This window comes from Adlercreutzia muris, from assembly GCF_041223505.1.
Lineage (GTDB): Bacteria > Actinomycetota > Coriobacteriia > Coriobacteriales > Eggerthellaceae > Adlercreutzia > Adlercreutzia muris.
The window spans coordinates 56291-113961 of record NZ_JBCLQK010000002.1; the positions used below are offsets into that span (position 1 = coordinate 56291).

The 57671-nt window shown below is 65.4% G+C and carries 40 protein-coding genes (2 of these 40 running past the window's edge); 25 read left to right on the plus strand and 15 right to left on the minus strand.

Translation table 11 applies throughout. The features are described from left to right. The 3 genes from AAK988_RS02245 to AAK988_RS02255 form a co-directional block, all read left to right on the plus strand. On the plus strand, nt 1–500 hold the 3' portion of the coding sequence (locus AAK988_RS02245) for an MFS transporter (protein WP_135970029.1). The gene continues 859 nt to the left of window position 1, outside the view; only the last 500 of its 1359 coding nucleotides appear in the window; its start codon lies off the left edge, out of view; its stop codon occupies nt 498–500. Nucleotides 501–1223: 723 nt separating this feature from the next. Further along, nucleotides 1224–2087: an Rpn family recombination-promoting nuclease/putative transposase gene (locus AAK988_RS02250; protein ID WP_135970030.1), complete on the plus strand. Its 864-nt coding sequence runs from the start codon at nt 1224–1226 to the stop codon at nt 2085–2087. 274 nt (nt 2088–2361) lie between these two features. Further along, nucleotides 2362–4452 (plus strand): glutamine synthetase III family protein, encoded by a 2091-nt coding sequence (locus tag AAK988_RS02255; RefSeq protein ID WP_135970031.1) that lies wholly within the window; start codon nt 2362–2364, stop codon nt 4450–4452. A gap of 293 nt (nt 4453–4745) precedes the next feature. Here AAK988_RS02255 and AAK988_RS02260 read toward each other — a convergent pair whose 3' ends face one another. After that, on the minus strand, nt 4746–6818 hold the full coding sequence (locus AAK988_RS02260; protein ID WP_369880333.1) for a tetratricopeptide repeat protein: 2073 nt from the start codon (nt 6816–6818) through the stop codon (nt 4746–4748). 608 nt (nt 6819–7426) lie between these two features. After that, a complete protein-coding gene (locus AAK988_RS02265; protein ID WP_135970033.1) occupies nt 7427–8173 on the minus strand; it encodes a response regulator transcription factor in 747 nt (248 codons plus the stop codon). A gap of 175 nt (nt 8174–8348) precedes the next feature. Here AAK988_RS02265 and AAK988_RS02270 point away from each other — a divergent pair, with 175 nt between their 5' ends. From AAK988_RS02270 to AAK988_RS02280, 3 genes are all read left to right on the plus strand, one after another. Next, nucleotides 8349–9290: an ATP-binding cassette domain-containing protein gene (locus tag AAK988_RS02270; protein WP_135970034.1), complete on the plus strand. Its 942-nt coding sequence runs from the start codon at nt 8349–8351 to the stop codon at nt 9288–9290. After that, nucleotides 9283–10359, plus strand: coding sequence for a hypothetical protein (locus tag AAK988_RS02275; RefSeq protein WP_135970035.1), 1077 nt, complete (start codon nt 9283–9285; stop codon nt 10357–10359). Before AAK988_RS02270 ends, AAK988_RS02275 begins: the two co-directional genes overlap by 8 nt. A gap of 198 nt (nt 10360–10557) precedes the next feature. After that, the gene (locus tag AAK988_RS02280; protein ID WP_135970036.1) at nt 10558–11451 is read left to right on the plus strand and encodes a sensor histidine kinase; all 894 of its coding nucleotides are present in this window, start codon (nt 10558–10560) and stop codon (nt 11449–11451) included. A gap of 75 nt (nt 11452–11526) precedes the next feature. Here AAK988_RS02280 and AAK988_RS02285 read toward each other — a convergent pair whose 3' ends face one another. The 4 genes from AAK988_RS02285 to AAK988_RS02300 all read right to left on the minus strand — a co-directional run bounded on the left by AAK988_RS02285 (nt 11527) and on the right by AAK988_RS02300 (nt 17468). After that, entirely contained in the window at nt 11527–11703 is a 177-nt protein-coding gene (locus AAK988_RS02285) for a hypothetical protein (RefSeq protein WP_160324893.1), read from the minus strand. Nucleotides 11704–11911: 208 nt separating this feature from the next. Then, nucleotides 11912–14185 (minus strand): oxidoreductase, encoded by a 2274-nt coding sequence (locus tag AAK988_RS02290; protein ID WP_135970038.1) that lies wholly within the window; start codon nt 14183–14185, stop codon nt 11912–11914. A gap of 87 nt (nt 14186–14272) precedes the next feature. Continuing rightward, nucleotides 14273–15796, minus strand: coding sequence for a response regulator transcription factor (locus AAK988_RS02295; protein ID WP_369880334.1), 1524 nt, complete (start codon nt 15794–15796; stop codon nt 14273–14275). Between the two features lie 133 nt (nt 15797–15929). Further along, a complete protein-coding gene (locus tag AAK988_RS02300) occupies nt 15930–17468 on the minus strand; it encodes a helix-turn-helix transcriptional regulator (RefSeq protein ID WP_369880335.1) in 1539 nt (512 codons plus the stop codon). Between the two features lie 271 nt (nt 17469–17739). On the opposite strand from AAK988_RS02300, the gene AAK988_RS02305 reads away from it, so the two are divergent. Genes AAK988_RS02305 through AAK988_RS02315 form a run of 3 tightly spaced genes read left to right on the plus strand, consistent with a single transcriptional unit; the run spans nt 17740 to nt 22425 of the window. Then, entirely contained in the window at nt 17740–20886 is a 3147-nt protein-coding gene (locus AAK988_RS02305) for a molybdopterin-containing oxidoreductase family protein (protein WP_135971596.1), read from the plus strand. Nucleotides 20887–20890: 4 nt separating this feature from the next. Continuing rightward, complete coding sequence (locus AAK988_RS02310; RefSeq protein WP_135971597.1) at nt 20891–21553, plus strand: 4Fe-4S dicluster domain-containing protein; 663 nt, start codon at nt 20891–20893, stop codon at nt 21551–21553. Next, on the plus strand, nt 21553–22425 hold the full coding sequence (locus tag AAK988_RS02315; RefSeq protein WP_151429689.1) for a dimethyl sulfoxide reductase anchor subunit family protein: 873 nt from the start codon (nt 21553–21555) through the stop codon (nt 22423–22425). Before AAK988_RS02310 ends, AAK988_RS02315 begins: the two co-directional genes overlap by 1 nt. A 553-nt stretch (nt 22426–22978) precedes the next feature. Here AAK988_RS02315 and AAK988_RS02320 read toward each other — a convergent pair. Further along, nucleotides 22979–24880 (minus strand): response regulator transcription factor, encoded by a 1902-nt coding sequence (locus AAK988_RS02320; protein ID WP_369880336.1) that lies wholly within the window; start codon nt 24878–24880, stop codon nt 22979–22981. Between the two features lie 170 nt (nt 24881–25050). Next, a complete protein-coding gene (locus tag AAK988_RS02325) occupies nt 25051–25566 on the minus strand; it encodes a LisH domain-containing protein (RefSeq protein ID WP_135971542.1) in 516 nt (171 codons plus the stop codon). 239 nt (nt 25567–25805) lie between these two features. Between AAK988_RS02325 and AAK988_RS02330 the strand changes: the two genes are divergently transcribed. Together AAK988_RS02330 and AAK988_RS02335 are read left to right on the plus strand one after the other, a co-directional pair. Beyond that, nucleotides 25806–26636, plus strand: a complete 831-nt coding sequence (locus AAK988_RS02330; protein ID WP_135971541.1) for a hypothetical protein — start codon at nt 25806–25808, stop codon at nt 26634–26636. A 3-nt stretch (nt 26637–26639) separates the two neighbouring features. Next, nucleotides 26640–27335, plus strand: a complete 696-nt coding sequence (locus AAK988_RS02335; protein WP_240806167.1) for a TorD/DmsD family molecular chaperone — start codon at nt 26640–26642, stop codon at nt 27333–27335. Between the two features lie 249 nt (nt 27336–27584). On the opposite strand, the gene AAK988_RS02340 is transcribed toward AAK988_RS02335, so the two are convergent. Together AAK988_RS02340 and AAK988_RS02345 are read right to left on the minus strand one after the other, a co-directional pair. Next, nucleotides 27585–29540: a UvrD-helicase domain-containing protein gene (locus AAK988_RS02340; protein WP_369872698.1), complete on the minus strand. Its 1956-nt coding sequence runs from the start codon at nt 29538–29540 to the stop codon at nt 27585–27587. A 9-nt stretch (nt 29541–29549) separates the two neighbouring features. Further along, a complete protein-coding gene (locus AAK988_RS02345) occupies nt 29550–30503 on the minus strand; it encodes a hypothetical protein (RefSeq protein ID WP_369872699.1) in 954 nt (317 codons plus the stop codon). A gap of 332 nt (nt 30504–30835) precedes the next feature. Here AAK988_RS02345 and AAK988_RS02350 point away from each other — a divergent pair, with 332 nt between their 5' ends. The 7 genes from AAK988_RS02350 (at nt 30836) to AAK988_RS02380 (ending at nt 41400) form a co-directional block, all read left to right on the plus strand. Further along, the gene (locus AAK988_RS02350) at nt 30836–34480 is read left to right on the plus strand and encodes a molybdopterin dinucleotide binding domain-containing protein (RefSeq protein WP_369872701.1); all 3645 of its coding nucleotides are present in this window, start codon (nt 30836–30838) and stop codon (nt 34478–34480) included. Nucleotides 34481–34498: 18 nt separating this feature from the next. Next, complete coding sequence (locus tag AAK988_RS02355) at nt 34499–35158, plus strand: 4Fe-4S dicluster domain-containing protein (RefSeq protein WP_016309656.1); 660 nt, start codon at nt 34499–34501, stop codon at nt 35156–35158. A gap of 6 nt (nt 35159–35164) precedes the next feature. After that, on the plus strand, nt 35165–36079 hold the full coding sequence (locus AAK988_RS02360; protein ID WP_369872702.1) for a dimethyl sulfoxide reductase anchor subunit family protein: 915 nt from the start codon (nt 35165–35167) through the stop codon (nt 36077–36079). Nucleotides 36080–36354: 275 nt separating this feature from the next. Next, on the plus strand, nt 36355–37065 hold the full coding sequence (locus tag AAK988_RS02365) for a 4Fe-4S dicluster domain-containing protein (RefSeq protein WP_369872703.1): 711 nt from the start codon (nt 36355–36357) through the stop codon (nt 37063–37065). A 13-nt stretch (nt 37066–37078) separates the two neighbouring features. Further along, nucleotides 37079–38068, plus strand: coding sequence for a 4Fe-4S binding protein (locus tag AAK988_RS02370; protein WP_369872705.1), 990 nt, complete (start codon nt 37079–37081; stop codon nt 38066–38068). 349 nt (nt 38069–38417) lie between these two features. Beyond that, nucleotides 38418–39725: a 4Fe-4S binding protein gene (locus tag AAK988_RS02375; protein ID WP_369872706.1), complete on the plus strand. Its 1308-nt coding sequence runs from the start codon at nt 38418–38420 to the stop codon at nt 39723–39725. A 112-nt stretch (nt 39726–39837) separates the two neighbouring features. Next, nucleotides 39838–41400: a hypothetical protein gene (locus tag AAK988_RS02380; RefSeq protein WP_369872707.1), complete on the plus strand. Its 1563-nt coding sequence runs from the start codon at nt 39838–39840 to the stop codon at nt 41398–41400. Nucleotides 41401–41619: 219 nt separating this feature from the next. On the opposite strand, the gene AAK988_RS02385 is transcribed toward AAK988_RS02380, so the two are convergent. Both AAK988_RS02385 and AAK988_RS02390 read right to left on the minus strand, forming a co-directional pair. Next, nucleotides 41620–43275, minus strand: coding sequence for a sensor histidine kinase (locus AAK988_RS02385; protein ID WP_369872708.1), 1656 nt, complete (start codon nt 43273–43275; stop codon nt 41620–41622). Next, a complete protein-coding gene (locus AAK988_RS02390) occupies nt 43272–43949 on the minus strand; it encodes a response regulator transcription factor (RefSeq protein ID WP_369872709.1) in 678 nt (225 codons plus the stop codon). The genes AAK988_RS02385 and AAK988_RS02390 overlap by 4 nt, the downstream gene beginning before the upstream one ends. 151 nt (nt 43950–44100) lie before the next feature. On the opposite strand from AAK988_RS02390, the gene AAK988_RS02395 reads away from it, so the two are divergent. The 4 genes from AAK988_RS02395 (at nt 44101) to AAK988_RS02410 (ending at nt 50138) form a co-directional block, all read left to right on the plus strand. Continuing rightward, nucleotides 44101–45201 (plus strand): VTC domain-containing protein, encoded by a 1101-nt coding sequence (locus tag AAK988_RS02395; protein ID WP_369880337.1) that lies wholly within the window; start codon nt 44101–44103, stop codon nt 45199–45201. A gap of 154 nt (nt 45202–45355) precedes the next feature. Further along, the gene (locus AAK988_RS02400) at nt 45356–46051 is read left to right on the plus strand and encodes a DUF4956 domain-containing protein (protein WP_369880338.1); all 696 of its coding nucleotides are present in this window, start codon (nt 45356–45358) and stop codon (nt 46049–46051) included. Between the two features lie 71 nt (nt 46052–46122). Continuing rightward, nucleotides 46123–48420, plus strand: a complete 2298-nt coding sequence (locus AAK988_RS02405) for a carbohydrate-binding domain-containing protein (RefSeq protein ID WP_369880339.1) — start codon at nt 46123–46125, stop codon at nt 48418–48420. Nucleotides 48421–48758: 338 nt separating this feature from the next. Then, nucleotides 48759–50138 (plus strand): MFS transporter, encoded by a 1380-nt coding sequence (locus AAK988_RS02410; protein WP_369880340.1) that lies wholly within the window; start codon nt 48759–48761, stop codon nt 50136–50138. An 80-nt stretch (nt 50139–50218) separates the two neighbouring features. Here AAK988_RS02410 and AAK988_RS02415 read toward each other — a convergent pair whose 3' ends face one another. Then, entirely contained in the window at nt 50219–51535 is a 1317-nt protein-coding gene (locus tag AAK988_RS02415) for an ATP-binding protein (protein ID WP_369880341.1), read from the minus strand. A gap of 326 nt (nt 51536–51861) precedes the next feature. Here AAK988_RS02415 and AAK988_RS02420 point away from each other — a divergent pair, with 326 nt between their 5' ends. Together AAK988_RS02420 and AAK988_RS02425 are read left to right on the plus strand one after the other, a co-directional pair. Continuing rightward, nucleotides 51862–52167, plus strand: a complete 306-nt coding sequence (locus AAK988_RS02420) for a YerC/YecD family TrpR-related protein (RefSeq protein WP_369872715.1) — start codon at nt 51862–51864, stop codon at nt 52165–52167. A gap of 1012 nt (nt 52168–53179) precedes the next feature. After that, nucleotides 53180–53995 carry a hypothetical protein gene (locus tag AAK988_RS02425; protein WP_369872716.1) on the plus strand — a complete coding sequence of 272 codons (816 nt, stop codon included), beginning with the start codon at nt 53180–53182 and terminating at the stop codon, nt 53993–53995. Between the two features lie 167 nt (nt 53996–54162). Here AAK988_RS02425 and AAK988_RS02430 read toward each other — a convergent pair whose 3' ends face one another. Further along, nucleotides 54163–55635: an aminopeptidase gene (locus tag AAK988_RS02430; protein WP_369872717.1), complete on the minus strand. Its 1473-nt coding sequence runs from the start codon at nt 55633–55635 to the stop codon at nt 54163–54165. A gap of 273 nt (nt 55636–55908) precedes the next feature. On the opposite strand from AAK988_RS02430, the gene ngr reads away from it, so the two are divergent. Then, entirely contained in the window at nt 55909–56517 is a 609-nt protein-coding gene (gene ngr, locus AAK988_RS02435; protein ID WP_369872718.1) for a nigerythrin, read from the plus strand. Between the two features lie 141 nt (nt 56518–56658). Here the strand turns inward: ngr and AAK988_RS02440 are convergent, their stop codons facing one another. Continuing rightward, nucleotides 56659–57671, minus strand: partial view of a DUF8462 domain-containing protein gene (locus tag AAK988_RS02440; protein ID WP_369872720.1) — the 3' portion only. The gene runs 106 nt beyond the window's last position; the window shows 1013 of its 1119 coding nt (coding positions 107–1119); its start codon lies beyond the right edge, outside the window; its stop codon occupies nt 56659–56661.

The following is a 57671-nucleotide window of genomic DNA, read 5'->3' on the forward strand; positions in this document are numbered from 1 at the left end:
TGCTCACGGCGGTGGGCTCGCTCGCCATCTTCTCGAAGTTCGGCGACCGCATCCCGCACCGCATCCTGTTCGCAGCCACGGCCCTCATGGCCCTGGCGGCCTGGGCGATCATGGTGTTCTTCGGCATGCAGCTTGAGGCCGGCACCGCTGATGCGTGGGGCTGGCTGCTGTGGGTGTTCGTGGCGCTGTGGGGCATCTCGGCCGGTTTCTCGGCCCAGTGCTTCTACGCCTTGTGGTCCACCGAGCTGTTCCCCACGCTGTACCGCGGGGGCGTGCAGGGCATCATGTTCTTCCTGGTGCGCGGTGTTTTGGGCATCTGGTCGCTCGTGGCGGTGGCGGGCCTCGGCGTGGAGACGCCAGCGGGCTTCGTGACGGCCGGCATCATCATGTGCGGCTTTCTGCTGGTGTCGCTCGTGGTGGGTGTGGTGTGGTGCCCCAACACCCAGGGCCGCACCCTCGACGAGATCACCGAGGAGCGCTACGGGAAGCCTATCGAGTAGGGGAGGCGTCTCGCTAGTGAGCGCTCCCCTGGCGTTTGCCGTTTCTGATTTTGCTCTGCGACGACCCCGCTTCGGCGGGGTCGTTCTGCATCCACGCCTTCACGCTCTTTTCTGCAAAGCAGCATGGCTAAGTGGGTTTTTGACGCGGTATGCTGCGTCTTGCGCTGGTCACGAAAACTTGTATAAATATGACGTTCGACACTGCTGCGCAATTTGAAATACCTTCGGGTATATGTATTGTTTTGCAGTTCGTGCGATAGGGGTTAACGATGAATGGGGCGATACTCGGCTCCGCCCTTATAACGAAGAGCGGCTCTGTTGTGAGCGATGAACAGCTGGGGCGCTGACCGAGATGTTCGAGCGCGGCGAATGACCTGCGGGCGAGACGGGGATTGTGCGCGGGCGACCCCCGAAGTTCGGGGAGGAACTGGCTTCGGTCGCCTTCAAGAGCCCCCAGCGGGAATTGTTTGAGATGGATGCCCGCACCGAACGCGGGGGCACGAGCCGATCCGACTACCTCCGTCGCCTCGTCGACCTCGATTTGGCTTTACCTCAGCTCGCCAAGTCTCTCAAAATAAAACTAATGTTCTATTTTTCTTGCATTAACTAATTACTGGGATTATAATAAAACAAACGTTCGCAAGATTCTCTTCAGGGGGAATCTAGGCTGGGGAGCCCCTAACCCGTTCACGGGGACAGCCGCCGAGGGAAAGGGGGCTTGTCATGGCCGGTCGACTTCCTATATCCGACAACTTCATGTTCGGGCGCGTGCTCTGCAACGAGGAGGTGTGTCGCGGCTTCCTGGAACGTGTCTTGGGCATCGAGGTGGGCGACATCGCCTACCTCAACCGGGAACAGGTGCTCCAACCGGCTGTCGATGCGCGTGGCGTGCGGCTGGATGTGTACGCCGAGACGGACGCAGGTGTCGTTGATGTGGAGATGCAGGCGAATCCCCACACCGCCCCAGGCCGCCGGTTGCGCTACTATCAAGCTGGCATCGACTCGGGACTTATGGAGCATGGTGCCGCATGGAGGGATCTGCGCGACAGCTATATCATCTTCGCTTGCGACTTCGACTGGTTTGGCGCGGGACTTCCCGTTTACACCTTTGAGAGTCTGTGCCGCGAGGATCCGTCGCTCAGCGCCTCCACCGGCGCCGTTTGGAAGATCCTGAATGCTCGGGCTGCCGGTTGCGCTCCCACCGAGGGCATGCGCAATCTGCTAGAATACATCCGAAAGGGTACTGTGGCCCCAGGCGACAGGCTCGTTACTGCCATGGACGCCGAGGTTTCTACAGCCAACGAGGACAGAGAGTGGGTGGGCTCCGTGATGACCGTGAGAGACTTGGTGGAGGAGGTTCGCCTTGATGCTCAAGAGCAGGGTCTGGCTGAAGGTCGGGCGGAGGGTATAGCCCAAGGTATGGCCCAGGGTATGGCCCAAGGTCGCGAGGAAGGTCGCGCGGAGCTTGCTGCACGTATGGCGGCCCTCGCTGCCCGACTTGCGGAGGAAGACCGTGCCGAGGACGCCCTCGCTGCCATGGCCGATCCTGCAGTGGCGGAGAGCCTTTGCCAGGTTTATGGCCTATAACAAGGTTCTGCCTCATTTCGGCTGATGAAGTGCAGCCCTCGCAGCTGCCGTTCGTGGCAAACGTGCGGGTGCCGTTTACCCGCACTGGCCCCTTCGCTCTTTAAGAGGGCGGCAGCTTCTCCGAGGGCTCCTGTTTCGCAATCTCGGTTTTCCTGACCGGAAACTTCCCGAAACGATGCGCCGTTAGTTTGGTAAACGGGCGGCTCGGCTCGCCGACTTCGCGGCAACGTGGTATCTTTGTCCGATCATTGATCCGAGTGAGGAGCGGCCCATTATGTCGAAAGTCACCGATATCTACGGTTCCATGGTGTTCAATGAGCACACCATGCAGGAGCGCCTGCCTTCTGCCACCTACAAGCAGCTCATGCGCACCATCAAGGGCGGCGAGCCGCTCGACATCGACGTGGCGAACGTGGTGGCCCACGCTATGAAGGAGTGGGCCATCGAGAAGGGCGCCACCCACTTCACCCATTGGTTCCAGCCGCTGACGGGCATCACCTCCGAGAAGCACGACAGCTTCATCGATCCTACGCCTGACGGCCGCGCCATCATGACCTTCTCGGGCAAGGAGCTCATCCAGGGCGAGCCGGACGCCTCCAGCTTCCCCTCCGGCGGCCTGCGCGCCACCTTCGAGGCCCGCGGCTACACTGCTTGGGACCCCACCTCCTACGCCTTCATCAAAGATGAGGTGCTGTGCATCCCCACCGCCTTCTGCTCCTACACCGGCGAGGCCCTCGACAAGAAGACCCCGCTTCTGCGCTCTATGAAGGCCATTGAGATTCAGGCCAAGCGCGTGCTGGCCCTGTTCGGCGAGGCCGGTGAGCGTGTGACCACCACACTCGGCGCCGAGCAGGAGTACTTCCTCGTTTCCGAGAGGGACTACGAGCAGCGCCTCGATCTCATGCTCACGGGCCGCACCCTGTTCGGCTATTCTCCCTGCAAGGGTCAGGAGCTGGAGGAGCACTACTTCGGCGCCATCCGTCCCACGGTGAACGAGTTCATGAAGGAGCTCGACGACGAGCTGTGGGCGTTGGGCGTATCGGCCCGCACCAAGCACAACGAGGTGGCCCCGGCCCAGCACGAGCTGGCGCCTATCTTCGCGGAGACGAACCGCGGCGTAGATGAGAACCTGCTCACCATGGAGAAGATGAAGCTTTTAGCCAGCCACTACGGCCTGGTGTGCCTGCAGCACGAGAAGCCCTTCGAGTTCATCAACGGGTCCGGCAAGCACAACAACTGGTCCATCTCTGCCGACGGCAAGAACCTGTTCGATCCCGGCGAGAACCCCATGGAGAACCTACGCTTCCTGGTGTTTCTCACCTGCGTGATCGAGGCTGTGGACGAGTATCAGGAGCTTTTGCGCATGTCGGCTGCAAGCGCCGGCAACGACCATCGCCTGGGGGCCAATGAGGCGCCGCCGGCCATTGTGTCCATGTTCCTCGGCGACGAGCTGGGGGCAATCGTGGAGGCCCTGGTGGACGAGCACGACTACACCTCGGCCGAGCGCGTGTCCATGGATCTCGGCGTGGATGTGCTGCCGAACTTCATCAAGGACAACACCGACCGCAACCGTACGAGCCCCTTCGCCTTCACCGGCAACAAGTTCGAGTTCCGTATGCCCGGTTCCGCCCAGAACCTGTCGGACGTCAACATGGTGCTGAACACGGCCATGGCCAAATCGCTCAAGGGTTTCGCCGATGCCATGGAGGGCAAGACCGGCGATGCGTTCGAGGCGGCGGCCATCGACTACATCAAGCGGACCCTGCGCGATCACGAGCGCATCATCTTCAACGGCGACGGCTATTCCGCCGAGTGGGAGGCCGAGGCGGCCCGTCGGGGCCTGGCCAACCACCGTACCACGGCCGAAGCGCTGCCCTGCTATGTATCGCCGAAGTCCATCGCGCTGTTCGCCGAGTTCGGCGTGCTCACCGAGACTGAGGTGCGCAGCCGCTACGAGGTGAAGCTGGAGAAGTACAACAAGATCATGAACATCGAATGCCGGGTGATGAAGCGTCTCGTGCGCCGCGATTACCTGCCCGCCATCAACCGCTATGCGGCGAAGCTTGCCAACGGCATCGCTGCTATCCGCGGCGTGCTGCCCGATGGCGACACCTCGTTTATGGAGGACAAGCTGCGCAAGCTCGTGGCCGGGGCCGCCGAAATCAACCGCCAGTTGGAGAAGCTGAACGACCTGCACCACGCTTCCCGTGAGATCGCCGACCAGCAGGAGCGGGCGAACATGAACGCCCACGAGATCGTGCCGGTGATGAATGCGCTGCGCGAGGCCGTGGACAGCCTGGAGATCATCGTCGAGCGCGAGGCCTGGCCGGTGCCCACCTACAACGAGATTTTATTTTATGCATAGGTAGGAGGGATTCCCCTCCTACCTATGCCTGACGCTGCGGTTCCGACGGGCACCTGACTTTGGCCCTTGTTTTGGGCTCGGCGCGGCGCGAAGGCCGCTTGGCCCAAAGGCGGGCCAATTCCAGGCGCCGGTCGGAACCTCGCTGACTTCCTGGGGCGCATTCCGGGGACAAAAAGAGAAGAAGATATATGGGAAGGGCCCGCATTGCGGGCCCTTCGGGTGCTGGGAGTAGGTTGGTGGGCCTCCAGGGTACCGTTCCGGGAGGGCGGCTGCCTCGGGGCTTCGCCGGGCTTCTACACGCCCTGGCGCAAACTTGCGGCTACGGCGTGGAGGATGTCGTTGCGCTGGGTGCTGGCTACGAGGCTCGCGAGCGGGGCGGCGGCCAGGGGCATGTTCTGGTCGCACAGCAGCACGAGGGCGCGGCCGACCACTTCCATGACATCGTCCAAGGGGGCCAGAGGCACGCCGGCAGTGCGCAGGCAGGCCGTGGGATCCCAGTCGTTGCCGGGCACATTGTTGCCCATCTCACTCAGCAGGTCGTTGCGCTCGCGCAGGGCGGCCTCGCCCATGGGGCTTGTCTCGGGTACCCGCAGATAGCAGGCCAGGGCCTCGCGCAAGCGGCCGGTCTGCCAGTAGGCGAAGGCCAGACGATAGAAGATATAGGAGATGTCGTTGCCGGTCACGGCCACGCGCAGGGCGTCCTTGGTCACCTCGATGATGCGGTCGTAGTGGTCGCCCTCGGCGAAGCAGGTGATAAGGTCGTTGAAGGCCGGGGCGCTTGTGGGAGCTAGCTCGATGCACACGCGGGCTTGGGCCTCGGCGGCGTCCAGGTCGCCCATGTCGCGGTAGATGCGCGACAGCGACGAGCGAGCTGCCTGGCCAATGTCGGACAGGCGCTGGTAGCGCACCGTGGGGTCGCTTTCCACGACGCTCGTGAGGTACCGGGCGAAGACGTTCTCGCAGTACAGCGGCTTCACGGTCACGCCGGCCTCGCGCAGGGCGCGGGCGGCTTCCTCTTCTTCAGTGGCCTTGCTCGTTTCGGCCACGATGTCCTCCAGCTGGGCCACGGCCAACAGCAGGGAATCGTCCTTCTCGTCCATGATGGCGCGATAGCGGGCGGCCAGGTCGGCATTCTGCTCGCTCATCACGTCCAGGTCGCGCACCACATCGGCATGCAGCAAGTCGCGCAGCTCGGGCGACAGCTCGCGCTCGTCCTCGGCCACGGGGGTGCGTACCACGGCCAGCTCCACCGCCAGGGGCTCGACGGGGCGCAGCGTGCCGTCATCGGCCAGATCGATGGCGCGGTTCTGGAGGTGCAGCATGTCGAAGAGCAGCCCCGGGTTGCACTCGCTCTCAGGCGAGGCGAACTCGCCGCTGCGGATCTTCGCCATGGTGCCCATGGTGAAGGGGATGCGGCCGAACTCGAGGGACATGACCGTGGCGCCGGCGATGGAGCCCTCCTTCTCATTTATCACCACGCGGGTGACGCCCACCGAGCAGCCGAAGGCCGCCGCGGCAATGAGGGCCGCCAGGCGCAGGCCGTAGGCCGCAGCGGCGTCGGCGCGACGGGGAGTGTTGTCGACCCACTGGCCGGCCGCGGCGTCGTAGCGCGACTTGGGGAAGACGTCGGGGGCCGGCGTGGACACATCGGCCACGATAGTGCCGGTGCTCGCGTCGCAGACGAAGCGGTACTCCAGGCGGAAGGGGAGCACCATGGCCTCGCAGGCGGCGGCGAAGCGGGTGGCCAGATCCCAGTTGCCGCCGCGGGTGCCCGTGGTGCCGTACTGGGTGTCCAGCTTGTTGTCGCGGTCGGCGGCGCCCAGGTAGTCGCCGGCATCGTCGGCGATGGAGCGCAGCACGCGCCAGTCGGCCTCGCTGCACTGCTCCTCGCTGTAGGCGGTAGCGGCCACGGCGCCGTTGCCGTCCTCCATGAGCTTCGAGATAAGGGCCAGGCGGTCGAGCACTGACTCGATGCGCAGGATGGTGCCGCGGGCGCCGGCGCTGATGGTGCTGTCGTCGAAGACCGACCAGAACAGCTCGGTGGTGTTCAGACGGCGCAGTTCCACCGGGTGCTCCACGGCGATGGCGCGCAGGGTGGGTGCCTCGGCATCGGAGAGCAGGCGGGCGGCATAGGCCTCGAAGCCCGGGGCCGGGTTGGCGCCGTCGGCCATGGACACGCGGAACAACAGGCCGTCCACGGCATCGGGCAGCGGCGCGGTGATGAACTCGCCCAGCACGTCGCGGGTGGTCTTATCGCTCGGATCGGCTGCGCCGCCTTCGCCGGCGCTGGAGCGCGACGCGCCGTCCGGCCCCCTTTTGTCCCCGTCGCGGCCGCCGTTGTTCTTCTTGCGGAAAAAGTCAAACACCCTGTGCTCCTTCCCATGGGGAAGCTGTAGAAGTCAAGTCAATCCATTGTCCCACATCCCCGCGTTAATAGGAAGGGAGGCTTGGGGAAATCGCCCGACCTCACCACACGCCCCCCACAGCGGGGCAGTTGCATCTTCTGGGAAGGGGACTGCTCCTCACTATGGGAAGGGCTGTGCGCGTGGCGACGTTGCCGACAGTGGCCTGTGTGGCGCAGAAAGAGCGGTTCGATTAAGCGCGCTGTGGTTTTCCGGAGTGAGGGCGGCCTTTTGCGACAAATCGATTGATTGAGCGACATTTGGACGCTGGAAATGTCGCTCATTCGTCTAATTTGTCGCGTTTCGAGCGAATCCGAGCGTTACGATGTCGCCCAATCCCATGATTTGTCGCAAGACCAGGGAATGAGCTGAGAACATTGATCGAAGGCGATTGCTTGTCAGCAAATCGGCGCGTGCGGGCGAGTTGGTCAGAGCGGGAGCGGTTAGCCCGGGCTAGCGCACCGCGGTGGGCGGCCGGCGCAGCGCGGCGGAGCCTTGCGGGGGGACGCAGCGCGGAGGAGTTCTGCGGCGCGGCGGAGCCTTGTGTGGGAGTCCTACCGGGTGTGGGAGTCCTACCCGGTCGTCAGCTTGAATCCCATGCCCCAGACCGTTTGCAGATAGCCGTCGGTGCCGGTGGGCTTCAGCTTGCGGCGCAAGTTCGACACGTGGACGTTCACGGTGGAATCTTCTACGGAATAGGGTTCGCCCCAGGCTAGCTCGAACAGCTCCTGCTTGGTGAACACCTTGCGTGGGCGGGCCATGAGCAGTTCCAGGATGTTGAACTCGGTGCGGGTGAGGGCCACGGGGATGCCCCCTACGGCGAAGGTGCGTTCGTCGCCGTTGAGTTCCCAATCGCGGAAGCGCAGCACGGCGGCCCCAGAGCTGTCGGGCCCGTGCCCATCGGCGGCCGCATCGTCCGAGACGGAGACGCCATCGCGGTTGCACGCGGTCCGGTGACGGCACTGCACGGCGATGCGCGCGCTCAGTTCGTCCAGGTCGAAGGGCTTGGTCAGGTAGTCGTCGGCCCCTTCTTGCAACAGCATGATCTTGTCGGCGGCGGTGATGCGGGCCGAGATGACGATGATGGGCAGCGCACCGTCGGCGGCGCGAATGGCCCGGACGATCTCCTCGCCCGTGATGCCCGGCAGCATGAGGTCGGTGATGACCAGATCGGGGCGCTGCTCGCGCAGAAGGAGGGTGCCTTCGGTGCCCGAGAAGGCCTGGCGGCAACGATGGCCCTGACGTTCCAGGTGGGCGGTCACCACTTCGTTGATGGAAGGGTCATCCTCGATGACCAGTATGTCCAAGGGGGTATCCATCGGGCGCTTCGGGCCTCCTTCGCCAGGTGCTTTTCTGGCAGCATAATACGGCGCGCCAGCGCGAGGCGCCATCTTCAAACATTCTTAACGCTTCGCCAGAACTTTCTTTAATATTCCCCTCCACACTGGAAAGCGCTGGAAATGGGGTATATCTGTACGGAGAAAGGAGAGAGCCATGAATGTGATTGAGGCGCGCGGTCTGGCCAAGGCCTACGGCGGTCGGCGCGTGGTGGATGATTTCGCCATGACCGTGGCAGCGGGCGATATCTACGGTTTCGTGGGGAAGAACGGCGCCGGCAAGTCCACGGTGATGAAGATGATCTGCGGGGAGGTGGCGCCGACGGCCGGCGAGGTGGCGCTGTTCGGCGTGCCGACGGGTATCGGCTCTGTGCAGGGGGCATCCGGCGAGGGCGATCAAGCCCGACGCATCGGCGTGCTCATCGAGCAGCCGGGGCTGCTGCCGAATCTGACGGCCTATCAGAACCTGCAGGCCAAGGCGCTTGCCTGGGGCATCGTAGACGGGCCGGCCCGCTGCGAGGAGGTGCTGCGGCTTGTGGGGCTGTCCGGTGCGGGCAAGCAGAAGGTGCGTGGGTTCTCCCTCGGCATGCGCCAGCGTCTCGGCCTGGCCCTGGCCCTGCTGGGCAATCCCGACGTGCTGCTGTTAGACGAGCCCTTCAACGGACTGGACCCCGAGGCCACCCGTGCCATGCGCAACCTCATCGTGCGCCTGGCCCAAACCTTCGGCATGACCGTGGTGATCTCGTCTCATGTGCTCGATCAGCTGGATCGCATGGCCACCCGCTACGGTGTGATCGCCAACGGCCGCATGGTGCGCGAGATGAGCGCCGAGGAGGTGGCGGCCGAGTGCGGCGGCAGCCTGCGGGTGCGCACGGCCGACAGCCCCCGGGCCCTGGCCGTGCTGGAGGAGGCCTATCCGGCGGCGGCCTTTCGCGCGGAGCCGGGCGGCACTATCGTGGTGTCGGGCGACTACGATGCTGAGGCGGTGGCCCGCACCTTAAGCGGTGCGGGCCAGGTGGTCCTGGAATTCTCCCAGGACCACCGTGACATCGAAGACTACTTCGTTGAGCTGATGGAAGGGGGTGCGACCCATGTTTAACCTGCTGAAGAGCGATATGTACCGTTTGGTGCATGGGAAGATGCTGTGGGTGGTAACGGCCATCGTGGTGGCGGCATCCGTTCTCGTGGTCGCCATGATGCACGCGGTGTCGTCGCCGGAGTTTCTTTCCATGACCGCATCGGCCGTGGATATGACGGTGACGGCCTGCGAAGACGAAGGAGCCCGTGGCGCGGCTTCGGGCGATGAGGCCGAGGGCCCGGCCGCGTTCGAAGCGTCGGTGGCAGCTGCGGCGGAAGCGGTCGAGGACGTCGCCGAAAATGCTGCGGAAGCGGAGGAGGGTGCTGCGTCTGGCTCGGCTTCGGCGGAGCTGTGGGCCTCGGTCGCCGAGGACCCCCAGGCTCTGAGCGAGGCCGATTTCGAGGGTGTGTCCCGGGAGATGCGCACCTTCGCCACGCCTGCGGACATGTTGGGCGACTCGGTGGTGTCGGGCGGCATGCTGACCCTGATCGTCGCCCTGGTAGCGACGCTGTTCTGCGCCCAGGACTTCACAACGCGGTTCGCCCGCAACCTCGTGATGGACCGCCGCGGGCGCGTGCGCTACTACGGGGAGAAGATTGCGCTCGTGGGGGTGCTGGCGGCATTCTTCCTGGCTGTGGTCTCGCTGACCAGCGTGGCGTCCTTCGCGGTGGCGGGCTTTACCTACGAGGCCACGAACAGCCTGACCGATCTGCTGGCGTTCTTCGGCCTGACGTGGCTCGTCATTTTCGCCTACGGCTGCTCGGCGGCGGTTATCGTGTGGATCAGCCGCAGCGCGGGCGCCGGTGTGGCCTGGGCCATCGTGGTGTGCTCGGGCTTCTTGGGCGCCGTGGTGGGCCAGGTGCTGTTGTCGCTCGCCGTTATCGCTCCGTGGTTCGGCGCCTTGGAGCCGTGGCTGCTGTCATCCTGCGTGCAGGATCTGGGGGCCTTTGCGGGCGCGCTGCTCGGCACTCCGGCCGCCGCGCCCCTGACCATGGTGCCAGTGGCGGTGCAGGTGCTGATCGTGGGCGCGGTTGCAGCCGGGCTGTGCAGCGCCCTAGCCTTAGGCGTGCTGCGCAAGCGCGACCTGTGAGCGAGCGGCGGCGCCTCTCCGCCGGCGGGATCGTCGATAGCGAGCGGCGGTGCGGGGCGCTGCTGTGGGAAAACGGGGCGCCGGGGCGCTGCGAGTGGATGGCGGGGCGAGAGGGTGCCGTGCGAGTGAGGCGAGACGTCCCAGGCGCTACGAGGGTAAAGTGGGGCGCTTGGGGCGCCGACGGGAAAGGAGCGGTTCATGACGCTTGCGCTGGGTATGGGGGCGTTGACCCTGTGCGCCTTTGCGACGGTGGTGCTGTACGGTCGCGAGTTGCGTCGCATGGCCGCCTTCCTGCGGGGGCGCGAGCGGCGCTCCAACGGGCGGCTGTCCACCGAGATGCCGGGACCGGGTTTTGCGGCGCTGGCTCGGGCCGTGAACGAGACCCTGGACGATGCCGAAGCGGAGCGCCGCGAGGCAGCCGCCGAACAGCGCCAGTTCCAGCGCGACTTGGCGAGTTTGTCCCACGACATTCGCACGCCGCTCATGGGGGCCAAGGGCTACGTGGCCCTGGCGGCCGACGAGGCCGACGGCGAGCGCCGGGCCCACTACCTGGGTGCGGCCTCGACCCGGCTCGACGACATGGAAGGGCTGCTGGATGCCCTGTTCGCCTACGCTCGTGCCACCGACCCGACCGCCGCGCTGGATCTGCGGCCCACGGCGGTGATGCCCGTGCTGGCCGCCGTGCTCACGGGGCAGTTTCCCGCCTTCGAGGAGCGCGGCTGGGAGCCGGAGATGCGCATCGCCGACGAGTCGCTTACGGTGGAGGCCGACGAGGAGGCTCTTGCTCGCATCTTCGAGAACCTTATCAGCAACGCCCTGCGCTACGGAGCGGCAGCGCCTACCATCACCCAAAAGGGCCGCGCCATCACCTTCGCCAATGTGGTGGAAGACCCGGCGGCTCTTGATATCGACCGCCTCTTCGAGCGCTTCTACCGGGCCGATGCCGCCCGGGCTCGCAGCGGCGCGGGCCTCGGCCTGGCCGTGGTGGCGAGCCTCGCCGCTGCCCAGGGCATGGAAGTCGCGGCGGCGCTGGAAGGCGACGAGCTGGCCATCACCCTCACCTTCCCCGCCGACGATGCGGCCCTCGCTTAGGGACAGACGGCGTTGGCGCCAAGTCGCGGACCGCGGTTCGGAGTCGCCTCTCCGTCTGGGGTCTCGTCGCTGCCGTCATTTCCGAAGCGGCCGATGGGCCTTCCCGTGCACGGTGGCGAAGCCGTCGGCCACCGAGGTGATGGAGGCGTGGGTGTAGGGACGCACGCCCAAGGCGTAGAGGCTCGTGGTCATGAAGCGCTGGGTGAGGGATTCACGCGCCAGGCAGAACCATTCCAATTGGTTGATGTTCACGGAGCCTCCCCTCTTCGACGGGGCATCATGCCACGGACGGGAGAGCAAAGGGCGAGATTCGTCGAAGGGAGGCGGGCGATCTGGGTGAGTCGCCCGCCTCGGGAGGGTGCAGCTTGTCCGAGGTACCGGGGACCGCACAAGCGGTGAAGGGGCCCTGGTGCTCTCGGCTGTCAGATGGTATGGATGGACATCGCTTCGCCGGGGCTCGCTAGAGGGCGCGGGCGGCGGCGTTGGCGGAGCAGATGGCCTCGCCGATGTTGAAGGGCCGGGCGGCATCGCCCACGGTGACCACCTCGCAGGTCAGGCCTTCGGCGAGGGAGCCGTTGGGCAGGCTGTCCAGGGCCTCCACGACGGTGCCGCAGGGAATCTCCTGCTGGATGCCCGTAGCCGTCTTCACGGTGACGGTGCCATCGTTCACGGCCACCACCTCGGCCTCGGGCCAGAAGCGCACGCCGAGGGCCTTCATGTTGGGCTGGGTGAAGGTCTTCACCCAGAAGGAGTGGCCGGCGCCGATGGTACCCGCCGCGCTCGGCGTGACCACCGACACGTGCTTGCCCTGGGCCAGCAGATACATGGCCGCGTCGATGGCCTGGGCGTTCGATCCGACCACGACAACCTCCTCGGCAATATCGGCCATCATGAAGTCATCGATGCCCACCACGTTCGTGCCGGCCGTCTCGTCGAGGCCCAGGCTGTCGCGCACGCCGCCTGTGGCCAGAATCACGGCATCGGGGGCCGCCTCGGCGATGGTGTCGGCCGTGGCCTCGGTGTTCAGCACCACGTTCACGCCGAGTAGCTCCATCTGGCGTTCGAAGTAGTTGCGCAGCACGCTCAGGTTCTCGTGGGGCCCCTTCACGTTGTTGGCGAATTCCAGAAGGCCTCCCACAGAGCCCTTCTTCTCGTAGAGGGTCACAGCGTGTCCGCGCTCGGCGGCCACACGCGCTGCCTCCAAGCCGGCGGGTCCTGCGCCCACTACGACGACGTTCTTGGCCGTCGCGGCCGGCTCGGGGTCGTAGCCGCCGGTTAGCTGGCCGGTGACGAAGCGGAAGGGGTGCGCGGCGTTGGTGCGGCAGCTGAAGGTGAGGTTTCCGTCGTCGGCCGCATCCCAATGGCAGTGCATGCAGCGGGTGCAGGGGCGGATCTCGTCGATGCGGCCCTCTTCCAGCTTGTGCAGGTAGTCGTAGTCCACGGAAAGCGGGCGGTTCATGAGGATGAAGTCCAGATCGCCGCCCACGATGAGTCCCTCGAAATACTCCGGATCGCGAGCCGGGTCCATGTAGGTGACCGCGCCCACGGGAATGCTCACGGCTTTCTTGATCTCGGCGGCCACGGGCACCATGACGCCGAGGCCCGACTGATCGGCCTTCAGCATGCCCTGCCAGTGGCGAGTAAAGTCGAACTGGGTGCCGTAGCCTGTGGTGCCCTCGATGCCGGTGCCGCAGAAGTACAGGTCGCCGGCAAACTCGGCGACGTGCTGGCCGCAGGGCCCGATGCGGATATGCAGCGAGTCGGCGCCAGCGGCCTCGATGAGCTTGCACATCTCCTTGTTCTCCTCCACGGTGGTGAAGAGGGCGGAGTCGCCGATGGCCTTGTCGTTCTCCTCAACGCCGTTGATGAGCACCTGGACGGGGAAGTCGGCACCGCATTCGGCCTTGATGCCGCGCACGATCTCGCAGACGAAGCGGGTGCGGCTCTCGAAGGTCTGCGGGCCGTAGTCGTCCTCGCGCTTGTTGCGGTTGCGGGACATGAAGGTCTGGCCGATATTCTCGCCGGCGGCGTTGATCTCCACGCAGTCGAAGCCGCAGCGCTTCAGGGTGGCGGCGGCCTTGATGGTGTCGGCGATGAGGTTCTGGATCTCCTCGGCCGTCATGTCCATACAGTCCGAGGACTGGAAGATGGCCGTGGGGTCGGGCTCGAAACCGCTGAACACGAGGCCCATGGTGGCTAGCTGGTAGCCGGCGGCGGCACCGTTGTCCTTGATGTTCTGGGCGAAGGCGGTCAGGTCGGCATCGGTCCAGTCGGTGAATTTGCCCACGTCGGGAATGGCGCGGAAATGATCGTAGAGTTCTGCGAAGTCATCGCAGTACACCACTGATGCGCCACCGGCGGCCAGCTTACCATAGTGCTGCATATGCAAATCGCCAGTGATGCCCTGGCTCGTCACGCCGATGTAGCCAGCGGCCGACTTCACCACACGGTTGGGCAGGGTGAGCGCTCCCATCTTCCATTCGGTGAACAGCGAGGGGCAGGTGGTGTTCTGCACGGGCTTCGGCTCGCCCTGGGGGTTGAGCTGGGCCGCATGGGCGCGCACGTTGGCGGCGTCCTCGCCGGTGGCGGCCAGGTCGCTTCCGGCTGCCGGCGCCTCGGCTGGGGCCTTCGGGGCGCAGCCAGCCAGGCCGAGCGATGCCACGGCGCCGGCGGTGATCGCCGATCCGGTCAGGAACTGGCGGCGGGACAGCCCGCCTCGGGTGATCTTCGACATAGGTTCCCTCCTTGGTCTCTCGTCGCTTCCCGCGACAGGGAAACCATAGGGCACGAAGGGGGCGCCGCCGTGTCTCAAAATGGGTGATTATGATGGGTTACTAGGTGATTTAGCTGGGGAACCGTCGCTGTGACCCTGAGATTCCTCGGTTTCGCAGCGGGCGATGAGCTCTTGGCGGGAGTGGACGCCGCAGGCGCGGTAAATGCGCTTCACGTGGGTGCGCACGGTGTTCTGGGAGATGACCAGCTCCTCGGCAATGGCTGGCACGTTGCGCCCGTGCATCATGAGGAGAACGATCTCGGCCTCGCGATCAGACAAGCCGCAGTGCGCCTGCACGGCGGCCACCCGTTCGGCGTCAGTCGTCACGGTCGGCTCGGAGGAGGACGGGGAAGCGGGAGCGGTCGTGTTCTCGGCGCCGTCTCCGCCGCTGTCGCGCCGGCGGCGCCGCACCGCGACGAAGGCCATGCTGAGGGCATAGACGCAGAAGAACACGCCGAACACGAGCAGCAGCTCCATTGACGACGAGGCGGCCAGCAGGGTGGGCATCACCTTCTCGAGTACCGAGCAGAAGGCCATGAGCGCGAAGTAACCGGTGCCATAGAAGAGCTCGAAGACGAGCCCGCGCCGTCGGGCGATGGCCACGGCATCGATGCAGAACAGCGAGTTGGTCACGATGAAATGCAGGCAGGAGCCGCCTACGAGCAGCGCGAACAGGTAACCGGCGCTGGCAAAGGGCACGGCGAACAGCAGCAGGATGAGCACGGGCGTGACCACCTTGAACACCTGCACCGAGTACAGCGGCGCTCGCGACCAGTGCAGGATGGCCACGAGAGTTACGGCGGCTGCCATTTTAGCGGCGATGATGGCCAGCTGCTGCTGCTCGGGCGGCAGGGCGCCGGAAAGTCCCATGTAATTGAGGGTGGGCGCGATGGTCTGCAGAGCTACGACGCAGAACAGCACTTCCGCCAGTTGGCGAAACCCGGGCAGGTATCGGCTCTGGAGCGCCCTGCTCGGTGCCGCCACGGCAGGGCGCTCCCGCTGGGCGTCCCCGTGCAACAGCAGTACGCTTGCCGCAGCGGACAGCGCGATGCCGGCTCCGAGAAAGATGGCCTGCAGGTTCAGAAATCCTGCGACGAACACGACATTCACCACGGCCGCGACCAGGAGTTCCAGCGGAAAGACCGTTCGCATCTGGCCTGGCTCGAAAGACAGGGCGCTCATCCAGAACAGGCTCTGACAGGCAAAGGACCAGCCGGTGCAGAAGGCGGCCAGGGCTACGAGCAGTCCCGAGGCGTTCCACAGGCCGCTTCCGAACAGCACGGCCGCCACGATCATGGGGCCCAGGCCGCAGACCAAGTAGAAGCGGTTGCTCTGTCCGGTGCAAGCGGCGATGGCGATGCGCAGGATGAGGGCGGCAAACAGCCCGAGCGCGGCGAAGAGGAGGTAGGTTTCCGCGAGCGCTGCCAGGGCGGGCCCCACGAAGGCCCCACTCGACAGCAGCACGTTCTCGCCCCATACGCCCAGTCCGTACGTGCTCAGGTTCAGGCCGGCGCCTACGGCAATAAGCGCCCCGCGTCCGTTCAGGTGCGCACTCTCCCTGTTCAAGCCCATACCCCCTCTCCTTACAGCCCGCTATTATACTGAACGCTCGCAAAAAGGAAAAAGGAGGTCTCGCGTAGGGCGGGGGTGCGCGAGTCCGGACATGGCCCGCCTCGGTTTCCCGGCGCGGCTTATCGGCCTGGACTCACTTCCGGTCGCGGTCTTCGATGACGTCGAGGAGCTCCTGCTTGGAATGAACGTCCATCTTCTGGTAGATGTGGCGCAGATGTGTGCTCACGGTGCCCTTCGATATGAACAGCTCCTCTTGGATGCAGGCGGCCGATCGGCCCTTGGCGAACAAGGTCATGACCTCGGTCTCCTTCGGCGATAACTCGAAGGCGGCGGCCACCTCCAGGCAGCGGTCGTGGAAGCGGGGCCGGCGACCCTCGTCGCCGCCCGACTCGCCGGCCACTGCGACGACCCCCTCGGAGCTCGGGCTTTCCGCGGCCTTCTCGATGGCGCCCGCGTTGTCGCCGTCGGGCTCCTCGGTCAGATCGATGAGGTCGCTCTCGCGAAACACAAACAGAAACGACAGGAGCACGGCCATGGTGGCAACCAGGGCGATGAGGCTCAAGAACTGGGGTGTGAACGGGGCGAACTGATCCACGATGGTTCCGGCGATGGAACCGAGCAGCACCCCTAAGGTCACCATGGCCCAGCCGATGCCGAAGACCTCGGTGGAGGAGAGCCGGTAGGTGTAGGAGATTTCCGCCAGCAGCATCCAGATGAGCACGTTGAAGGTGCCGTAGCCGGCCAGGGCCAGCACGCTTTCCACATCCTGGGCGCCGGTGAACACGGGCAGCAGCATGAAGAAGAAGGCCATGACGAAGATGGCGGCCTTGTAGATGGTGCGGGCGCTCTGCTCGGAGCTCAAGATGGCGGCACCGTAGACGATGGCCATGGTGAGCAGCCCCGCTCCTGCCAGGGGCCATTGCAGGAACATGTGCATGCTCAGGTTGTTGGACGAGAGGAAGGCAGCTCGCACCATGCCGTCGGCCACGCCCACCAGGCAGGCGCACACGCCGATGCGCCAGGCGAAGGACTTCAGGTCGAAATCGATGGGCAACACGCTGGCGCGGTGCTTGCGGGACCAGGCATGCTCGCGGCCGAAGAGGATCCATCCGGAAATGGCCGGCAAAAGCGAGCAGACGACGCAGCCTGCGGTCGGCGGCAGTGCGATGACGAGGGAGAACACCACGGCGGCTAGGAAGAAGGCCAGGGGCACCTCGAAGGTGGTGCGGGCCGGCGGCTCGTTGCGGTACAGCTCGCCGTAGCCCAGATCGATGATGCCCGAGCCGATGCCCGTGGTGAGGGCTCCCAGAAGCCCGCACATGAGGGCCGCGCCGCTCTCGCCGACCGAGGAGGCCAAAAGCAGGGTGCCCCCGCTGGTGAGCACGGGCCCGGCGAGCCGGGCGGCAGGGTGCAGCATCAGCTGGACGAAGCGGCTGCCGGCCAGGGCGCTCGCCAGCAACACGGCGCACAGGCTCGCCGTGGAGACGGTATAGAAGACGGGCGGGAGGGCCTCGCCGGTCCACGTCATGGAGCTGGCGGCCGCGCCGACGAACATGAGGTACACCCAGCCCCGGATGAGCGTGAAGCCGAGCACGCGATCCGGGGACAGCGGGTGCGAGCCGATTTCCGCGCGTCGGGCGCGCAGGTTCTCTGCGATGTAGTCGAATCTCACGCGAGCCCCCTCGACTTGACTGGCAACCATGGAGCGAGCGGGCGGCACCGTGTTCTTCCCCTGGAAATCCACCCTATTCTCCCGAGAAAATTATAGTGGGAAAAGCTTGGGGAAGCGCCCATCTTTTTTCTGGACAAATAAGGAATTGAACTGGTAAAACTCAAAAATCATGGCAAACATATGATGCGACGGCGCCCCGATTTTGCCACCATGTCAACGTGGGAGACCGCGCCAGCGGCTTCCAGAAGAGAAGAGAGACAAAGGAGGAGAGATGGGTAAGCTCAACCTGAGTCGCCGTACCTTCGCCAAGCTGTCCGCGGCCACGGCCGCCACGGCGGTCATCGGATGTGCCGCGCCCGGTGCGGCGCTCGCCGAGGATGCCGAGGCGCCGGGCAAGGGCAGTGAGGTCAAGCGCGTGCGCACCTGCTGCCGCGGCTGCGGCAAGATGGAGTGCGGCGTGTGGGTCACGGTGGAGAACGGGCGCGCCGTCAAGGTGGAGGGCGACCAGTCGTCGTTCCAGTCGTCGGGCAACTGCTGCGGCAAGTCGCAGTCGTCGCTGCAGGCGGCCTACCACCCCGACCGCATCTACCATCCCATGAAGCGCACCAACCCCAAGGGCGAGGATCCCGGCTGGGTGCGCATCACCTGGGACGAGGCCATGGAGACCATCGGCACCAAGTTCCAGGAGCTCATCGACCAGTACGGCGGCGAGTGCATCTTCAACATGTGCGGCACGTCCCGCCAGTGGGTCTATGGGCCCTATGCGTTCTACAAGTGGCTGTTCCAGACTCCCAACGCCCACGTGGCCTCGGAGATCTGCAAGGGCCCCCGCCGCCTCATGGGCTGGATCAGCTCCGTGGACGGCTCCCCATGGATGGCCCTGCGTGACGGGCCGCGCGTCTACGTGCAGTGGGGCACCGCGCCGGAGAACTCCAACTACGACGACAGCTGCCGCAACCTCGTGGACCGCATGACCGATGCCGAGGCCCATATCTGCATCGACCCGCGCCTGTCCGGCTCGGGCAAGGAGGCGGACTACTGGCTGAACCTGGAGCCGGGCACTGACGGGGCGCTCGCCCTGGCCTGGCAGCATGTCATGATCGAAAAGGACCTGGTGGACTGGGAGTTCGTGAAGCGCTGGACCGATGCCTCGCTGCTGGTGGTGGAGGACATGGAGCCCACGGGCGGACGCTACCTGGATCTGACGGCCCCCATCGCCGTGCCCCCGCTGCAGGACCTCATCGGCACGAAGCTGAAGACGCGCCTTCTGAAGGAGAGCGACCTGGTGGCCGGCGGCAGCCCCCACAAGTTCATGGCCTGGAACAAGAACGCCAACGACGGCGCCGGCGGCCTGGTGTACTGGGACGCCGACACCACCCAGTGGCAGGGCTGCAACCACGTGGCCCCCACCCGCGATCAGATGGAAGTGGTGTACGCCGGCACCTCCCAGGAGGGCTACCTGCCGCCCATCTCCTATAACGAGCTCGTGGAGGCCAACATCGACTTCGATCTGGAGGGCACCCACGAGGTGACCCTGGCTGACGGCAGCAAGCACGCCGCCCGTCCCGTGTGGAGCTACCTGGCCGCCTCGGTGGCCGATTGCACCCCCGAGTGGGCCGCCGAGATCACGGGCCTCGACCCACAGATGATCGAGGAGACCTGCGTGCTGTGGCTGACCCGTCCCGAGGGCCAGACCTACGGCAACGGCGGTATCCACCTGCAGCTGGCCCCCGACCAGATCGGCAACTGCACCCAGACGGTGCGTGCCATCTGCAACCTCATCTACACCTCGGGCAACTTCGACGGCCCTGCCGGCAACCGCGGCCTCACGCGCTCCCCTGTGGACGAGCAGTCCACGGCCGCTCCGGGCACCAACATGCCCGAAGAGGTGAAGTACACTCTGAAGGGCATGGGAGCGCTCACCGGAGAGCCCATGTGCCCGCCGATGTACCTTGCCGATGTGGACGTCGATCCGATGAACATTCCGGACAAGCGCGATGTGCACGGCAAGATGATCGGCGCGAGCAAGTTCCCCATGCTGCCCTACTACGGCGAGTGGGCCGATGCGACCCTCATCTGGGAGGCCTGCCTGGGCAACGGCGAGTACCGCCTGCGCGGCGGCATCAACGAGTCCGGCTCGTTCATGAACATGTCCAACGCCAACCTGGCCTGGGAGGCGCTCTCGCAGCTGGACTTCTGGGTGGACATCAACATGTTCCACCACCCCGGCACCGAGATGGCCGACATCATCCTGCCCTGCCAGCACTGGACCGAGCTGAACTGCATCCGCGTGTCCCAGGGCGCCTCGGGCGGTATCGGGCTTACCCAGCGCGCCATCGAGCCGCCGGCCGACACGAAGTTCGACTACGACATCAACCGCCTCATCTTCGAGGCCATGGAGAAGCAGGGCAACCCCAACGGCACCTGGACCAACATCGCCGGCGACGCCCCGGGTGCCTATCTGCACGACGATCGCTTGGAGGACTGGTTCCAGGCCCATAACGAGGTGTCGGGCTTCTCGGATCGCTACCCGGGCTGCAAGTGGGAGCACTGGGAGGACTTCCGCCAGGACTTCCAGGACAATGGCTGGATCAACGCCAAGGTAGTAGAGCCGGAGCGCTGGGGCACCTACCGTCGCTTCGAGACCGGCTGGATGCGCATGGGCAAGGATGCCTGCACTGCCGCCCCCTGGTCGACCGACCCCGCCACGGGCCAGCCGGTGAACAACTTCGGCTGCCCCACCCCCACGGGCTTGGTGAGCTTCTGGTCCATGCAGTTCGAGACGCTGTGCCTCGACATGGCCAACGAGGCCGAGCCTGGCAAGTTCGACGTCATCAAGGAGATGATGCCGAACTACGAGCCGCCCGTGTCCGCGGCCGGCAGCGGCACCATCGACCTGGAGGAGTACCCGATCATCCTCACCACCGGCCGCCGCATCCCCGTGTACTTCCACTCCGAGCACCGGCAACTGCCCTGGTGTCGCGAGCTGTGGCCGGCCCCGCGCCTGGAGATGAACCCCGAGGACGCCGAGAAGCTGGGGCTCAAGCAGGGCGACTGGGCCTGGATCGAGACCGAGTGGGGCAAGGTGCGCCAGTGCGTGGACCTCTACCACGGCATCGCGCCGGGCTGGGCCAACGCCGAGCACGCCTGGTGGTTCCCCGAGCTGCCGGCGCCGACCCACGGCTTCACGCTGTCCAACATCGAGTGCATCTGGAATCCCTACGGCCAGGACAAGTTCATCGGAAGTTCCCACATGCGCGGCGTGCCCGTGAAGATCTACAAGGCGACGCCCGAGAACTGCCCCGACGGCAACGTCATCCCCTGCGCGCCCGAGGACGGCACCCAGATCATCTGCGACGCCTCCGACCCGCGCCTGAAGGCATGGCTGCCCAACTACGATATCCGAGAGGAGGCCTAGGGCCATGGCAACGAACGCTATCGTCACCGACCTGAACCGCTGCGTGGGCTGCCTCGCGTGCATGGTCGCGTGCAAGGCCGTGAACAACGTGCCCATCGGCAGCTACTGGAACAAGGTGCTGAGAATCGGCCCGAGCAAGAAGGCCGGCGCCGCGAGCGCCCGCGACGTGGAGATGTACTACCTGCCCGTGGGCTGCCAGCACTGCGAGAACCCCGAGTGCGTGAAAGTGTGCCCCACCGGCGCCTCCCAGGTGCGCGAGGACGGCACCGTGCAGATCGACAAGTCCAAGTGCATCGGCTGCCAGTTCTGCGCCATGGCCTGCCCCTACGGCGTGCGCTACCTGAACGAGGAGGAGCGCGTGGTCGAGAAGTGCACGCTCTGCGAGCAGATCACCGCCGCCGGCGGCCTGCCCCAGTGCGTCATCCAGTGCGGCGGCCGCGCCCGCTTCTTCGGCGATCTGGACGCCGGCATCGACTCCTTCGAGGCGCCGGCCGTGGGCTACGACACCGATCGCTCCTACGACAACCTGTACACCGGCAATCGCGTGAAGCTGGGCGAAATGGCCAAGGAGTACGGCGAGGCCGACGTGCACCGGCTGCCCGACGTGGGCAACGGCCCGCACTTCGCCTACATCCTGCGCGACAGAGAATGGAAGGGTGGGGAATAATGGAACTGCAATGGCCCCTTATCTTGTTTACGACGCTGCTCGCGTGGGCGGCGGGCCTGTTCGGCGCCCAGTGCCTGTGGGCCCTGCGCGGCCGGGGCGCGAAAGCCCAGATGCCGGCGCTCATCGTCTCCGTGGCGCTTCTGGCCGTCGGCGGCATCGCGGTGTTCTTCCATCTGGAGCACTGGGAGCGCATCTTCAACGGCTTCGGCCACATGACCAGCGGCATCACCCAGGAGCTCATTGCCATCGTGGTGCTCGCGGTGGTCATGGTGGTCTACTTCGTGTACCTGCGCCGCAGCGGTGATGAGGCCAGGGTGCCGGCGTGGCTCGCCGTGGCCGGTCTTGTGCTGGCCGTGGTGCTCGTGGTCGTCATGGGCCACTCCTACATGATGGCCTCGCTGCCGGCCTGGGATTCCCTGCTGCAGATCGGCTCGCTTTTGGGCGCGGCCTGCGCCTTCGGCCCGGCGACCATGGCCGTCATCTGTGCCGTGCGCGATGAAGCTTCCGACCTGGATGCCAAGGCCAACGTGATCGGCCAGTGCGCCAATGTGGTGCTCGTGGTGGCCTACCTCATTGCCATGCAGGCCACGGCTGGATCCTACACGGCGGTGGAGTTCTGGTACGACCCCACCCAGCCGACGCTGGACATCACTCCCGATGGCTCCACGGCGCCCTTCTCCGGCGCGTCCATGGGCTGGGCCGTATGCTCCATTGTAGCGGCGGTGGCCGGTGCGGCCAGTGCTTTTGTGGGCAAGGCCAAGGGCGACTGGAAAATCTGGGGTGCCGTGGGCGCGGCCTGCGTGCTCGTGAGCGCTCTGGCCCTGCGCGCGACGTTCTACATGACCGGTGTGAGCATCTACCCGTTCTTCTAAGCGGGCAAGGGGGGCTGCGAGTTTTGCGGCTCGCGGCTCCCCGCTGGTCAGAGCCGCTGGGTATTCCAATTCGCTCGACAGTCTTCGCGTGCACGGAATGTCGCGTGTCGGCACCCGAGCGAAGCGAGGAAGTACCCTTAGGGTGAACTGCGCTCGGTTGGAATGCCCGCGCCTCCTCTACGCTCAACTTTTGCTGAGTCACCTTGCGTCATCCTGAGCGGAGCGCGAAGCGCGCAGTCGAAGGATCTCGCACAAATAGAAAGCCCCCGGCGGGTGCGATTCGTTTCCCCAAACCCCTTGCAAACGCGAATCGCCCCCACCGGGGGCTTTCCGCGCTATTGGTTGGCGCAAACTGACGATGTGAACGTGCAAAGCATGATTTTGCGGCAGGAAAACGGTTCGCAATGGAGAATTCTGAATCAAAAGTGCCCCAAATTGGCGATGTGACTGAGCATACCGTTGGTTTGCGACAGAAAACAGGTCTCGTTAGAGATTTCTGAGCCAAAAGTGGCGCGAATCGACGATGTGAGCGGTCATATCGTCGATTCGCGCCCTACAGCTCCACTTCGTCGATGAGGAGGATGAGCTCTTGTTGGTTATGCACGTTCAGCTTACGGTAAATGTGGCGGATATGGGTCTTCGCCGTGCCCTCGGAGATGTAGAGCTGCTGCTGGATGGAAGCCGATTTGTAGCCACGGGCCAGGTAATAGAGCACCTCGCTTTCACGGCGCGACAGCAGGTAGGTGTTGGCCACGGCCTCGCAGCGCAAACGGAAGCGGCCCATGCGGGCGCCTTCGTCGTCGCTCTCGATCGTCTCGCCGAGCATGGTGCGCCGCGCTTCGGACATCGGGGCGGCACCGTCCGCAGAATCCGCCAGGGCCGTGGGAGCCGGGTCGGGCGAATCGGCTTCGGGGCTTGCGGGGAGCGGCACCGCTGCCGGGTTTCCCGCATTGGCGGCGGTGCCCTCCGCGGAAGTTGCAGCGGCCGCCGTCGGCATCGCTGTGCCGCTGTCGCCGACGGCGGCCGCTGGTGAGTCAAGATTGGCTCCCTTCCCGCCCTCCTCTTCTGCGGCGGTCATTTCCCACGGTGCTCGCGAGGTGGCGGCGTCCGCCTTTTCCGTCGGGCTTGCTTCTGCAGCCTCGCCTTCGCCGCGGTCGGCAAAGTTCGCCACTACGAGCGGCGTGCCCGGGGTTTGGGCAGCCAGCTTCACACAGGGGGCGGTAGATACGATGGTCATCATCTCGCGCTCCTCGGGCAGCAGCGCATAGGCCACCATCATGGCCACGATCACCAGAATCACGAGGCCCGTCTCGCCTACGGCCGGAATACCGGGCAGGGCGGCGCTCGCTACGGGCAGAAGCGACCCGCCGAGGGTTGCCAGGGCCATCACACCGCGTCCGAGGCCGAACACGAAGATGGGCGAGAGGCGGAAGCGCTGCGAGAGCTCGGCGAAGAAGATCCACATGAGCGCCTCGAAGGTCATGTACCCGATGAGCACCACCGAAGTGGTGAGCACCGAATCGGAGCCGGCGGATACGGGGATGAACACGGCCGTCACGGCGATGAAGGGAATGAGCGGGCGGAAGAAGGTATGCCAGCGCTCGTTGCCGCCGAGAGCCAGAAACGTCACCATGATGAGCACCATGGCGCAGCAGGCGGTGACGAAGAGGATGGCCTGATCCTCGAAGCCGGCACCGGGCAGCACCGTCTCGATGGAAGTTTGGCGCAGCACGCCTAGGGCCACGCCGAGGAAGAACACCGGCAGCCCGAAGCGGAACACGAAGCGCGCTTGGTTAATGGGCAGGGGGCTGAAGACGAGCCGGCGGTTGTCGAAATCGAGGCTCACGTGAGAGCGCAGCACGAGCAAAAGCGCCATTTCCGCCACGGGAATGAGCGCGCTCGCGATAGCGCCGATGGGGAAGGGGAGTTGGTGCAGCACCACGCCGTAGATGCCGAAGCCGATGGCGATGGACAGCGCCCCGTTGATGACGATGGAGGCCGAGTCGCGCCGCGCGAAGGCGATGCCCCAGGCGATGAGCAGCACCGAGGAGCCCGCGCCGGTAAGCGCGCCCGAGGCGATCTGGGTCATCTCGGTGTTCCATCCGGCCGAGGCGGGTAGAAGCAGAAGCAAGGTGCCCGCGGCGCCGAGCGCCGCCGCGCTGGCGAGGGTCGGCGTGGCGTGGAAGAAGCGGATGAGCTTCGTGTCCAGCGCGCTCGCGATGAGCAGCAGCACGCCGTATACGAGGATGGACATGAAGTAGGCCAGCGACAGCTCCTCGTTCAAGGGGCTCACTTCCAAGGGGGCCGTGCCGAAGATGCCGCCCTTATCGAACATGGAGCTGTAAATCCAGGCCTGGTGCAGCCCGTAGCCGAGCGAGATGAGGCTCAGCTCGCCGAACGAGGCTTCCTTGCCGAAGTCGATGCTGATGGTGACGCGCGGTACGTGAAAGCCCATGATCCCCCTTGGCGCCGGTTCCCCTGCTGTCTCTTCTTGTCTCTTAACACCGAGTCAGCGGATTATAGAATCGGGCGCTGGCCAGCGTCAAGCGTCTCGTGTGCCATGTCGGCCCGCGAAAAGGGGGAGGGCCGCCGCTGGTCGACGACGGCCCTCCCGAAGGTGGCGACCTACTGGGTCACCGTGATCACCACGTTGTCGTAGCGATCGACGACGGTGCTGCCGTCGCCCTTCGATGCAGCGGTGTAGGCCTCGCTCACGTTCTGAGACGTGGCCGCGTAGGCGCCCTCCGCATCTTTGTAGGCCTGAACCTCCCCGGTCGGATACACGGCAACCGTGTAGTTGTAACCGTTGGCCGCGAGATACTCGGCGACAGACTGGACGTCGTAGTTGTGGATGGCGTCCAGACCGGCCTGATTCTCGCTGGAGATGATGCCCTCGTCAAGGACAACATCGGCCGTGCTGCCCGCCGGAACGAACATCAGGTCGGAGTGTACGTCGCCCCCCACGGCGGTCTCGTCGACCACCATGAAGACCTCGTAGGCACCCAGGCCCTGCGATCCGTCCGACACGCCGTCGTCGTGCACATGGTAGAAACCATAGGCCGGGACGGCGATCAGGGCCGCACAGAGGCTGGCCATAACCGCGATGGCAAGAGTCTTCTTGCCGAATGCTGCGTTGGTCATAAGTGCTCCCTAAAACTCGGTAGCCCCGCAGTTTCGCAACGCACCCCCATTATGGCGTGCCCGCGCGAAACGTCAAGGCGAAAAGGGGCTCTGTCGTGCGGAATCATCCTCGCTCACTTCGCAAATCATCACGAGAGGATGATGCCGTGACCTCCAGATACGACCTGGCCGTATGAAGATGCCCCCGGTTATCTTCCTACAATAGATGGCGAAGAGGATAGAAGAAAGGAAGGTGCCCCATGGCATATTCTGCAGCGAAGACGACAGGGGAGGACACCCTCGACTTGCTCGCCTTCGACGACGAGTTCGACCCCTTGGCGGTGGACGATTCGATCATCGACCAAGAGTGGATGGACGACGAGAACCCCTACGACACCATCGACTACCCCACGATGCGCAACATGCCCGAGACGGTGCACCACGATCCGGTGTACTCGCCTGAGCGCCAGGGAAGTGCCCGGGCGGCCCTGCAGGCGCTCATCGTGCGCAATCCCAATCGCCGACCGGTGCTGCTGAACATCATCGGCCTCGCCGAGGGCGGCTGCGCCTCCAGCGTCATCTCCGAGCGCGTGGAGGAATGGCAGCGCGACAACTGGTCGGTGTACGCCCCTATGACGCTGTGCCGCATGCTGGAGCGGGCCGGCGCTCTTACCTTGGAGATGCCCGAGACCGCCGAAGAGCAGGAGAGCGCCGAAGAGGGCGTGAGCTACCTGGAGATCAGGGAGACGGTGGATCCCGTCTGGCACGCCACCGCAGACGCCCTCAAGCTGCGCGAGGAGTACATGAGCGGGGCCCAGTTCCGCGCCATCGTGCTGGAGTCGGACGAGTCCCGCTACGCCGAGGTGTACGAGCGGGTGATGGACGCGCTGGCCGAGGCGCCCCGCAAGCTTGCGGCCATCGAGGAGCTGACCGACACCATAGACATCACGAAGTCGCCGCGGCGCTTCGGCCAGCATTTCGTAGACATTCTGGAGGCGACCGACTGCATTTTGTGGGGCTCGGGCGCCTGGAACCTGACCGATCTGGGACGCGCGATGCTCGCTGAGCTGAAGGCGCGCAAGGAGGCGTAGATCATGGCTGTGATGGAAGACGTGAAGACGGCTGGGGACGTGGATCTCGTCGATCTGATGAACGCCCGCGCCCGCTCCTACGGGATGCTCGCCCGCCTGTTCCGCGAGGAAGTGGACCTGGCGACTTTGCGCGAGCTGCAGGGCATGCGCTTTCCCCAGGCCACGGGCAATGCCGCCGTGGACGAGGGCTATCATCAGCTGTACGACTATCTGAAGCGCGCCTGGGACGACTCGGTGACGGAGCTTGCCGTGGACTACGTGAGCACCTTCATCGGACACGGCGTGAACGGCTACTCGGCGGCCTACCCCTACGAGAGCGTGTACACCTCCGAGCGGCGCCTGCTCATGCAGGAGGCCCGGGCCGAGGTGCTGGCCACCCTGCGCGAGAACGAGCTGAAGCGTGGCGACTGGAACGAGGCCGAGGATCACATTGCCCTGGAACTCGAGTTCATGCAGCGCATGGCCCTGCGCGCCGCCGAGGCTCTGGCCGAAGACGCCGAGGACGAGGCCGTGGCCTATCTGCGCACCTCCTACGACTTCCTGGAGAACCACCTCATCAACTGGGTTCCCATGATGGTGACCGATATGCGCATGCACGCCCGCACCCTGTTCTACCAGGGCTTGGGTCAGCTCACCTTGGGCACCATTCAAGAAGACGAGGCCGTCCTGCGCGAGCTTCTGGACTCTGTGGAGGCCTAATGGCCCCGGGCGGCTCGGGAGGCGTCGCGATCGCGCGCCTCGCTGCGGCCCCACCCCTTACCAACCCCTCTCTTTCCCCTCCTTTCGAGTCGACCCCGCCTCCCCCTTATGCGGGGTCGACGCATATCTGGAGGTGACAAGCGCAAGGGCGGCGGCCCATGGCCGCACGTGGTCGAAAGCTAGCGGAATTACTTAGGCAAAAAGAAAAGCCCCGATGAGGGGCTTTTCTTGCGATTCAGACAGGGGGGATTAGTCGATGCCCATGTCGGCCAAGAGGGCCTGGCCGCCCAAGGTAATGGGGGCCGCCCCGCCGGCTTCCCCTAAGAAACAGGTGGGGCGCAAGGTGGCTACGCGCTCGCCGGATTCCATGCGCACGCGGGAGACCTGCATTTTCGTGCGCTCGGCCAACTCCAACGGCGCTTTGCTGAAGGTGGAGAACATCAGCGCGTCGCCTGCCTTGCCGGCTGCGGCGGCGAAGGCACGGCGGCCGGTCTCGCGCACCCGGGCGCGGTCAGCGTCGGTGGAGACCACCTCGAAGGCGTCGCGGGTCGGCACAAATCCGTCCACGCAGCCCACAGCGTACACGGCGCGATACGAGCAGCCGCACATCTGCTCGTAGGAGCTCACGCGCACCGCCCGGGGGTTGTCCTCGTGCACCGGGGCGAACTGGGTGGCGCGGGCCGCGGCGTACAGGGCCGCCGCATCCTCGTCGCCCACGATGCGGTCGGCCAGGGCCGCGAAATCGCGCAGGCCCTCGGCGCCCACGGCCGCGAGCAGGGCATGGCCGCGACGGGCGCGGTTGGCCTCGATGAGCGTGCGGCCGGCGTCGTAGCGCTCGGCCAGGCGCTCGGCGCGGGGGTAGGGCTCGGCCTCGCCGGCGGCGCGTGCCGCGCTGGCGGCGTCCAGGGCATCGAAGATGGTCGCGTCGTGCTCGTCGCACCACTCCAGCAGGAACTTCCAGCCATCCGACAGCGTGAGGTAGTTCCCGTATCCGAGCCAGGCGCGCCAGGCGAACAGGTCCTCTGGGTCGGCGATAAGGTTCAGCGCCGTGTAGGCCGCAAGGGCCTTGGCGCGGCTCATATCGCGGGGGTCGCCGGCCAGGCGCTCGAAGCCCAAAGACGACACGGAAAAGCCGCGCTTGGCGAGCATCTGCGAGAAGGCGTGGGCCCACTGCTTGTTGGGAGCCACGATGCACGTCTCGGCCTGGATGGCCTCGGGGTCCTCGGCATTCAGGGCGAACAAGTAGCGCGTCAGGCCGTTGAACTCCTCGTCGGGGGTGTTCCACTTCACCGTGGCAATGTTGCGGATCTCGCCTCGGCGCTCGCCGGCGGCAAGGGCGTCCTCGTTGCCCGCGTGCACCACGGCATCGCGGAAGCCCGTGATGTCGGGGTTGCCGAAGGCCGTTTCCAGGTTGAACACGGTCACGCCGCGGCGCAGGGTATCGAAGGTGTCAAAGCCTTCAGGTGCGGGAAAGTCGCTGGCCGCGGCCACCGTCTCGTCGGGGTTGCCCGCCACGATCACTTGGTCGCGGGCGAGCAGGCACAGGCAGGTCTGCTGGGCGGCCGACAGATTCTGGAAGTCGTCGGCGAGCACATGGGCGAAGCGCTGGCGCGCCGGGGTCCCCGCATCGCTTTGCAGGTAGCGGCAGCAGAGGTAGGCCACCTCGTCTTCCAGCATGGCGTTCGTGCGGGTGAGCAGGCGCCGGGCCAGATCGAGCGTCTCCTGCTCCTCGCCGGGTACCACCCACTCCTCCTCGGGAGCGCCCGCGCACCACTGCTCCTGGAAGTGGCGCAGCAGCGAGCGCAAACGCCGGGCTGGGGTGCCGAGGGTCTTCATGTCCTCTAGGAAGAAGTTGTACTCGAAGGGCGCCAGCACGCGCGGCGTGCGCCCGGTGGCCGCGCGTGCCTCGGGCGCGTCCAGCACGGCCAGGCACACCTCGCGGGCGCAGGTCACGTTCGTGCGGGCCGCCAGCGCCGCCGCATCGGATGCGCCGGCAGCGGCGAGGGCCGCGGACAGACGCCGGCGCGCCACCCGGGCGGCCTCGGCCGTGGAGGTGGCCAGCAGAATGGCCTCCGGCGCGACTTCGGCGCTCAGCAGGGCGGCGGCGCGGCGCACCAGGGCCTCGGTCTTGCCGGAGCGCACGGGTCCGGTAATTTTGGCGATTCGGCCGTTAAAGGCCGCGATCTCGGCGATCATATCGGTCATGGCAGCCTCCTATTCGGCCAGCACGCCGGTCTCGGCGTTGAAGTCGCGGGTGGTGCCATCGGCGTATATGACGGTCCACTGGTCGAAGGCGATGGGAAAATCGGCCTCGGGCAGCGCGTACTTCTTCTGAATGTCCTCGCCCAGATGAGCCTCTTCGGCGATGCGCTCGGCCACGATCTGCTCGGGGGTCTTCTCCAGCTCGCCGCGCTCGGCAGCCTCCAGGTCGCGGGCAATGCGGGCCTGCACCACGATGTCGGCGGCCTCTTCGGCTTCCTTGGCCGCCTCCTCGGCTTCGGCCACCAGGGCCGGCGAGGCCATGAACGTCGCCTCTGCCGCGGCCTCGGCTTCGGCCGCTTCGGCCGCCGCGGCCGCTTCGGCAGCGCGCGCCGCCTCCTCCTCGGCCACCTTGCGGGCCGCGAGCGCCGCCATGCCGGCGACGTACTGCTGCTCAAAGGACGCATCGGAGGGCAGCTGCACAGCTACCACGCCCTCGCCGAGGGCGCCCTCGTTCAGGGCCGTGCGCACGCGGGTCACCCACACGCTGTCGGCCGGATCGATGCCGCAGGAGGAATCCAGGCGCAGGCGCACCGTGAGCCGGCCGCCCTGCAGTTCCACTTCCAGCCACGTGAAGGCAAGCTCGTCGCGGCCCTCCTCGCGCTGGCGGCGGTTGAAGATCTTCATCTGGTTCTCAACGGCGTGCACCTGGTTCAAGAGCCAGTGCTCGATCGAGTCGCTCCACAGCGCGTCGGCGCCCTCGACTGCGGAATCCAGGTACTCGCGCGCTCCCACGCGCACCATCATGCGGATGGCGTTTTCCGGCGCTCCCTCGCCCGCCGGGTGCGTGCGCACCACCGGCGTTCCCAGATAAGAGTAGCAGCGGTCGATTTCCAGGCGCAGATCGTTGTCCACGAGACGCTCGTCCAGATCGAGCAGCAACGCCATGGAAGGATGGGGTTTTGCCATCGGGGGTCTCCTTTCCTATTGGCAGCCAGCACGGGGCCAAGCTGCCGCCTATCCTCTTCGCCGACCAGTATAGGAGGGGCGCGAACAGGGAAATCATCCTGAAGAGATGAGCTTGCGGATGATTGCGCGGGCCTGAATCGGCCTGCTCTTATGATTGCGAAACGTAACAGCTCCGTATCATTTCTCACCGTTGGGCAACAAAACATCGGCAGCTTGCCGACAGCTGCGGCGGACATCCCTCCCATCCATCCAAGGGACGCGCCGCCAAGGCTCCGCCGGCGGCTCTCGGTGTTTTGTTGAAAGCTATCTACTCTAAGAGAGAGGAGGGACCCATGGCTAAACTTTCACTGACTCGTCGCAGCTTCCTGAAGGCAGCCGCCGTCACGGGCGCTGCGAGCACCTTGAGCTTTGCCGCCGCTCCGTCTGCGGCTTTGGCCGAGGGCGTCGACGAATCAGCTGGTGAGGTCAAGCGCATCCGTTCCTGCTGCCGCGCGTGCGGTAAAGTGGAATGCGGTGTGTGGGTCACCGTGCAGGACAACAAGGTCATCAAGGTTGAGGGTGACGAGTCCAACGCGCACAGCCGCGGTCATTGCTGCGCCAAGTCGCAGTCGTCCATGCTGGCTCTGTACCATCCCGATCGGCTGCGCTACACCATGAAGCGCACCAACCCCAAGGGCGAGGACGATCCCGGTTGGGTCCGTGTGAACTTCGCCGAGGCCATGGACGAGGTCGGCGCCAAGTACAACGAGCTCATCAGCAAGTACGGCGGGAAGTCGATCTTCTCCATGGGCGGCACCTCGCGCGTGTGGGCGCAGCCTCCCTATGGCACGCTGAAGTCGGTCTTCGGCACCCATAACTTCCATTCCGCCTACGAGATCTGCAAGGGCCCCCGCCACTTCGGCGGCGTGCTCACCGATGAGAAGGGCTCGCCCTGGATGGAAGTGGAGCAGGGCCCGATCGTGTACGTGCAGTGGGGCACCGCGTCGGAGTACTCCAACTACGACTCCACCAACCGTACCGTCGTCGACTGCTCGCAGCGCGCCTACAAGCACATCCTGGTGGACCCTCGCATGAGCCCGCTGGGCAAGGAGGCCGACATCTGGCTGCCCATCCGCGTCGGCACCGACCTGGCGCTGTCGCTCGGCTGGCTGAAGTGGATCGTGGACAACGACGCCTACGACAAGAACTTCGTGAAGCGCTGGTCCAACGGCCCGTTTTTGTACAACCCCGAGGCCGACGGCAAGACCTACAAGGGCTACTTCCTGGAGATGAACGGCGGCATTCACATGACGAGCCGTCTTCTCACCGAGGCCGATCTGGACCGCGAGTGGGTTTCCCAGTTCTGGGAGCCGGCTCCGGAGCAGTACTCCTACCGCCGCTTCATCTGCTGGGACGCCGCCAACGAGAAGCCGACCTACTGGGACGCCGAGGAATGCCAGTGGGAGGGCGAGAAGCACAAGATCCCGACCACCGGTACCTGGATCGAGCACCCCTACAAGCCCATCATCGCCGATGCCTGGCTGCCCGACCCCTCCAAGTTCGCCGACCCGGCCGACCCGGCCTACGACGCCTACTGGACCGGCGAGGGCAACGAGAAGGGCGCCAAGTCCAACCCGAAGGGCCTGCCGAAGGACCCGGAGCTGTGGCCCGACGGCGTGCAGGTGAAGTTGAAGAACGGCACCATGATCGAGGCCAAGTCCGTGTGGCAGGAGTGGGAGCACAACCTGGAGGAGTACACCCTCGAGAACGTGTCCCAGATCACCGAGGTGCCCGCCGACAAGATCGAGGAGGCGGTGCGCACCTACACCACGCGCCTGAACCCGCTTCACGGCAACGGCGGCATCCACTACCAGCTGGCTCCCGACCAGACCGGCCACGCCGTGCAGAACACCCGCGCCCTGCAGCTCATCGCCTGCCTGACTGGCAACTCCGACGAGCCCGCCGGCAACCGCGGCTCCTCCAAGGCCCAGGTGGACGGCTGCGCCGGCCGCGCCAACATGATCGTGACCGATCATGAGCCCGTCGACTGGGGCATTCGCGAGGGCATCGGCACCATGGAGCTCGGCAACACCCCGCGCGATCTGACCATTGAGGACCAGATCCCGCTGATCCAGAACTTCGTGAAGTACCTGCAGGCGGAGAATTCCCCGCTCATGGAGCGCTACGGCAACCACATCCCCACCGATGAGGAGGCCCGTATCATCGCCATGCGCAAGGGCGGCGATTACAAGGGCTCCCGCGCCTTCCCGGGCGTGAAGACCCCGTTCGAGGCCAACGCGGACCAGATTTCCGCCGAGCGCTTCCCGCTGCTGCGCTTCTGGAACTCCTGGACCGACGCTTCCTCCATCTGGGACGCCATCCGCGAGATCGATTCTCCCTACAAGCTCTACGGCGGCATCTGCATGTCCGGCGACTTCATGAACCAGTCCAACCTGCTGGAAGCATGGGACGCCCTCACGCAGCTCGACTTCTGGGTGGACATCAACCTGTGGTCCTGCCCGAACAACGGCACCGCCGACTACGTCTTCCCCTGCACCCACTGGCTGGAGACCAACACCGGCCGTGTGTCCCAGGGTGCCGGCGGCATCTTCGGCGCGGGCCAGCGCTGCGTGGAGCCCATCGGAGATGTGGTCTTCGACCCGACCTTCGTGGTGTGCCTGCACAAGTCCATGGGCGTGCCGTTCAACGACCGCGACCCCGAGTACGACGAGTGGCTGAACCTCGACTACCACGACTTCATCCAGGCTGGCGGAAGCGTGGGCTACGAGGAGCAGGAGTACCGCGTGCTCAAGGACGCCACCGACTGGTGGAAGACCGAGGAGTACCCCGATGGCCCCGACTTCCCGCAGTACGCTGCGAAGTTCCAGGAAGAGGGCTGGTTCGACTGCCGCAAGTGGCATCCCGAGCGCTGGGGCACCTATCGCCGCTGGGAGATGGGCTACCGTCGCCAGCAGGCCGGCTACAACCTGTACGCTGCCGTGGACGAGAAGTGCGCCTTCGGCACTCCCACCGGCAAGGTTGAGATCTGGTCGACCATCTGCGAGTCCTATATCGGCGACACGGTGACCGAGTCCTACGTGCTGGAGACGCCGGGCACGACGGTGAAGGTGGGCGACAAGACCCCGTACTTCGCTGAGGTGTGCTCGCCCGAGCGTGCCGCCTACGCTGGCGACATTCCGGACATCGACAAGTTCCCGCACTGGTTCGAGGCCAAGAACTCCCGCGTCTCCAACCCCGAGTGGTACGACGCCAGCCTGGTGGACGGCGCCTCCTACAACAGCGAGAGCTACCTGAACAGGCCCTACCACCTCATCGAGGGCGTGGGCACCGGCCAGGCCACCGACAACGGCGACACCGACAACCTCGAGGCCTACAAGAAGGCCGTGAAGGAGAACCCGGAGGCCACCTTCATCTGCACTTCCGGCGCTCGCCAGCCCGTGTACTTCCACTCCGAGCACCGTCAGCTGCCCTGGTGCCGCGAGCTGTGGCCGTCCCCGCGCTTCGAGATGAACCCGAACGACGCGGCGCGCCTCGGCATCGAGCAGGGCGACTGGATTTGGGTCCGCACGCCGTGGGGCGCCATCCGCGAGGTGGCCGACCTGTACTACGGTATCAAGGAAGGCACCACCAACGCCAACCATGCCTGGTGGTATCCCGAGATGGACCACGCCGCCCACGGCTTCGAGCTCGTCGGCATCAACTGCACCATGGACAAGTACGCCCAGTGCTGGATCTGCGGCGCCTCCCAGCTGCGCGGCAACCCGATGGTCGTCTACAAGGCCACCGAGGAGAACTCGCCGTTCGGCAACCCGGTTCCGTGCGATCCGTGGGGCAACGAGGCCATCACCAACGCCAACGACCCGCGTCTGAAGGAATGGCTGGCCAACGACCCGCGCCTGGACGACTCGAAGGTGGAGCTCACCTACGCGAAGTCCGACGCTAAGGGCCTGCAGACGATCAGCCTTATCAAGGAATAAAGGAAGGAGGTAGAAGCTATGTCCAACTACGCAATCATCACGGACCTGAACCGTTGCACCGGCTGCCTTGCCTGCACCGTGGCGTGCAAGGCCATCAACGGCGTCGACGTGGGCAATTTCTGGATCAAGACCCTGCGCGTCGGTCCGCACCCCATCGAGGGCGGCTCCGGCACCTACCCGGACGTGGAGATGTACTTCCTTCCCGTCCAGTGCCAGCACTGCGAGAACCCCGAGTGCGTGAAGGTGTGCCCGACCGAGGCCTCGCACGTGGCCGCCGACGGCACTATCCAGATCGACAAGGACAAGTGCATCGGCTGCCAGTTCTGCGCCATGGCCTGCCCCTACGGCGTGCGCTACCTGAATGAGGAGGAGCGCGTCGTGGAGAAGTGCACGCTGTGCGAGCAGCGCATCTCCCAGGGCGAGCTGCCCCAGTGCGTGGCCCAGTGCGGCGCCCGCGCCCGCTTCTTCGGCGATCTGGACCAGGGTGTGGCGAACTTCGAGGCGCCGGCCCATCCCGACAGCCCGGGCTGCCAGTACGACGAGATGACCAAGACCCGCGTCAAGCTCAAGGACTACGTGGAAGCCTTTACCGAAAACGACATTCACCATCTCACCAACAAGGGCAACGATCCCAAGATCATGTACTTGCTGCGTGAGGGCCGCAAGTGGAGGGAGTAACTACCAATGGAAATTCAGTGGCCCCTTATTCTCTTCACCTTCTTTAACTGCCTGGCCTCCGGCATCTTCCTCGTCCAGGGCATCCTGACCCTGGCGGGCAAGGGCAAGGCCATGCAGCTGGCCTCCTGCGTGAGCGCCATCGTGGCTTTGGCCGTGGGCGGCCTGGCGGTGTTCTTCCATCTGGAGAACCCCCTGCGCATGCTGAATGGCTTTGGCCACATCACCTCGGGCATTACCATCGAGCTGATCTTCGTGATCATCTTCGGTATCGCCGTGGTGCTGTACTTCCTCATGATGCGTCGCGCTGAGGAGGGTGTGGCCCCCAAGTGGTGTGCCATCCTGGCCATCGTGGTGTCCGTGGCCCTGCCCTTCGCCACCGGCGATTCCTACCTCATGGCCGCCATCCCGGTGTGGGACACCATGCTGCTGCCCGTGTACTACGTGGCCGCCACGGTGATGCTCGGCGGTCTGGCCGCCATGATCATCGCCGGCGCCACCAAGGCCGAGGACGCCGTGAAGCTGTCGAGCACCCTGGCCTTCATCGGCACCGTGTGCGTGGCCATCGTGACCGTGATCTACGCCGTGGCTATCTCCGGTATGGGCGAGTCCTACACCACCATGGAGTACTACTTCGACCCGACCCTGCCCGATGTGCCCATGCGCGGTGCTGAGGCTGCCGTGACCGGCGCCATCATGACCGGCCAGCATGCCGTGGCCTTCTGGCTCGGCGCCATCGTCATCGGGTGCGTGGCCCCGGCCATCGTCTCCTTCCTGGCGATGACCGGCAAGATTGCCGCCGACAAGGTGCTCGTGGCCGCCGTGATCGCCATCGCGTGCGCCATCATCGGCACTATCGTGTGGCGCGTGCTGCTCTACGAAGTGGCCGTGAACGCCCTCATCCAGTTCCAGTGGGCGAACTAGCGTAACGGAGGCGGCCCGTTCTGGTCGACGGGCCGCCCTTTGAGGAACCTGAGCGAGGCGGGCTTTTCTTACCGGACAAGCCCCGCAGGCAACGTGTCGGCCCGCCTCGCTTCCCTGCCTGATCGCGCCCCCTTCCCGAGGGGCAACGCGGCGCGCGGGCGGCGCCTTCCCCGGGGAGGGGCCATGCGGTTTCCGAAATGGCTTGAAAATCGCGATTGCGCCCGTGCGGAACCGCGATTTTGAAGCCATTTGAGCGAGAGTGAAGAGGAGAAGCCATGGCTGAGGAGAAGAAAGAAGCGACGGCGGTGCCCGGGGATGGCGCCGCTGAGCCCAAGCGCACCGAGCGCGGCGGCATCTCGCGACGCGGATTGTTCATCGGCGTGGGGTCCACGGTGGCCCTGCTGGGGCTAGGCGGCCTGCGCTATGCGGGGCACAACCCGCTGAACCGGCCTCCCGGAGGCACCGACGAGGCGCACCTGGTGTCGGGCTGCATCCGCTGCGAGCGCTGCTACGAGGCCTGCCCGCGCAAGGTGATCGTGCCCGCGAAGATCGAGGACGGCCTGCTCGGCATGCGCAGTCCCATGCTCGATTTCAACACGGGGAACTACTGCGACTTCTGCTACGAGGAAAACGGCGGCGTGCCCCAGTGCGTGGCCGTGTGCCCCACCGAGGCTTTGGAGCTTCCGGCCTCCTACACCGTGGGCAACCCCGAGACTGGCGAGACGGGCGACATTGTCATCGGCACGGCCGAAATTGACCCGCGCACCTGTCTGGCCTACCGCCTTACCGGCTGCCGCGACTGCTACGATGCCTGCAAGTACGGCGCCATCGAGCTGAAGGACGAGGGCGGCGCGAACCCCATTCCCTACGTTATCGAGGATCGCTGCAATGGCTGCGGTGCCTGCCAAGCCGTGTGCCTGTCGCTGTCCTCGGGCTCCATCAAGTCCAACGAGCGCGCCATTGTGGTGCGCCCCATCCAGGCGTAGGGAGGACGCACCCATGAAGACCAAGAACCTCCGCACCCTCATTGCCGCCGCGGTGTTCGGCGTGATGACCATCGGCCTGGTGGCCGGCGTGAGCACCGGCACCCTGTCCGGCTTCGGCTGGGACACCATCGCGGCGCTGTGCCCCTTGGGCGCGCTCGGCACCATGATCGCCACGAAGACCATGATTCCCCGGGCGGTCATCTCGCTCGTCATCATGGCGGCCCTCGTGCTGCTCGTGGGCCGTGCCTTCTGCGCGTGGCTGTGCCCCACCACCCTTATCTACCGCATCCGCGACTACTTCCGCTCGCCCAAGAAGCGCAAGGTCCTGGCCGAGCAGAAGAACGCCGAGATCAAGGCTATCTCCCAGCAAGAGCTGGACAGTCTGAAGCCGGCGAAGGGCGCCAAGGACGCCAAGGGCCACGCCTGCGGTGCCTGCGGGAAGTGCCAGCCGGTTAAGCACGGCAAGCTGGACTCGCGCCACGCGGTGCTCGGCGGCGCGCTTCTGTCCACGGCCGTGTTCGGCTTCCCGGTGTTCTGCCTCGTGTGCCCCGTGGGCCTCACCTTCGCCACGGTGCTCGTGCTGTGGCGGGCCTTCTCGGCGGGCGACGCCACCATCGGCATCATTCTCATCCCGGCCATGCTCATCATCGAGATCGTGTTTTTGCGGAAGTGGTGCACGCGCTTCTGCCCGCTGTCGGCCCTCATGAACCTGGTGGGCCGCTTCTCGCGCACCTTCGTGCCGGTTATCGACGATGAGAAGTGCTTGGAAACCGCCAAGGGCGCCTCGTGCAGCAAGTGCGCCGAGGTATGCCAGTTCGACATCAATCTGCGCCACCCCGATTTTGGTGAGCTCACCACGGCCGACTGCACCCGTTGCCGCGCCTGCGTGGACGCCTGCCCCACCCGCGCCATCACCATGCCGCTGCTGGCGGGGAAGAAGGCGAAGGGCACCGTTGTGGTGGCCGACCCGGCCCTGGAGGATCTGGAGCCGAAGCTGGACTAGGAACTTGGGGCGGCTCGCGGAACCCGTGCTCGCCGCCCGCTTCGCGCTGCTCCTGCTGCGAACGCGGCGAGAGAAGCAGAGGGGATGACGCACGCTAGTCGGTACCATCCCCGCATCGCTGCTGCTGGCGTGGAATCTGCTTCTTTTGAGCCGCGTTCTTCGCAGGGCGCTCAGAGGTCGGCGAGCACGGGTTCCGCGGGCCGCCTGCGCGATATCATTTTGAGCAGAGTGCAGGGCGCGCAGAGGTCGGCGAGGGCGGCCGCCGGAGCCCGACGTAAGAGATATTGCTTTAGTTGTAAGAGCGGAAGAGCTTTGGGAGAGGCTCGACCGCCTTTGAAGAGGAGCAGCTATGGTTGAGAAGATCGATGCGGCCGCTCACCGTCATGTGGGTGCTGCCTTTACGGCCGTGGACAGCGCGGCCATTCACGTTCATCGGGAGCGCTGCGCCAAGGTGCGCAATCGCAATGTGGCGTGCCTGAAATGCGCCGCCGCCTGCACCTCGGGCTGCATTGCCCTGGTAGAGGGCGAGCTGGTTATCGATGCGGCCCGGTGCGTCGGCTGCGGTACCTGTGCCACGGTGTGCCCCACGTGCGCTTTGGAATCTCTGAACCCGAGCGATGCCGAGTTGGCCGGTGCCTGCCTGAGCGCCGTGCGCGACGGGCGGGTGGTCGTGGGCTGCGGGCTGGCCCTGGAGGCGCTGGATGGCCTCGTGGATAGCGCTGCCGTGGTTCCCGTGGTGTGCGCCGGGCGCGTGGATGAGTCGCTTCTGTGCACCCTGGCGGCCCGCGGGGTGCGGGAGGCTACCGTGCTCTGCGGCCGATGCGACCGGTGCGCCCAGCGCCACGGGGCCGCTACAGCCGTGCTCGTGGCCGAGACGGCTCGGACCCTGCTGGATGCCTGGGGTGCCTCCCTGGCCGTGCGGGTGACCGACGAGGTGCCGCAGTTTCTGCTGGCCGGGGGCGTTACGGCCGCTGAGGTGGCCTGGGCCCGCGACGACTTCTTCGCCGAGAGACGCGCTTGCGTGCCCGTGGTGCGCGATGGCGCGACTATGGCCGCCGGGGCGGTTTCCGAGGGCGGCCCGCGCCCAGTCGGTCGCGGCCCGGTGTCCCTCTCATCCCCGGAGGCCGAGGCGGCCGATGCCACGGTGGGCCCGGGCCTGCGCTTCTTCTGGAATTCGGGTCACAGCCGCAAGGTCGCGTCCCATTCCCTGCACGTCATGAAGGACGGCACCCTGCCCCATTTCGTTCCCGATCGGCGCGAGCGCTTACTTGATGCCCTGGCTGCTTTGGGCGAGCCGGCGGCTCCGTCGGTGGCGTGCCGCTTGGCGGGGGCCGTGGTCATCGATGGCGCGAAGTGCGTTTCCTGCCGTATGTGCGCCACGTTCTGTCCCACCGGCGCCATTGCCAAGTTCGATGAGGCCGATGGCGCACTGGGCGTGGCCCATACCCCCGCCGACTGCGTGAAGTGCGGCAGCTGCCGGGACATCTGCCCGACCCAGGCCATCACGATCCTCGACGAGGTGCGCACCGACTGGCTGGTGGATGGCACCTGCCATCGCTATCCCATGACGCCGCGGCCGGTGGACCTGGCCGACAACCCCCATCAGATTCTCGACACCTTCCGCCTTACGTTCAACGGCGACATTTTCGAGAGGTAGACGGCTGCCTTTCTCCCGGTAACTTTGGCAGCTGCCCTACCCCGCCCCCGAGCCTCTATCCTCTTCATGGCTCGGGGGCTTTTGTGTGTGCCCCGCATAAATGGGCGTTTTTATGTCAGATTCGGGAGGGCTCGGCGAAGGGGCGCAATTCTATAATTTTACTTTGAATAGGTGGGCGCCGAACCGTTGTCCGGATGCCTCGGAGAGAGTGTTTCGTGGAGAAAAGGAGATCGGAGTGAGAGAACAGAGCAAGCAGCGTCTTTCCCGGTGGGGTTCGCTTCTGTGCGCCGTGGCTTTGGTCGCGGGCATGGGACTGCCGTCGGTGGGTGCGGCGAGCGCCTTCGCCGGTGACGAGACCGTTCAAGCGCCTTTGGAGGTGCAGGATATTCCCTTCGAGAGCGAGGAAGTCAACAGCGATGCCCCTGCGTCTGATGTCGCGGTCCCTGCGCCCGTGGGGAGCGACGGGGAAGCATCGACCATCGATGGCGAGCCGTCGCGGGGGTCAACGGACGCGGGCGGAGTGCCTTCCCCGGAGGCCTCTTCCCCAGAGCAGCCCGTTGATGAAGAGCCTGCACTGAGCGCCGGTGTCGAGGAGGGCGCTGTTCCGAATGCCAGCGTCAAGGCTGACGCCCCCGCTTCGGAGGAAGCATCGTCGGCCCAGTCCGAAACGGCTCAGGACGCGGCCGAGGAGACCCGCACTGTCTTTATAGCCGGTTGGTGGCCGGTAGATGCTCCCGATATGATCGAGGGAAGTGGAGCACCCTCTCGCTATAAGGTGAGGAAGGGAAGTTCCGTCGCTGGGAACCCCGAGCTCGTGGCTGAGATCCAAGGAGATGTAGCCCAGGCACAGCAGATCCATCCCGATAGGAAGTTCATTGGCTGGACCGCCATTCCCGTTGATTGGGCCACCGACGGGCGCCTCGACTTGATGGCGGAAACGCTCACGGTGAACAGCCCGCGCTACGACTTCAACACCCCCATTACCGCAGATGTCGCTTTGGTGTCTCTGTGGCTCGTCAAAGAGGAGTCGGCCGCAGATGATGCCATCCATGTAGGGGGAAGCTCGGGAATCACGGCCAGCGGAAATTTGAGCGGCGAGAACGTTCCCGACGGCAGCTACGTCAAAGTGGACGCCGAGGCGGTGGAGTCGGGGGCTGCCTATGACAAGCTCATGGTCGTCCTCGGGGATGGGAAATGCGTTTTGGACAGCGTATACGAAGTCGATATGACCGTGAATGGTGGCGAGGTTCACGACGGTTTCGGCACGCTCAAGCTTACATTCCCCGTTAAGGCCAAGGAATTCGGCGGCCGTGATGGAGACTGGGTTGTTCTGTGGCACGTGCACAACGATGGTCGTATCACTTCTCAGCGGGTTCAGGTGGCTGACGGCCATGTGAGCGTCGAGGTAAGCGATCTCTCTACCTTCGCGATTGGCATTCCCGAGCAGGAAGCGGGCCAAGAGCCGGGGCCTTCCGAAGATGAGGTGGGCACTGGGCCTGAGGCCGATGGAAAGACTGAGAAGCCGGTGAAAGATGGCGAACGAGTTGCCAAGAAAACAGCCTCGTCTACGACGCCCCTGGCGCAAACGGGCGATGCGACGGGAGGGGCCGTCCTTTTTGCGATGGCGACAGTATCTCTCCTCGCCTTGGTCATTGCACGTTGGCAGCGGTCGTAGCTGGATTTCTCTCGGCGAAATTCGATAGCAGGGATTCCCTTGGCTTAGTCGCCGAGGGAATCCCTCTTTGTTTGTAGGGGAAGGATCGATCGGATCGCTTCATGGGCTGAGCTGCCCAGTGGAGGGCGAGAAACGACATTTCTGTCGTTGGCGAAGGGGGAGCGGGTGCGGGGTCAGATGGGGAAGGGGTGGGCGCCTGGGCGAGGAGAAGGCGAAAGCCTAGGCCAAGGGGAGGCGTAGGGTGAAGGTGGTGCCTGCTTCGGCGGTGCTCGCGGCGGTGAGGGTTCCGCGATGGGCCCGGGCGATGTCCTGGGCGATGGCCAGGCCGAGGCCATAGCCATCGACCGCCGGTGCCGGGGCGCTCGCGGCGGACGACGGGGGCCCACTCGCAGCACCGGTGTACGCGGCGCTGTCACCGGCTCGATCACCGGCCAACGCCGGCATGCCCGCAGCGGTAGCCGCCGGGCCGTTCCCTCCGGCCAGGGCGGCCGTTCCATGGGTGCGGGCCTTATCGGCTCGGTAGAAGCGGTCGAACAGGTGCGGCAGGTCTTCGGCGGCGATGGGCTCGCCGCTGTTGCGCACGGCCAGCACGGCCTCGCCCAGCTCGGTGCCGAGGCGGATGGCCACGGTGCCCCCGGGCTCTGTGTACTTGCAGGCATTGTCCAGCAGCACGGCCACGAGCCGCTCGAGGCGTGTGGCGTTTCCGCGCACCGAGATGCCGGCGGCCACGGAGCTCTCCCAGGCGATATCGCGCTCGAAGGCCACGGCCTCGAAGGAGAGCGCCTCGCCTTCCACGAGGCGGCTGAGGTTCACCAGCGGAGCCTCGTCGCCGGCGGCCTCTTCTGTGGCCGGGCGGGCCAGATCGAGCATATCGGCCACAAGGGCCTGCATGCGCTCAGCTTCCACTTGGGTGCTTTCCACCCATTGCATCTGGCTGGCCACGGTGTCGCCGCCCCGTCGGCGCAGGATGGCGTTGTTCGCGAGGATCACCGTGAGGGGCGTCTTCAGCTCGTGGGAAGCATCGGCGACAAACTGCTGCTGCTGGTTCCAGGCCCGCTGCACCGGCCCGAGGGCCCAGCGGGAGAACCGCAGGTTGAGCAGGAACAACAGCCCAAGGGCCATCACGCCGATGCCCGCAAGCCCCCAAGCGAGCCCCTGCCACGCGTTCGCCGCCCCGCCGCCGGCAAAGGCCACGAGCCATCCGGGCCCCACTTCCCGCTTTGAGAAGAACAGGCGCTGCTCCTCTAGGTAGCCGTGAGTGCCCGGTGCCATCAGGGCCGCTTGCATCGCTTCGGGCAGCACCGTTTCGGGCACGACGGCGCTCGACTGCTCCAACAGCGGCTGGACGAGATCGCCCTCCCAATGGTATACGGCCGTGGGCACGGGGCTGTCCGGCGTCCCCTGGAGCTCTCCGCCGATCTCCGGGGGCGTGAAGGTACCCTCGTCCGCCGGACCGCTCTCTTCAGGGGGTGTAAGGGGGTGTCGATCGGGAACGAGTTGGGCCCGATGGCCCGCGGGGCTCAGGGCCTGGGCGAGGGTGCGGTAGGTCTCGTCCACATCGCTGCGGTAGTCCATGTAGCAGATGGCCGTGAAGGAGCCGGCCAGCACCAGGGCGGCCAGGCCCATGTTCAAGGCGATGAACTTCGCCCGCAAGCCGCGCAGCAAAGGCGGGGTCGTCGTGCTGGAGGGCCCGGTGGCCGCAGCGGGAGGGATCGGCGCGGCGCCGCGACTGCGGGCCTCCGCTGTGGAGCCCCGGCCGGCTGCGGGGGACGCGGCGTCGCGGGGGGCTTCTGGTGCGGCGGAGGCGCGGGATGCGGCAGGTGCCTCAATGGCAGGGTCGGTCATCGGCGAGGCGGTGGGGTCGTTGCCGATCACTGGGCGCCCTCGGCGAAGCGGTAGCCGACGCTGCGGATGGTCTCGATCTTGGCCGTCGACCCCACGTGGGCGATCTTCTTCCGTAAAAAGGAGATGTAGGCCTCCACGTTGTTGTCGCTGGCGCTGGAATCGGGCCCCCAGGCCCGGGTGATGAGCGCCTCCTTCGAGATGACCGCTCCGGGCGATCCCAGCAGGATGCGGGCGATGGCGAACTCTTTCTGGCTCAGGCGCACGACGGCGTCTCCGCAGGTGAGGTCGAAGCTCTCCAGATTCAGGGTGAGATCGCCAGCGACCAGGGTCTCGAAGACCACGTCGCCCTGACGGCGAGTGAGGGCCCGCAAGTGGGCCATGAGCTCGGCCGGCGAGAAGGGCTTGGTCATGTAGTCGTCGGCTCCCGAATCGAGCCCGGCGATCTTGTCGGTCGTGGCGTCGCGGGCCGTGAGCAGCAGGATGGGCGTGCTCACATGGGCACGCCGCAGGTGCTGGGCCACGGCAAAGCCGTCGGCCTTCGGCAGCATGACATCCAAAATGATGACATCGTAGATGCGCGTCGCGCCGTAGTCGATGCCGGCCTGGCCGTCGTGGACCGCGTCCACGGTGTAGCCGTTGTCCTCCAGGATGCGGGCCAGCGCCTCGGCGAGGCGCACGTCGTCTTCCACCACCAGTATGTGCATGGGGCTCCTTCTCCTTAGGCCGGGCCGTTTTGCCACGACCTCCATTGTAACGCCGCGGCTGAAAGCAAGCTGAAAGGACCGCCCTGCTTCAGGGACTTTTCAGGAAGTCCCCCTATGATGGCCGCCGGGAAAGAGCGAAAGGAGGTGACCTGTGGCCGATTACCAGTGCGTGTTCAAGCGCGTGGAAAAGAAGCACTGCCTCGGGGCGACCGAGCGGCGTGCGGTGGAGGCGGCTGCCCGGGAAGGCGGCCCCATGGCTGTGGACGCCTACGGTCGCACCCGCATCACGAGCCTGTATGTGGACACGCCTGACCGGGCCATGATCGCCCGATCAGTGGAAAAGCCCCTGTACAAGGAGAAACTGCGCCTGCGGGCCTACGGCGAGGCGGCTGGCGTGGCGCTCATGACCGCGTTCGGCGCCGGCCCGGCCCGGCGTGAGCCCGATGGCGTGGAAATGGTGCGGCACGAGATCGGTGGCGGGGAACCGGTGAGGCGCGAGGCTGGCGGAGCGCCCTTGTCGGACGGCGAGGTGGAGGCACGGGCGGCTTCAGCCCTGGCCGCTGCCGGCTTGAGTGCTGCGCCGACGGTGTTCTTCGGCATCAAGAAGAAGTTCAAGGGCATCGTGTACAAGCGGCGCTTGGCCCTTACGCTGCCGGCGGCCCTGGCCTTCGTGAGCGGTTTGCCCTACGAGCAGGCCTGGGCCCGCTGGCCCGTGGCCGACGGCTCCGAGGAGGGAGGCCTCGCGCCCGGTGCCCGCCAGATCGCCCGGGAGTTGACGGCCGCAATGGATCGCTGGCTACCGCTGGTGCCATCCATGGGCATCGCCTGCGACCGCGAGGCCTGGGCCTATGCTGCGGCTGACGCATTCGAAGGGTGCGACGGGGCAGGAGGGCGCGGCGGGATCAAAGCGGCTGGTTCCTTCGACCTAGCTCCGCGCTCCGCATTCGATGCAGCCCGACGCCCCGTCTTCGACCCGGGTCTGCGCCTCACCTTCGACGATGGGCTGGTGTATCTCGACTGTCACCAGCCGAAGGCCCCCTGGCTGCCGATTATCGCCTCCGACGAGGCCATCCTGGAAATTAAGAGCGCCGGCCCCTATCCGCCCTGGCTCGTGACGATGCTCTCGACCCATCGCATCTACCCGGCATCGTTCACCAAGTACGGGAGCGCTTACCAACTCGCTCACTGTGGGCACAATGGGAAAAAATGGACAAAAGTGGGTCGAGTGAGCAGCCGGGCCTCGCTCGAGTGAGCAAAATGATCGTGTGATACGAGCTTTGCCTGTGATTTTCGGGCTGGCGACAGGGGTCGCGCCCTTGAAATAGGGCTTTGGGGACGGTTGAGAGCTCACTCGAGGCTTTTTTGTCCACTTTTTGGAAGAGTACTCGCCTAAAGAAAGGATTTTCATGTTCGATGCAACCTTCAGTTCTGTGTTCGGTACGGCCGACTCTCTTGTAGGGGCGGTGTCGGCCACTGATTTTCTGCTGTGCTGCGGTTTCTCGGTGGTGCTCGGCGCCATCTGCGCGGCCGTGTACATGTTCCGCCACAACTATACGAAGAACTTCGTGGTCACGTTGGCCCTGCTGCCGTTGATCGTGCAGATGGTTATCACCCTGGTGAACGGCAACCTCGGCGCGGGCATCGCCGTCATGGGCGTGTTCAACCTGGTGCGCTTCCGCTCCATTCCCGGATCGGCGAAGGACATCGGCAGCGTGTTTCTGGCCATGGCCGTGGGTCTGGCCACGGGCATGGGCTTTCTGGGGCTCGCGGTGCTGTTCACCGCGGTGGTGGCCTTGGTGAACCTGCTGTTCGTGCTCACTCCCTTCGGCCGGCCACGCGAACCGGGCAAGATGTTGCGCGTCACCATTCCCGAAGACTTGGAATACGACGGCATCTTTGACGAGGTGCTCGGCCGCTACGCCGTCGAGGCCGAACTGACCGAGGTGACCACCACCAACATGGGCAGCCTCTTCCAGCTGACCTACCAGCTGCGCATGCGCGAGCCGGGGCTGGAGAAGGCCATGATCGACGAGCTGCGGTGCCTCAATGGGAATTTGAAGATCTCGCTGGGGCTGGTGCCCCAGGCGCGGGAAACGCTGTAACGGCTGCTGGGGGCCGCTTCGAGGGTTTCCTGAATGAAATAGAAACGCGATACGTTATTGGGAGGATGTGCATGATGAAGACGAATATGATGAACGGCACGGTTGAGCGGCGGCGACGGTGGGCGCGCGGGGCGCTGGCTTCGGCCTTGGCCGCTACGTTGGCGCTGTCCGGTTGCGCGGGCGGCACCTACGGCGACAATGCTGCTGAAAGCGGCGGGGCGGCCGGCGAGGGCGGCGCGGCTGGTGAAGGCGGTGGCGCAGCGGCCAGCGCCGAAGCGGTCGATTGGGACGCGCTCATCGATATTGCGGGTATGGACTTCGCCTACTCCGACCGCGACAAGGATGCCTCCTACGATACCGCATCGGCCACGAAGATCGCGCTTTCGGGCGCGGGCGCGACTGTTGAGGGCGATGGCGCTGCGGCGGACGGCTCCACGGTGACCATTACGGCCGCCGGCACCTATGTGGTGTCCGGCGAGCTTGCCGACGGCGCTCTTGTGGTGAACGCAGCCGACCAGGATAAGGTGCAGGTGGTGCTCGACGGCGCGACCATCCGCCATAGCGATGGCGCCGCCTTCGAGGTGCAGCAGGCCGACAAGGTGTTCATCACGCTGGCCGACGGCTCGCAGAACACGCTGGCCGACGGCGCGGCCTATACGCTCGCCGATGGCGAGGACGAGCCGAACGCGGTCCTGTTCTCCAAGGACGATCTGACCATCAACGGAAGCGGCGCCCTCACGGTGGAGGGCAACTACCGTCACGGTGTGAACTCCAAGGACGATCTGGTTATCACCGGCGGCACGCTGACCGTGACGGCTAAGGAGGACGGCCTGCGGGGCAAGGACTGCGTGAAGATCGCTGACGGCTCGTTTACGGTGACGGCCGGGGGCGACGGGGTGAAGTCGAGCAATGATGAGGACCCGACGCGCGGTTTAGTGTCCATCGACGGCGGCACCTTCGCCATGGATGTGCAGGATGACGGCGTGCAGGCGGCCACCTATCTGCGCATTGCCGGCGGCGAGGGAATCGTGAAGGCCGCCGATCATGCGTTGCGCTCCGAAGTGGAAGCGGCTATGACGGGCGGCTCGTTTACCGTGGAGGCTGGAGGCAAGGGCGTGAACGCCGAGACTCGCTTCACCATGGACGGCGGCACGCTGAATGTGACGGGAAGCGAGGAGGGCATCGAGGCCGAGGAAGTTATCGTGAACGACGGTGAGCTGAACATCGTGGCGAGCGACGATGGCGTCAACGCGGCGGTGGCCGAGCGCTCCGACGAGAGCGCGGATGCTGAGGGGTCTTCGGCAGCTTCCAATGCGGCGGGGATGAGCGCGGAGGGCGGAGAGCCCCAGCCGCAGGGCGAGACGCCCGACGGCAACGGTGCGCCCGACGGCAACGGCGCGCCCGATGGCAGCGGTGTGCCCGACGGCGCCCCAGATGGCGCGATGCCGCAAGACGGCCAGGCACCCGAGCCCCCCGAGGGCTTTGACGGGCAGATGCCCGACGGTACCATGCCCGATCTGCCCGAAGGTGAGGTGCCGACGATGTCGGAAGACGGCCAGATGCCGGAGCCTCCCGAGGGGTTTGACGGTCAGATGCCCGAGCGGCCCGAGGGGGCGGAAGGCGGCCAGATGCCCCAGGGCGGCCGCGGCGACCTGGCCGACATGGGCGGCGCAGGCGGTCCTCTGGGCGCCAACGCGAGCGAGGATTGCCTCATCCAGGTCAATGGCGGCGCGGTGACTATCCAGGCTGGCGGCGATGCCGTCGACTCCAACGGGTACATCGAGGTGACAGGCGGCACGCTGCTCGGGGTCAGTTCCGGCAACGGCGACAGTGCGCTTGACTACGAGTACGGCGCCACCATCACCGGCGGCACGGTGCTTTTGGCTGGCTCGGCCGGGATGGCCGAGTCGTTTACCGAGGGCACGCAGCCCTTCGCGCTGGTGATGGCCCAAGGGGCCGCTGGCGCGGAGGTGGCGGTGGCCGATGCGGCCGGCACGACGTTGGTCGACTATACAGCTCCGTCCGCCTTCCAGTGCGTTGTTGTCTCGGCCCCGCAGTTGGCCGAAGGCGATGCGGGCACGGTGTCTGTCAACGGAACGGCAACTGAGTTCACGGCGTCCACCACGCCGACTGCGGGCGGCATGGGCGGCCAGCGCGGCGGCATGCGAGGCGATTTCGCTGATGGCGAGCAGCCGCAGGGCGATGGCGGTCAGGGCCGCGGCTTCGGCGGTCGCCGCGGCGGCTCAAACGCCGAGAGTGCCCAGCAAGGCGAGGGCGCGCAGGGCGAGCGTGCTCAGGGTCAGGGAGAAAGCGCCGCCGCGGAATCGAGTGCGGCGGCGGGAGGCCCCCAGGGCGAAGTAGTCGCCTAGCGCCGTTTCTCCCCATGGGCGGCGTCCCGGCTGCGATTTTGGCTTCTTTTGAACGGTTTGGGAACCGAAAACGCCGTTTCGGCGCTCGCTGAGGGCAACCGGATCGGCGTTTCCCCAGGTCGCGCATTTCGCCGATGCCGAGATTGCCGCCTATCGGTTCCAAAGTCGTGATTTCCAAGTCAAAAACGCGCCCATGCGCTACACTCTTCCCAGCAGAACGCGGCGGGAGCGCCGTCGTGCGGCTCGTGCGCCGCGCCCGTGCTCCCGTATCTACGCTGCCTGCGGCTGCCTTCCCGGTTCTGCCGCGCTCCACGGTACGAACTCGAGAGAGGAAGGGCATGCGCACCCCGTCTTTGGCCCCGCTGCTGGCCGTGTTCTACGGCTGCGGCTTTCTGGCCGGCTTCAACGAGAATCTGGTGAACATGGCCCTCGTGGCCATTATGGGCGACTTCGCGGTGGACGCGGTGACGGCCCAGTGGCTCGTCACCGGCTACATGATCGCGGTGACCGTGGTGGTCACCTGCATGGCGTATTTGTACCGCCGCCTGCCTATGCGCACGCTGTTCTTCGCGGCATCGGCCCTGAGTATTGCCGGTTCGCTCGGCGGCCTTGTCGCCCCCAACTTCGCGGTGTTGCTGGCGGCGCGTCTTGTGCAGGCCGTGGGCACCGGCGTGTTCATCCCGCTTATGATGAACGTCATCGTCGATCGGGTACCCCACGAGAAGATGGGAGCCTACCTGGCCATCGGTTCGGCCATGATTACCGTGGGGCCCGCCACCGCCCCCATTGTGACCGGCTTCATGGTGAGCGGTCTGGGGTGGCGCAGCGTCTTTCTCGTGCCGCTGGCTGCCGCCGTGCTCCTCGTGGGCGCGGGCGCCTTCGTGGTGCGCGACGGACGCGAGCCAGTTGCAAGCCGCTTCGATGTGCTCTCGGCGCTGCTCGTGGCCCTCGGGGTGACGCTGCTGTCGGTGGGCCTGTCGGAAGTGGCCCTGCATCCGGCGGTGGGAGCGGCGGCGCTGGCGGGGTCGGCCGCGGCCCTCGGTGCCTTCGCGTGGCGCCAGGAGAAGCTTGCCCGTCCGCTCGTGTCGCTCGCGCCGCTGCACCGCCGGGTGTTCTGGCCGGCGGCGGTGCTCGTGATGATCACCATGATGACGTATTTCTCGCTCTCGGTGATGGCGCCGCTGTACTTTGAGGAAGCCGCCGGGCTTCCCGCCAGCACGGCGGGCCTGCTCATGGTGGCGCCGGTGCTGGCGAACGCGAGCGCGGCCGTGGTGGCCGGGCGCGTGCTCGACCGGCGCGGGGAATGGCCCGTGCTGCCGGCGGGCCTCGGACTGGCGACCGCGGGGCTTGCCGTGACCATCGCCGGCGCCCTCGCGGGTTCGGTGGCGGCGGCCACGATGGGCATCTTCTTCGGCTACCTGGGCACGGGCATGGTGCTCTCGCCGGCCCAGACGGCAGGGCTGCGCCGCCTGCCCGACGAGCTGGACTCCCATGGCGTCACCCTCATGTCCATGGCCGTGCAGCTGTCGGCGTGCTTGGGGCCGGCCACCTACATCGGCGTCATGAGCGCTGCCACCGCAAGGGCCGCTGCCGCCGGCGCTCCTGAGGCCCAGGCGAGCGCCGAGGGATTCGCCTGCGCCATGGCCGTCGCCGCTGCCGTCGCCGCCTGCGGTTTCGCGGCCGCCATCGCCTACGCCCGCTTCATGCGCCGCGCGTAAAGCGGGCACGGCGACAGATCACGCTGCCTCGCACCGCTTTACGAAGGTGCGAAGGGGTTCTCTGAGAAACTTCTGCATCCCTAGCTTGCAAATCGTGCGAACCAATCGGGCAAAAGGCCCGCGGCGTAGAGGGGGAGGTTCACCACCCAGTCCTGCTCCTTGAAGGGGGAAAGCGAGAGGCGCAGCCCCCGACCGAGGTGGTTGCGCTCTACGAACAATCGAAGGCTCTTCGCTTTCAGGTTCGTGGCGGCCTTCGCCTCAACTGCTACAACTGAGCGGCCGTAGTCGTATACGAAGTCGACCTCGCCCGAGGAGTTCTCGGCCGACCAGTAGTAGGGAGCTACCTTCCCCGAAGCCACCAGCTCCTGGCACACATAGTTCTCCGTAAGAGCGCCCTTGAACTCGGAGAAAAGCTCGTGACCTTCGACGAGAACCGAGGCGTCGAGCCGACTGGCGGCGCCGAGAAGTCCCACGTCGAGCAGGTAGATTTTGAAGGCGTTCCTGTCCTCGTAGGAGGCCAGGGGCAATCCCGGCTTCGCGATGCGGTTGACCCGCAGGAGCAGCCCGGCATCGACGAGCCATTGGATGGCCTCTTCGTAGCCGCGAGCGCGGGCTCCCGTGCGCACGGCTGAGTAGACGAACTTCTTGTTCTCGCGAGCGAGCTGCCCGGGGGCCGAGTTCCACACGAGGCGAATCTTTTCCGCCAGAGAGGCGTCGGCGTATTTGGAAAAGTCGTGCTCGTAGTCGAACAAGAGGCGGTCCTGCTGCTTGCGCGCATCGCTGAAGCTGCCGGTATCCAGAAACACCTGAACCACCTCGGGCATGCCGCCGACGAAGTAGTAGTTGCGCAACTGCTCGATATAGCGCTCGGAGAGGGAATCGACCAAGTCGAAGTCGGCGTCTTCCAGCGCGCGAAGCATAGGTTCGTTGCCTGTCGCCAGCAGGTACTCGTCGAAAGTCATGGGGTAGATGAACAGATGGTCGACTTTTCCCACGGGGAAGGAGGTGCCTCGGTGGAGGGCGACGCCCAAAAGCGACCCCGCCGCCACGAGCGCTGTCTCGGGGCTGCGCTCGGCGAAGGTTTTCAGGGCGGTGAGCGCTCGGGGACACTCCTGTATTTCGTCGAGCACGACAAGCGTTTCGGGGTCTTTGGCATTGACGCCCGTGTACAAGCTTATGGCGTCGAGCAAGCGGGATGGGGCCAGCTCGCCATCGAATTGCCGCCCCATGGCTTCGTCTTCGAGGAAGTTCACGTAGGCTACGGCGCTGAAGTTGGCGCGGCCGAACTCTTTGATGAGCCAGGTTTTTCCTACCTGTCGCGCGCCTTGCACGAGCAACGGCCGGCGCCGTGGGGAGTTTTTCCAGGCGATGAGATCTTTCATGGCGAATCGTTCCATAGAGACCTCCTTTCCATGGTAGGGAGGTTACCATGAGCGCGCATGCTTTGCCAGGAGAAATGGAATATTCCGCCTGAAAAGTGGCACAAATGCCAATTATTCCGACGTAAAAGTGGCACAAATGCCAATTATTCCGACGTAAAAGTGGCATCAAGGTACCTGCCGGCTGTTAAGGGCCCAGAGATGCTGGCGCGGGGCAGTACATCTGATTTCTCTGGAGTCCCTTGCCCCCTGCTCCATCGCTTTAGCGCGTTGGAGTACAATGGTCTGTACTGATAAAGGGCTGGCGGCAAGCTTGCGGGCTTGCGAGGTATGGGAGGAAGTCGATGGCTGATATTCGCACGGCGGACGTGGATGACCTGCTGACGGTTTTGGCGAAGCTCGACGAGCCCGATGACGTTTTCGCCCTGCTGGAGGATTTGTTCACTGTGCGTGAGATTCGCGAGACCTCCCAGCGCCTGCTGGTGGCGCGCCTGCTGGCGGCGGGGAAGTCCTATGCGGCTATCGAGGCGGAAACGGGCGCCTCGGCCACCACCATCGCTCGCGTGTCGAAGTGCCTCAGCTACGGTTCCGGCGGCTACAAGCGGGCCCTGGAGATTCTGGGCGAGGAGCCTCCCGTCAAGGCATCGTAGCACGCATCGTCGAACTCGCCGTGGCCGAGCAAGGGACGGGGCTGTATTCCCATGGAGAGTGCCTCTGAGAACAAGCTCGGGGAGCCCCACCCCCTTGGATTCCCGGCGCCGTTTATCCCATAGAAAAGAAGCGAGGCGGCCTGGGAAGGGCCGCCTCTTGCAGGGGTTCGAGAACGGATTGGGGAGATCTCGTTCTCGGGGAAGCGGGCCTGTTGAGGGGATGCCCGCTTCCAAAAGAGAGAAGAAGGAAAGGAAAGGGAAAGAGGAAAGATACAGGAGGATTTCAGCTCTTTTCCGTTTCGCTGAGTGCAGTATAGGCCGCAATCCCTGAGGAACAAGGTCTGCAAAGCCTATAGTTACCGTCGCGTAAATAAGCGTCCATGTTCCCGTGACAAATCGCTGCCGCAGCAGGAAAGAGCGGGGGAGAAAAGCTGCGAAACTCTTGTTGCGGGGTACTTGTGGAGAAAATGTAAACCATAGTTAACACTCTTGCGACCTAGAAGAAGTTAACGTAATATAACTTTCGTCGGAAGGGGCAGGGAACTTCCGAGAAGGCGAGAGCCTTCCGATGAGCCTCGTGCCTGACGACACCTCCTCTCTTCTTGTTTTACTGGGTGGCGCAGCTTCTCCTCGTCTCGCTGTCGCCACAACATGAGGCCCGCGGATTCCCCCTCCCGCGGGCTTTCGTGTTTTTCGGGGACGGCGCCTGCGCCCCATCTCTCGGGGAGGGGTGATATCCAGGTTGACATGTCGTTAACCATTACCTTTCTCCTATAGATTTCCCGTCGTTGACGCGGCGATTTCAACAGAAACAATGCCGTGGCGCAGGGGCTACGAAGAGGGCCTGCGCCTCCGATTCGCCCATAGCAGGGGTAATCATTTACTCGCAGGCTCAAGAGATGCTACGGCTACGCGAGCGCGCCGCTGTGGGTCTTTGGGCATGTTGGCGCGCGACACACGGGCGCCGGTACGGTATTTCAAGAGAAGAGCCGACGCGAGAATGGTGATGACAATGAAGCTGAGGAACATAGGCATGGTGGCCTTCGCGGGCTTGTTCGCCCTGAGTTTGGCCGGATGCACAGCCGCGCAGACCGAACAGCCGACCGCTCCGGATAACGGGACTCCGGCGGCCGTTGAGGCAGTTGAGGAAACTGAAGAGGTGGTGACGGCCGAGCCGGCCGATGAGGCCACGGCCGAACAGGAGGCGGCCAGCCCCGCCGCGCTCCAGATCGTCGATTCCGGCTGGTTCGCTGCCGACAACGGCATGGTCGACTTTGCCGTGAAAGTGCAGAACCCGAACAAGACCGTCGAGGCGGTGGATCCCATCATCGAAGTGGTAGGGAAGGACGATGCTGGCAACGTGATCTTCGACGAGACCATCGAGACGCCCGGTGTGCTGCCCGATTCCACCTACTATTACTCCTATGTGGCCGGTTCCACGGCGAGCAAGGGCGCCGATTCCACGACGAGCGCCCAGCCCGCGACGGTGGATTTCACCATCACCACCCCCGAGGGCTCATGGCAGGCCACCGATCAGAAGCTCGCCGATGTGTACGCGGTCTCTGACGGCGGTGCGACCGACACCCAGTTCGGCGCTAAGGAGTTCACGGGCACGGTGACCGCGAGCGAGCGGCTCGACGGGGCCGATCAGTCCCGTGTCGACGTGATCCTGCTCGATAAGGACGGCAAGATCGAGGGCGGCTACTTCAAGATCGTCGACACCGAGCCGGGCCAGGCCGCCGACTACGACATCTACGCTGTGGGTGCTCCCGAGTTCGCCAGCTATGCCGTATACGCGAGCCCCTGGGCCGAGGAGGCTGCGGAATAGGGGTGTAGGCTGCGAGACGGTCGTGCGCCGTTGCGGCGCAGTTGTGCCAGAGGCGCACGTTGCCACGGCATGAAACCGAGAAGGGCTCCCTGGGGGGGGAGCCCTTCTGCATAGGCGGGGTTGCTGAATCCGGAGCGGCTGCCGCTGCGTGATGCGGTAGCGAGCCCTTACGACGCGTCGCGCAGGAAGGCCTCATAGCCGCGGCGGGCCTCGTAGATGTCGGCCTTGCTCGTCACTTCCCAGGGGGCGTGCATGGAAAGCACGGCTACGCCCGAATCGATGACGTCCATGCCGTACTTCGCGGGGATATAGGCGATGGTTCCGCCGCCGCCCGCATCCACGCGGCCCAGCTCGGCGGTCTGGAAGCTCACGTGCGCATCGTCCATGATGCGGCGCACGAGGGCCACGTACTCGGCCGAGGCGTCGTTGGAGCCGCTCTTGCCGCGGGCGCCAGTGTACTTGTTGAACACGAGGCCGCGGCCCAGGTAGGCGGAGTTCTTCGCCTCGTAGACGCTCGCGTAGGCTGGATCGAAGCCGGCGGACACGTCCGAGGACAGCATGCGGGAACGGGTCAGCGCCCGGCGCAGGGCCAAGGGGCCGTCTTCCCCGGCCAGGGCCATGATCTCGGCGATGGTGTTCTCGAAGAACATCGAAGCCATGCCCGAAGCGCCCACGCTGCCGATCTCCTCCTTGTCCACCAGTACGCACACGGCAGTGCGGGCGGGCACATCATCGCCCAGGGCCAGCTGGGCCGCCAGCGACGTGTAGGCGCAGACGCGGTCGTCCTGGCCGTAGCCGATGACCATGGAGCGGTCCAGTCCCAAATCGCGGGCACGACCGGCCGGCACTACCTCCAGCTCGGCGGAGAGGAAGTCCTCCTCGGCAATGCCGTACTTGTCGGCCAGAAGCGACAGCACCAGGGCCTTCACCGGGTCCTTGCCGGCCGTCTCGCTCGTAGCTTCGGCGGCTTCCGCTGTCTCGCCGCTCTCGTCGGCTGAGGCTTCGGCGTTCGCGTCGGCGCCCGCCGCCTCTACCAGCGGCCGGTTACCCACGAGCACGTCCAGGTCCTCGCCTTCCACCACCTTCGCGCCCTTCTTGTCCAGCTGCTGGGCGCCCAAGTGCGGCAGCAGGTCGGTCACGCAGAACACCGGATCGGCGGGGTCCTCGCCGATGTTCACCTCAACCACGGTGCCGTCGGTTTTGGCCACCACGCCGTGCAGGGCCAGGGGCAGGGCCGTCCACTGGTAGTTCTTGATGCCACCGTAGTAATGAGTGTCAAGAAGCGCGAAATCGTTGGCCTCGTACAGCGGGTTCTGCTTGATATCCAGGCGCGGCGAGTCAATGTGGGCCCCCAGGATGTTCAGACCCGCGGCCAGGGGCTCGCTGCCCACGTGCACGAGGATGACCGCCTTGCCCTGGGCGCAGGCCCACAGCTTGCTGCCCGGGCCCACCGGGGTGCCGGCGGCGATACAGTCGGCCAGGGAGTCGTAGCCAGCGTTCTCGGCCGCGGCGATGGCGGCCGTGGCGCATTCCCGCTCGGTCTTGTTCTCTGAAATGAAGTCGATATAGTCGGCGGCCAGCGCCTCTAGGGCGGCCAGGGCCGCCTCGTCGTATTGCTTCCAGGCCACATTTCGTTCCACAGCTGCCTCTTTCTCGCGGATGCCAGATGCTGGGCCCAGTATGCTACGAAACCGCAACAGATGGGCATGTCCCCAAGGAAAAACCAGGGTGCGCACCCATAATGGCCCTTGGTGCGGAGCCTATGCGCGGTCAGCGGGCGGCTCCCGTGTTCCCCCTGTGAAAAGGGGGCGGGAAATGTTGCTTTGAGGTTTCGCGCAATATCTTCGTACTATAATGATCGCTGCCATTTTCGGGTGGCCGAAACAAGAAGACGAGTCAGAAGGAGCGATTCCATGAATCTGCGTGATGTTATTCCTACCGCTGAGAACTCCAGCAACTTCAACGTGGTTCCCGAGGCCATTACCGAGGTGGGCACCACCCTGGAGAACCTGAAGGCCGCCGTCTGCGGCGAGACCGGCGCGTCCGCCAAGTACGCTGCCTGCGCCGTGGCCGCCAAGGAGCAGGGCTTCGACCAGATCGCCCGCCTGTTCGAGGCCACCAGCGCCGCCGAGCAGATCCACATCGGCCTGGAGGCCGGCGTGATCACCGAGATGGAGCCGGGCTACGAGCGTCCCGCCGCCCCCGAGGCCGAGGGCATTGCCACCGACCTGAACCTCATCGCTGGCGCCCTGGGCGAGATCTACGAGACCTCCGATATGTACCCGAACTTCATCAAGGTCGCCATCGACGAGGGCAACAAGAAGGCCGAGATGGTGTTCACCCGCGCCAAGCTGGCCGAGGCCGTGCACGCCGAGCTGTACATGGACGCCTACAACAACATCGACGCCCCCACCGACGAGGCCTACTACCTGTGCCCCATCTGCGGCTACATCCACAAGGGCAACGACTTCGAGAAGTGCCCCATCTGCTTCACCCCGGCCGACAAGTTCCGCAAGTTCTAAGCCAGCTGCGGAAAACGAGCCTGACGAAAGCGGCTGCCCTGCGGGGTGGCCGCTTTTTCGTTGCCTGAGATCAAGCGCTCGTGCACGAGGTCGCAGGGCAGGAGGTCGATCGCCGGCTCGATGGGGAGGGGATAAGGCGGCCTAGCGTTCTTCAACCGTTTCCGGCCTCTCATCGTTGAGATATTCTGCCAGATAGGGGACGGTGATGCTGAGCGCACCGTCTCGAGGTGCTTCGACTACTCCAGCGTCGATGAGTCGAATTCGATATTGCTGAAAGTAGCTGTTCTTCACTCCGAGCGTCGCTATGATGTCGGCGACAATGGCGGGTGACGTTTTCTGGGCCGCAACAGCCCGCAGAACCTCAATATCGCGCGGCGAGAGGGCGTTGAGCGTGGGCGAGAACACGTCGGCGGCCAGGTCGAGTCGCGCTGCCGTGATTGCCTTTTCCAGCACATCGGGGGTAATCGTGTCGCCTGCGGCAGTAAGTTCCACGATGTAGTAGCCGACAAGCTGGAGAAGATAGGGAAAGCCTCTCGTGGCGTCGGTGGCGCGCATGAGTAATTCAGGTGCGACGATGCGCCTCTCGCGCGAGAGGGCGTCATCGTAATAGGCCAAGATATCGCTTGCGGGAAGTGGCCCGAGATCGTGCTTGCGGGCACGATTCAGGAATGTGAGCACCTTGTCGTTAAGCACACGCGAAAGAGAGCCCGGCAGGCCCGCCATTACAATGGCGACCTCCTTGCCTTCCCCTGCCAAGTGTTGGTAGGTAGAAGCGAGCGCCCTCATGGCGTCGGTGTTCGGCTGCACTTCGTCTACAAGCAGCAGCACCTTCCTTCCGTTTTCCGCAAGTTTGTCGCAGAGCAGCGAGAGCTTGGTTCTGAATCCGTAATTGGCGCGAACCTCTTCGGAGAAGGTGAGGCCGAAAGAGAATCCGAGGGCGCCAGCCGAGAAACCCCGCACGCGCGAGGGTTTTTCGGAGACGAACTCGGAGCCGCCGATTTGGATGGACTCAATGATTTCCTCGAGCATATCCTCGCCGGAGGTGACGCGGGCTGGTACAAAGCCCCGGGATTTTGCCTCTTCGGCAAGCTGGAGGAGAAGAGCGGTTTTACCCATGCCCCTCTGTCCCAAGACAAGCGTCGCCCGATCCCGAT

Coding starts and splice junctions, on each gene's coding strand:
- AAK988_RS02250 (WP_135970030.1), top strand. CDS start 1,224: ATGGCCGGTCGACTTCCTATATCCGACAACTTCATGTTCGGGCGCGTG.
- AAK988_RS02255 (WP_135970031.1), top strand. CDS start 2,362: ATGTCGAAAGTCACCGATATCTACGGTTCCATGGTGTTCAATGAGCAC.
- AAK988_RS02265 (WP_135970033.1), bottom strand. CDS start 8,173: ATGGATACCCCCTTGGACATACTGGTCATCGAGGATGACCCTTCCATC.
- AAK988_RS02270 (WP_135970034.1), top strand. CDS start 8,349: ATGAATGTGATTGAGGCGCGCGGTCTGGCCAAGGCCTACGGCGGTCGG.
- AAK988_RS02275 (WP_135970035.1), top strand. CDS start 9,283: ATGTTTAACCTGCTGAAGAGCGATATGTACCGTTTGGTGCATGGGAAG.
- AAK988_RS02280 (WP_135970036.1), top strand. CDS start 10,558: ATGACGCTTGCGCTGGGTATGGGGGCGTTGACCCTGTGCGCCTTTGCG.
- AAK988_RS02290 (WP_135970038.1), bottom strand. CDS start 14,185: ATGTCGAAGATCACCCGAGGCGGGCTGTCCCGCCGCCAGTTCCTGACC.
- AAK988_RS02295 (WP_369880334.1), bottom strand. CDS start 15,796: ATGGGCTTGAACAGGGAGAGTGCGCACCTGAACGGACGCGGGGCGCTT.
- AAK988_RS02305 (WP_135971596.1), top strand. CDS start 17,740: ATGGGTAAGCTCAACCTGAGTCGCCGTACCTTCGCCAAGCTGTCCGCG.
- AAK988_RS02310 (WP_135971597.1), top strand. CDS start 20,891: ATGGCAACGAACGCTATCGTCACCGACCTGAACCGCTGCGTGGGCTGC.
- AAK988_RS02315 (WP_151429689.1), top strand. CDS start 21,553: ATGGAACTGCAATGGCCCCTTATCTTGTTTACGACGCTGCTCGCGTGG.
- AAK988_RS02320 (WP_369880336.1), bottom strand. CDS start 24,880: ATGGGCTTTCACGTACCGCGCGTCACCATCAGCATCGACTTCGGCAAG.
- AAK988_RS02325 (WP_135971542.1), bottom strand. CDS start 25,566: ATGACCAACGCAGCATTCGGCAAGAAGACTCTTGCCATCGCGGTTATG.
- AAK988_RS02330 (WP_135971541.1), top strand. CDS start 25,806: ATGGCATATTCTGCAGCGAAGACGACAGGGGAGGACACCCTCGACTTG.
- AAK988_RS02335 (WP_240806167.1), top strand. CDS start 26,640: ATGGCTGTGATGGAAGACGTGAAGACGGCTGGGGACGTGGATCTCGTC.
- AAK988_RS02340 (WP_369872698.1), bottom strand. CDS start 29,540: ATGACCGATATGATCGCCGAGATCGCGGCCTTTAACGGCCGAATCGCC.
- AAK988_RS02345 (WP_369872699.1), bottom strand. CDS start 30,503: ATGGCAAAACCCCATCCTTCCATGGCGTTGCTGCTCGATCTGGACGAG.
- AAK988_RS02350 (WP_369872701.1), top strand. CDS start 30,836: ATGGCTAAACTTTCACTGACTCGTCGCAGCTTCCTGAAGGCAGCCGCC.
- AAK988_RS02355 (WP_016309656.1), top strand. CDS start 34,499: ATGTCCAACTACGCAATCATCACGGACCTGAACCGTTGCACCGGCTGC.
- AAK988_RS02360 (WP_369872702.1), top strand. CDS start 35,165: ATGGAAATTCAGTGGCCCCTTATTCTCTTCACCTTCTTTAACTGCCTG.
- AAK988_RS02365 (WP_369872703.1), top strand. CDS start 36,355: ATGGCTGAGGAGAAGAAAGAAGCGACGGCGGTGCCCGGGGATGGCGCC.
- AAK988_RS02370 (WP_369872705.1), top strand. CDS start 37,079: ATGAAGACCAAGAACCTCCGCACCCTCATTGCCGCCGCGGTGTTCGGC.
- AAK988_RS02375 (WP_369872706.1), top strand. CDS start 38,418: ATGGTTGAGAAGATCGATGCGGCCGCTCACCGTCATGTGGGTGCTGCC.
- AAK988_RS02380 (WP_369872707.1), top strand. CDS start 39,838: ATGTCAGATTCGGGAGGGCTCGGCGAAGGGGCGCAATTCTATAATTTT.
- AAK988_RS02390 (WP_369872709.1), bottom strand. CDS start 43,949: ATGCACATACTGGTGGTGGAAGACGACGTGCGCCTCGCCGAGGCGCTG.
- AAK988_RS02400 (WP_369880338.1), top strand. CDS start 45,356: ATGTTCGATGCAACCTTCAGTTCTGTGTTCGGTACGGCCGACTCTCTT.
- AAK988_RS02405 (WP_369880339.1), top strand. CDS start 46,123: ATGATGAAGACGAATATGATGAACGGCACGGTTGAGCGGCGGCGACGG.
- AAK988_RS02410 (WP_369880340.1), top strand. CDS start 48,759: ATGCGCACCCCGTCTTTGGCCCCGCTGCTGGCCGTGTTCTACGGCTGC.
- AAK988_RS02415 (WP_369880341.1), bottom strand. CDS start 51,535: ATGGAACGATTCGCCATGAAAGATCTCATCGCCTGGAAAAACTCCCCA.
- AAK988_RS02420 (WP_369872715.1), top strand. CDS start 51,862: ATGGCTGATATTCGCACGGCGGACGTGGATGACCTGCTGACGGTTTTG.
- AAK988_RS02425 (WP_369872716.1), top strand. CDS start 53,180: ATGAAGCTGAGGAACATAGGCATGGTGGCCTTCGCGGGCTTGTTCGCC.
- ngr (WP_369872718.1), top strand. CDS start 55,909: ATGAATCTGCGTGATGTTATTCCTACCGCTGAGAACTCCAGCAACTTC.